50 protein-coding genes (1 of these 50 running past the window's edge) are annotated in these 57,671 nt (G+C 47.8%); 30 read left to right on the forward strand and 20 right to left on the reverse strand.

The genetic code is table 11. The features are described from left to right. Together DW096_RS17485 and DW096_RS17490 are read left to right on the forward strand one after the other, a co-directional pair. On the forward strand, nt 1–258 hold a 258-nt coding region (locus DW096_RS17485), incomplete at its 5' end, for a glycoside hydrolase family 97 C-terminal domain-containing protein (protein ID WP_199711491.1). Nucleotides 259–264: 6 nt separating this feature from the next. Further along, entirely contained in the window at nt 265–1,698 is a 1,434-nt protein-coding gene (locus DW096_RS17490) for a DUF4185 domain-containing protein (protein ID WP_005825193.1), read from the forward strand. A 70-nt stretch (nt 1,699–1,768) separates the two neighbouring features. Here the strand turns inward: DW096_RS17490 and DW096_RS17495 are convergent, their stop codons facing one another. Next, complete coding sequence (locus tag DW096_RS17495; RefSeq protein ID WP_118931257.1) at nt 1,769–2,647, reverse strand: DMT family transporter; 879 nt, start codon at nt 2,645–2,647, stop codon at nt 1,769–1,771. 548 nt (nt 2,648–3,195) lie between these two features. On the opposite strand from DW096_RS17495, the gene leuS reads away from it, so the two are divergent. The 3 genes from leuS to DW096_RS17510 are packed head-to-tail and all read left to right on the forward strand — an operon-like array spanning nt 3,196 to nt 7,557. Continuing rightward, complete coding sequence (gene leuS / locus DW096_RS17500) at nt 3,196–6,033, forward strand: leucine--tRNA ligase (protein WP_057256737.1); 2,838 nt, start codon at nt 3,196–3,198, stop codon at nt 6,031–6,033. Nucleotides 6,034–6,038: 5 nt separating this feature from the next. Beyond that, nucleotides 6,039–6,941 (forward strand): YitT family protein, encoded by a 903-nt coding sequence (locus DW096_RS17505; RefSeq protein ID WP_005825197.1) that lies wholly within the window; start codon nt 6,039–6,041, stop codon nt 6,939–6,941. Between the two features lie 37 nt (nt 6,942–6,978). Continuing rightward, nucleotides 6,979–7,557 (forward strand): non-canonical purine NTP diphosphatase, encoded by a 579-nt coding sequence (locus DW096_RS17510; RefSeq protein WP_005833965.1) that lies wholly within the window; start codon nt 6,979–6,981, stop codon nt 7,555–7,557. A 101-nt stretch (nt 7,558–7,658) separates the two neighbouring features. Here the strand turns inward: DW096_RS17510 and nadA are convergent, their stop codons facing one another. Further along, nucleotides 7,659–8,597, reverse strand: a complete 939-nt coding sequence (nadA, locus tag DW096_RS17515; RefSeq protein WP_005825202.1) for a quinolinate synthase NadA — start codon at nt 8,595–8,597, stop codon at nt 7,659–7,661. Nucleotides 8,598–9,061: 464 nt separating this feature from the next. On the opposite strand from nadA, the gene DW096_RS17520 reads away from it, so the two are divergent. From DW096_RS17520 to DW096_RS17530, 3 genes are all read left to right on the forward strand, one after another. Continuing rightward, nucleotides 9,062–9,589, forward strand: a complete 528-nt coding sequence (locus tag DW096_RS17520) for an RNA methyltransferase (protein ID WP_005833966.1) — start codon at nt 9,062–9,064, stop codon at nt 9,587–9,589. A 323-nt stretch (nt 9,590–9,912) separates the two neighbouring features. After that, complete coding sequence (locus tag DW096_RS17525) at nt 9,913–10,875, forward strand: YitT family protein (protein WP_005825206.1); 963 nt, start codon at nt 9,913–9,915, stop codon at nt 10,873–10,875. Nucleotides 10,876–11,004: 129 nt separating this feature from the next. Then, nucleotides 11,005–11,745 carry a DUF5131 family protein gene (locus tag DW096_RS17530; protein WP_009037514.1) on the forward strand — a complete coding sequence of 247 codons (741 nt, stop codon included), beginning with the start codon at nt 11,005–11,007 and terminating at the stop codon, nt 11,743–11,745. Here DW096_RS17530 and DW096_RS17535 read toward each other — a convergent pair. Next, entirely contained in the window at nt 11,740–12,372 is a 633-nt protein-coding gene (locus DW096_RS17535) for a DUF4294 domain-containing protein (protein ID WP_005833968.1), read from the reverse strand. The genes DW096_RS17530 and DW096_RS17535 overlap by 6 nt on opposite strands. A gap of 97 nt (nt 12,373–12,469) precedes the next feature. Here DW096_RS17535 and DW096_RS17540 point away from each other — a divergent pair, with 97 nt between their 5' ends. Further along, entirely contained in the window at nt 12,470–14,515 is a 2,046-nt protein-coding gene (locus tag DW096_RS17540) for a helix-hairpin-helix domain-containing protein (protein ID WP_009037515.1), read from the forward strand. A gap of 80 nt (nt 14,516–14,595) precedes the next feature. Here DW096_RS17540 and DW096_RS17545 read toward each other — a convergent pair whose 3' ends face one another. Both DW096_RS17545 and DW096_RS17550 read right to left on the reverse strand, forming a co-directional pair. Continuing rightward, nucleotides 14,596–14,799, reverse strand: coding sequence for a helix-turn-helix transcriptional regulator (locus DW096_RS17545; RefSeq protein WP_008662275.1), 204 nt, complete (start codon nt 14,797–14,799; stop codon nt 14,596–14,598). Continuing rightward, a complete protein-coding gene (locus DW096_RS17550) occupies nt 14,792–15,235 on the reverse strand; it encodes a hypothetical protein (protein WP_117588639.1) in 444 nt (147 codons plus the stop codon). The genes DW096_RS17545 and DW096_RS17550 overlap by 8 nt, the downstream gene beginning before the upstream one ends. A gap of 250 nt (nt 15,236–15,485) precedes the next feature. Between DW096_RS17550 and DW096_RS17555 the strand changes: the two genes are divergently transcribed. Beyond that, nucleotides 15,486–16,259: a radical SAM protein gene (locus tag DW096_RS17555; protein WP_117599931.1), complete on the forward strand. Its 774-nt coding sequence runs from the start codon at nt 15,486–15,488 to the stop codon at nt 16,257–16,259. 10 nt (nt 16,260–16,269) lie between these two features. Next, nucleotides 16,270–16,779, forward strand: a complete 510-nt coding sequence (locus DW096_RS17560) for a flavin reductase family protein (protein ID WP_009037517.1) — start codon at nt 16,270–16,272, stop codon at nt 16,777–16,779. A 5-nt stretch (nt 16,780–16,784) separates the two neighbouring features. On the opposite strand, the gene DW096_RS17565 is transcribed toward DW096_RS17560, so the two are convergent. Beyond that, nucleotides 16,785–17,624, reverse strand: coding sequence for a DNA/RNA non-specific endonuclease (locus DW096_RS17565; RefSeq protein WP_120028823.1), 840 nt, complete (start codon nt 17,622–17,624; stop codon nt 16,785–16,787). Between the two features lie 7 nt (nt 17,625–17,631). Beyond that, a complete protein-coding gene (locus DW096_RS17570) occupies nt 17,632–19,314 on the reverse strand; it encodes a SulP family inorganic anion transporter (protein WP_005825218.1) in 1,683 nt (560 codons plus the stop codon). Nucleotides 19,315–19,635: 321 nt separating this feature from the next. On the opposite strand from DW096_RS17570, the gene rbr reads away from it, so the two are divergent. Continuing rightward, on the forward strand, nt 19,636–20,214 hold the full coding sequence (gene rbr / locus DW096_RS17575) for a rubrerythrin (RefSeq protein WP_005825226.1): 579 nt from the start codon (nt 19,636–19,638) through the stop codon (nt 20,212–20,214). A 293-nt stretch (nt 20,215–20,507) separates the two neighbouring features. Here the strand turns inward: rbr and DW096_RS17580 are convergent, their stop codons facing one another. The 4 genes from DW096_RS17580 to DW096_RS17595 form a co-directional block, all read right to left on the reverse strand. Continuing rightward, complete coding sequence (locus DW096_RS17580; protein WP_120028822.1) at nt 20,508–22,691, reverse strand: DUF3857 domain-containing protein; 2,184 nt, start codon at nt 22,689–22,691, stop codon at nt 20,508–20,510. A 30-nt stretch (nt 22,692–22,721) separates the two neighbouring features. Next, a complete protein-coding gene (locus DW096_RS17585) occupies nt 22,722–24,470 on the reverse strand; it encodes a transglutaminase domain-containing protein (protein ID WP_120028821.1) in 1,749 nt (582 codons plus the stop codon). A gap of 18 nt (nt 24,471–24,488) precedes the next feature. Continuing rightward, nucleotides 24,489–26,060 (reverse strand): L-aspartate oxidase, encoded by a 1,572-nt coding sequence (gene nadB, locus DW096_RS17590; protein ID WP_120028820.1) that lies wholly within the window; start codon nt 26,058–26,060, stop codon nt 24,489–24,491. 76 nt (nt 26,061–26,136) lie between these two features. Continuing rightward, complete coding sequence (locus tag DW096_RS17595; protein ID WP_005825236.1) at nt 26,137–28,056, reverse strand: tetratricopeptide repeat protein; 1,920 nt, start codon at nt 28,054–28,056, stop codon at nt 26,137–26,139. A gap of 220 nt (nt 28,057–28,276) precedes the next feature. On the opposite strand from DW096_RS17595, the gene DW096_RS17600 reads away from it, so the two are divergent. Together DW096_RS17600 and DW096_RS17605 are read left to right on the forward strand one after the other, a co-directional pair. Further along, complete coding sequence (locus DW096_RS17600) at nt 28,277–28,651, forward strand: hypothetical protein (RefSeq protein ID WP_005833976.1); 375 nt, start codon at nt 28,277–28,279, stop codon at nt 28,649–28,651. A 33-nt stretch (nt 28,652–28,684) separates the two neighbouring features. Continuing rightward, a complete protein-coding gene (locus DW096_RS17605; protein WP_005833977.1) occupies nt 28,685–29,077 on the forward strand; it encodes a PH domain-containing protein in 393 nt (130 codons plus the stop codon). 33 nt (nt 29,078–29,110) lie between these two features. On the opposite strand, the gene DW096_RS17610 is transcribed toward DW096_RS17605, so the two are convergent. Continuing rightward, nucleotides 29,111–29,716, reverse strand: a complete 606-nt coding sequence (locus DW096_RS17610) for a hypothetical protein (RefSeq protein WP_118931259.1) — start codon at nt 29,714–29,716, stop codon at nt 29,111–29,113. A 202-nt stretch (nt 29,717–29,918) separates the two neighbouring features. Between DW096_RS17610 and DW096_RS17615 the strand changes: the two genes are divergently transcribed. Then, nucleotides 29,919–30,665, forward strand: coding sequence for a LytTR family DNA-binding domain-containing protein (locus DW096_RS17615; RefSeq protein ID WP_044468289.1), 747 nt, complete (start codon nt 29,919–29,921; stop codon nt 30,663–30,665). A 153-nt stretch (nt 30,666–30,818) separates the two neighbouring features. On the opposite strand, the gene DW096_RS17620 is transcribed toward DW096_RS17615, so the two are convergent. Both DW096_RS17620 and DW096_RS17625 read right to left on the reverse strand, forming a co-directional pair. Then, the gene (locus tag DW096_RS17620; protein ID WP_120028819.1) at nt 30,819–32,030 is read right to left on the reverse strand and encodes a hypothetical protein; all 1,212 of its coding nucleotides are present in this window, start codon (nt 32,028–32,030) and stop codon (nt 30,819–30,821) included. Next, nucleotides 32,027–33,343 carry a DUF4270 family protein gene (locus DW096_RS17625; RefSeq protein WP_118931181.1) on the reverse strand — a complete coding sequence of 439 codons (1,317 nt, stop codon included), beginning with the start codon at nt 33,341–33,343 and terminating at the stop codon, nt 32,027–32,029. Before DW096_RS17625 ends, DW096_RS17620 begins: the two co-directional genes overlap by 4 nt. A gap of 242 nt (nt 33,344–33,585) precedes the next feature. Here DW096_RS17625 and DW096_RS17630 point away from each other — a divergent pair, with 242 nt between their 5' ends. After that, nucleotides 33,586–34,665 carry a kelch repeat-containing protein gene (locus DW096_RS17630; RefSeq protein WP_005825248.1) on the forward strand — a complete coding sequence of 360 codons (1,080 nt, stop codon included), beginning with the start codon at nt 33,586–33,588 and terminating at the stop codon, nt 34,663–34,665. Between the two features lie 25 nt (nt 34,666–34,690). Beyond that, nucleotides 34,691–35,023 carry a DUF4907 domain-containing protein gene (locus DW096_RS17635; RefSeq protein ID WP_005825250.1) on the forward strand — a complete coding sequence of 111 codons (333 nt, stop codon included), beginning with the start codon at nt 34,691–34,693 and terminating at the stop codon, nt 35,021–35,023. Here DW096_RS17635 and DW096_RS17640 read toward each other — a convergent pair. Beyond that, on the reverse strand, nt 35,020–35,967 hold the full coding sequence (locus tag DW096_RS17640) for a hypothetical protein (RefSeq protein WP_035457628.1): 948 nt from the start codon (nt 35,965–35,967) through the stop codon (nt 35,020–35,022). The genes DW096_RS17635 and DW096_RS17640 overlap by 4 nt on opposite strands. A gap of 189 nt (nt 35,968–36,156) precedes the next feature. On the opposite strand from DW096_RS17640, the gene lpdA reads away from it, so the two are divergent. Together lpdA and DW096_RS17650 are read left to right on the forward strand one after the other, a co-directional pair. Continuing rightward, on the forward strand, nt 36,157–37,515 hold the full coding sequence (gene lpdA, locus DW096_RS17645) for a dihydrolipoyl dehydrogenase (protein WP_118931180.1): 1,359 nt from the start codon (nt 36,157–36,159) through the stop codon (nt 37,513–37,515). 34 nt (nt 37,516–37,549) lie between these two features. Then, nucleotides 37,550–37,972: a DUF2007 domain-containing protein gene (locus tag DW096_RS17650; protein ID WP_061412806.1), complete on the forward strand. Its 423-nt coding sequence runs from the start codon at nt 37,550–37,552 to the stop codon at nt 37,970–37,972. A gap of 8 nt (nt 37,973–37,980) precedes the next feature. Here DW096_RS17650 and DW096_RS17655 read toward each other — a convergent pair whose 3' ends face one another. Continuing rightward, nucleotides 37,981–39,252, reverse strand: a complete 1,272-nt coding sequence (locus DW096_RS17655; RefSeq protein ID WP_120028818.1) for a M1 family aminopeptidase — start codon at nt 39,250–39,252, stop codon at nt 37,981–37,983. 177 nt (nt 39,253–39,429) lie between these two features. Between DW096_RS17655 and dacB the strand changes: the two genes are divergently transcribed. Beyond that, a complete protein-coding gene (dacB, locus tag DW096_RS17660; protein ID WP_117719980.1) occupies nt 39,430–40,869 on the forward strand; it encodes a D-alanyl-D-alanine carboxypeptidase/D-alanyl-D-alanine-endopeptidase in 1,440 nt (479 codons plus the stop codon). Between the two features lie 97 nt (nt 40,870–40,966). On the opposite strand, the gene DW096_RS17665 is transcribed toward dacB, so the two are convergent. Continuing rightward, complete coding sequence (locus tag DW096_RS17665; protein ID WP_117866684.1) at nt 40,967–41,881, reverse strand: AraC family transcriptional regulator; 915 nt, start codon at nt 41,879–41,881, stop codon at nt 40,967–40,969. A 223-nt stretch (nt 41,882–42,104) separates the two neighbouring features. Between DW096_RS17665 and DW096_RS17670 the strand changes: the two genes are divergently transcribed. The 3 genes from DW096_RS17670 to DW096_RS17680 are packed head-to-tail and all read left to right on the forward strand — an operon-like array spanning nt 42,105 to nt 47,877. After that, entirely contained in the window at nt 42,105–43,211 is a 1,107-nt protein-coding gene (locus tag DW096_RS17670; RefSeq protein WP_117866683.1) for an efflux RND transporter periplasmic adaptor subunit, read from the forward strand. 37 nt (nt 43,212–43,248) lie between these two features. After that, on the forward strand, nt 43,249–46,428 hold the full coding sequence (locus DW096_RS17675; protein ID WP_057281500.1) for an efflux RND transporter permease subunit: 3,180 nt from the start codon (nt 43,249–43,251) through the stop codon (nt 46,426–46,428). A gap of 42 nt (nt 46,429–46,470) precedes the next feature. Then, nucleotides 46,471–47,877 (forward strand): efflux transporter outer membrane subunit, encoded by a 1,407-nt coding sequence (locus tag DW096_RS17680; RefSeq protein WP_118931178.1) that lies wholly within the window; start codon nt 46,471–46,473, stop codon nt 47,875–47,877. Between the two features lie 432 nt (nt 47,878–48,309). Here DW096_RS17680 and DW096_RS17685 read toward each other — a convergent pair whose 3' ends face one another. Beyond that, nucleotides 48,310–49,806, reverse strand: a complete 1,497-nt coding sequence (locus DW096_RS17685; protein ID WP_009037535.1) for an acetyl-CoA hydrolase/transferase family protein — start codon at nt 49,804–49,806, stop codon at nt 48,310–48,312. Between the two features lie 73 nt (nt 49,807–49,879). Beyond that, complete coding sequence (locus DW096_RS17690; RefSeq protein ID WP_005825277.1) at nt 49,880–50,260, reverse strand: hypothetical protein; 381 nt, start codon at nt 50,258–50,260, stop codon at nt 49,880–49,882. 393 nt (nt 50,261–50,653) lie between these two features. Between DW096_RS17690 and miaB the strand changes: the two genes are divergently transcribed. Beyond that, nucleotides 50,654–52,027, forward strand: a complete 1,374-nt coding sequence (miaB, locus tag DW096_RS17695; protein WP_008662310.1) for a tRNA (N6-isopentenyl adenosine(37)-C2)-methylthiotransferase MiaB — start codon at nt 50,654–50,656, stop codon at nt 52,025–52,027. Nucleotides 52,028–52,129: 102 nt separating this feature from the next. Here the strand turns inward: miaB and DW096_RS17700 are convergent, their stop codons facing one another. Then, nucleotides 52,130–52,633: a DUF3836 domain-containing protein gene (locus DW096_RS17700; RefSeq protein WP_061412788.1), complete on the reverse strand. Its 504-nt coding sequence runs from the start codon at nt 52,631–52,633 to the stop codon at nt 52,130–52,132. A gap of 372 nt (nt 52,634–53,005) precedes the next feature. Here DW096_RS17700 and DW096_RS17705 point away from each other — a divergent pair, with 372 nt between their 5' ends. The 6 genes from DW096_RS17705 to queA all read left to right on the forward strand — a co-directional run. Then, nucleotides 53,006–53,905 (forward strand): bifunctional 2-polyprenyl-6-hydroxyphenol methylase/3-demethylubiquinol 3-O-methyltransferase UbiG, encoded by a 900-nt coding sequence (locus DW096_RS17705; RefSeq protein WP_118931177.1) that lies wholly within the window; start codon nt 53,006–53,008, stop codon nt 53,903–53,905. Nucleotides 53,906–53,987: 82 nt separating this feature from the next. Then, the gene (locus DW096_RS17710; RefSeq protein ID WP_005825286.1) at nt 53,988–54,863 is read left to right on the forward strand and encodes an ABC transporter permease; all 876 of its coding nucleotides are present in this window, start codon (nt 53,988–53,990) and stop codon (nt 54,861–54,863) included. An 83-nt stretch (nt 54,864–54,946) separates the two neighbouring features. Next, nucleotides 54,947–55,186: a DUF3098 domain-containing protein gene (locus DW096_RS17715; protein WP_005833999.1), complete on the forward strand. Its 240-nt coding sequence runs from the start codon at nt 54,947–54,949 to the stop codon at nt 55,184–55,186. 156 nt (nt 55,187–55,342) lie between these two features. After that, on the forward strand, nt 55,343–56,134 hold the full coding sequence (locus DW096_RS17720; RefSeq protein WP_005825291.1) for an undecaprenyl-diphosphate phosphatase: 792 nt from the start codon (nt 55,343–55,345) through the stop codon (nt 56,132–56,134). A 116-nt stretch (nt 56,135–56,250) separates the two neighbouring features. Further along, nucleotides 56,251–56,958, forward strand: coding sequence for a tRNA pseudouridine(55) synthase TruB (gene truB, locus DW096_RS17725; RefSeq protein ID WP_057089642.1), 708 nt, complete (start codon nt 56,251–56,253; stop codon nt 56,956–56,958). Between the two features lie 123 nt (nt 56,959–57,081). Further along, nucleotides 57,082–57,671, forward strand: the 5' portion of a protein-coding gene (queA, locus tag DW096_RS17730) for a tRNA preQ1(34) S-adenosylmethionine ribosyltransferase-isomerase QueA (RefSeq protein ID WP_005825296.1). Its footprint extends 469 nt past the window's final position; 590 of the gene's 1,059 nt are visible here — the first part of the coding sequence; the start codon lies at nt 57,082–57,084; the stop codon falls past the right edge of the window.

The raw sequence follows: 57,671 nt of genomic DNA on the forward strand, positions 1-57,671 counted from the left end.
CATGTCACGGTGGCCCGCAGGAGCGGTTCGGACTGGTGGGTGGGCTCGCTAAACAACGGTACGGAAAGGAATCTGAAATTGAAATTGGACTTCCTTAGTGAGGGGGACTACCAGGCAACGATCTATACCGATGCGGAGGATGTGGAGCGGAATCCAAACAATCTGGACAGACAGGTGCGGAAAGTTACAAGGAAGGATATCATTGAACTGAATCTGGCAAGGGATGGAGGAGCGCTATTACATATTACAAAATTATAAAAAATCATGATACGAATACATGTATTATTACTTGCAAGCCTCCTTTCTATATGGGGGCTTACAAGTTGTGAAAATTCGGATACAGATAAAGTAAATAGTTATAATTTAGAAGTTAACCTTTCTCAAAATGAAATTACTGCGATTAATGGTATAATATCTATCAAAGTATCAATAAAAGAATTCGATCAACTAGCTTATTTAGTAATAAATAAAATTAACGATACTAATAATATTTCTGAGAAATATATAAAATCAAATTTATCACCAGAATATATATTTGAATATATTATAAAAAAGGATGATTCTTCTACATTTTATTTTGAATTTATTGCAGTAGATAATAATAATCAGTCATCAGAAATTTCCAAATTGATAGTCAATAAAGGTATCGTCAATTATTCTAGAGAATTAAAATTTTCAAATTTAAAATGTGTATCCCGTATTACTGGTGCTGAAATAAATGGCACAAACGGATTACCTATTGTAGAATTTGAAGTAAATAATCGTACTAATGAATTATACAATGTAGGTGGTACAGATTTAGGTATTGTTTGGGAATTACAACCCGGACATTATGGACTTTTTTTCGGCGATACATTCGGTAGTGACTTTTATCCAAATTTTGTAAATCCAGGACCCAATGGGAGTAACTGGAGAAGTAATGTTTTGCTTTTCTCTGACGATCAAGATCTTTCTGATGGGCTCACCATTAATGGTGCTACTATGGATGAAAGTGGTAAAAATGCTCGTGAAATATGTTATGGAGGTAAAGATGGAAGTGGTAATGGAGATTGGACTTCTATTCCCACAGCAGCCATTCGTGCCAATGGCATAGATTATGTTCATTACATGAATATTCGTAATTGGGCAGGATGGATAACTAACTTTTCAAGTCTTTACAAATCTTCAGACAATGGAATTACTTGGACACGTTGCCAAAATGTAAAATTTGGTTCAACAAGTAATTTTGGTCAAGTAAGCTATTTCAAAAAAGACGGATATATTTATATGGTGGGTACAATTACTGGACGTGACAATAAGCCTCATCTTGCTCGTTTTTTAGAAGAAAATATTGAAAATCAAACAGAATACGAATTTTGGAATGGAAGTGGATGGATTAAAGGAAATGAAACTGCAGCCACTCCATTATTCAATGATATATCTGGAGAACTTTCCATCGCTTATCATCCAGAATTTAAAAAATGGATATTGCTCTATTTCAATAGTACACGCTATGATATCTCATTCCGAACAGCAGATCATATTATAGGGGAATGGAGTAAACCACAAAAACTAGTCGATGGCTGGCAATATTCACAATTGTATGGTTCTTATATTCACCCCATATCACTCAAAGGAAATATACTTTATTTCATTATGTCTATGTGGCTACCATATAATACTTATTTAATGTCTGCTGAACTCAAATGTAATCCATAAAAAGAATTTTGCTAAATCACATTAATAATGGGGCTGTGTCTTTGCAGACACAACCCCATTTATCTTGTATTTATTTTTTTCCTGCCCAATAAACTCCCCCCAATATCAGCACCGCCCCCATCAAAGCAACTATAGTAAGCTGTTCGCCAAGCAGAAAAGCAGAACCTACCAGAGTGAAGAGAGGATTCAGATAAATATAGTTGGAAGCTCTTATCGTTCCCAGCTGTTTTAATACTACGTTCCAGACTACAAAACAAATCAAGGAAGCCAATACACCCAGGAAAAGTAAATTGAACAGAATAGCCGGCTCGAGAAGACGGGCAATGTCGAAATTCCAGGGATGAATCAGAAATGCAGGAAGAATAGTCAATACTCCATAAAAAAATATCTTACGGGTAATGAAAGTTATACCATAACAATTGGACATTTTTCTCATTATCAAGCTATAGAATGCCCAGGAAAAAGCTGCAAGCAAAGTAAGGAAATCACCTAAAGGAGAAATTTTCAATACAAAGCTACCGTTGTAAACCACCAATGCCACACCAACCAACGCCAGTAAAGAACCGCCTATCAATCCACGGGTGGCCTTCTCCTTTTTATAAATCCACAAAGAAAGAATGGTGGTGAGCAACGGAGCCGTACAGACAATAAACGACACATTCGTCGCCAATGTAATCTCCAAAGCTGTATTTTCTGTAAAAAAGTAGAATGAACCGCCTGTCATGCCTCCTAAAAACATCCAAAATTCATCTTTCCAATTGTCGGCAAACAGTTTTCGGGGAGAAATAAGCCAAATGCCCATATAAGCTATCAGGAAACGAAGCAAGAATATTTCCTGCGGAGAAAGACCGTGCCCAATCAATACTTTCGTTGAAATAAAGGTCAGCCCCCAAATACCTACCGTAAGGACGGCAACAAGATGATAAGTATAATTTTTCATTGCGTTCATACACTTCCGACAAGTCGCACAAATATACGTACTTTCTTTTTTCAATACAATGAAACCAACCATAAATAATGTTCAGGGAGGATTTACTAAAACTCGAAGGAAGATTTACTAAAACGGGAGGAAAGATTTAGTAAATCTTCCTTCGAGTTTTAGTAAATCTTTAAACCCCTTATTAGAAGCCTATTGAACGAACTCTCATTTATCGGCAGAATAATAAACAACAATCTGCCGAATACACAGACAAAAAACACAAAGGATGAAATCTTCCCAGACTTCATCCTTCGCTATATCCTAAAAATCTTTTAGTAAATATCCTATTGAATTAATTTAGCTATTATTTGTATTACAAACAAAAAATTAGTTTTAAAAGCACATCACAAATGTAAGTAATAAAAAGTGAATTATCAAGTCTTTGCCATTGTTTTTTATGTTACTTCGCTACAAATCTGAAAATAAACCCGTAACTTTGCACCGATATTAACCGAATACTAACCGGTTTTAACCATTGAATAAACAATGTTTTCAACAAAATATTAATAAGTACCACTATGGAATACAATTTCAGGGAAATTGAAAAGAAATGGCAGAAAAGGTGGGTGGAAAACAAAACCTACCAAGTGACGGAAGACGAAACGAAGAAAAAATTCTATGTACTGAACATGTTCCCCTACCCCTCCGGTGCGGGATTGCATGTAGGTCATCCGCTGGGATATATTGCTTCGGATATTTACGCCCGCTACAAACGACTGCAAGGTTTCAATGTACTGAATCCCATGGGATATGACGCTTACGGACTTCCAGCAGAGCAATATGCCATACAAACGGGACAGCACCCTGCAATTACGACCGTCAACAATATCAACCGATACCGCGAACAGTTGGATAAGATAGGTTTCTCTTTCGACTGGAACCGCGAAATCCGTACCTGCGAACCGGAATATTACCATTGGACCCAATGGGCATTCCAAAAGATGTTCAACAGCTACTACTGCAACGATGAAAAGCAGGCACGTCCCATCCAGGAACTGATTGAAGCATTCAGCCAAACCGGTACCGAAGGAATAAACGTGGCTTGCAGCGAAGAACTGAGTTTCACCGCCGCAGAGTGGAATGCCAAGAGCGAAAAGGAACAGCAGGAAATCCTGATGAACTACCGTATAGCCTATCTGGGCGAGACGATGGTAAACTGGTGCCCTCAGCTGGGAACCGTACTTGCCAACGATGAAGTGGTGGACGGCGTAAGCGAACGAGGCGGCTTCCCCGTCATTCAAAAGAAGATGCGTCAATGGTGCCTCCGTGTATCTGCCTATGCACAACGCTTGCTGGACGGACTCGATACCATCGACTGGACCGAATCCCTGAAAGAAACCCAAAAGAACTGGATAGGACGCAGCGAAGGCGCTGAAATAGAATTCAAGGTAAAAGACAGCGATTTGGAATTCACTATCTTCACCACCCGTGCAGATACCATGTTCGGCGTCACCTTCATGGTATTGGCTCCCGAAAGCGAACTGGTACAGCAACTTACCACCGACACACAGAAAGATGAAGTAAACGCTTATCTGGAACGCACCAAGAAACGTACCGAACGCGAACGTATTGCCGACCGTAGCGTTACCGGTGCATTCTCCGGAAGCTATGCCATCAATCCCTTTACCGGTGAGGCAGTTCCTATCTGGATAAGCGACTATGTACTTGCCGGATACGGTACGGGTGCCATCATGGCTGTGCCTGCGCACGACAGCCGTGACTATGCTTTTGCCAAGCACTTCGGTCTCGAAATTCGTCCGTTGGTAGAAGGCTGCGATGTAAGCGAAGAGAGCTTCGATGCCAAGGAAGGCATTGTATGCAACTCTCCACGCGAAGGCGTTACTCCCTATTGCGACCTCTCACTGAACGGACTTACCATCAAGGAAGCGATTGCCGCTACCAAGAAATATGTGAAAGAACATAACTTGGGACGTGTAAAGGTGAACTTCCGTCTGCGTGATGCCATTTTCTCACGTCAGCGCTATTGGGGCGAGCCGTTCCCGGTTTACTACAAGGACAACATGCCTTACATGATTGACGAGAGCGCCCTGCCCTTGGAACTGCCCGAAGTAGCCAAATTCCTGCCTACCGAAACCGGTGAACCTCCATTGGGACATGCCGCAAAATGGGCTTGGGATACCGTAAACAAATGCGTCGTAGAAAACGAAAAGATAGACAACATCACCGTCTTCCCGTTGGAACTCAACACGATGCCCGGATTTGCCGGTTCAAGCGCCTATTACCTGCGCTATATGGACCCGCACAACAACCAGGCACTTGTAGACAAGAAAACGGATGAGTACTGGCACAATGTAGACCTTTACGTAGGCGGTACCGAACATGCCACCGGTCACTTGATATACTCCCGTTTCTGGAATAAGTTCCTGTACGACCTCGGCATTTCCGTAGCCGAAGAACCGTTCCAAAAGCTGGTGAACCAGGGCATGATTCAAGGACGGAGCAACTTCGTCTATCGCATCAAAGATACCAATACATTCGTGTCCCTGAATCTGAAAGACCAGTACGACACTACCCCACTCCACGTGGATGTGAATATCGTATCCAATGATGTTCTGGACCTTGAAGCCTTCAAGGCATGGCGTCCAGAATACGAAACTGCCGAGTTTATTCTGGAAGACGGCAAGTACATCTGCGGATGGGCTGTGGAAAAGATGAGTAAATCCATGTTCAACGTTGTCAATCCCGATATGATTGTCGACAAATACGGTGCCGACACTCTCCGCATGTACGAAATGTTCCTCGGCCCGGTAGAACAATCAAAGCCGTGGGATACAAACGGAATAGACGGTGTGCACCGCTTCATCAAGAAGTTCTGGTCATTGTTCTACGACCGCAACGACAATTATCTGGTAACGGATGAACCTGCCACCAAGGAAGAACTGAAATCCCTCCACAAACTGATTAAGAAAGTGACGGGAGACATCGAGCAATTCTCTTACAACACAAGTATCAGTGCCTTTATGATTTGTGTAAACGAGTTGTTCGGAATGAAATGCAACAAGAAGGAAATCCTGAACCAGTTCATCATCGTACTGGCTCCCTTCGCTCCGCACGTATGCGAAGAGTTGTGGGAGACACTGGGCAATGCAGGCTCCGTATGCGATGCCAAGTGGCCGATATGCAACGAAGAATACCTGGTGGAAGATACGGTCAACTACACCATTTCCTTCAACGGAAAGGCACGGTTCAACATGGAGTTCCCGGCAGATGCGGCATCGGATGCCATCCAGACTGCTGTATTGGCCGACGAACGCTCTGAAAAATGGATGGAAGGCAAGTCCATCGTCAAAGTAATCGTAGTGCCGAAGAAGATTGTGAACATCGTTGTCAAATAACAGATATGCAAATTACAAAACCAACCAAAGCGGAAGTGACGAGAGAGCTGAAGGATTATATCTTCATCACTCTGGGACTCATCAGCTATGCACTGGGATGGGCGGCATTCCTCATTCCCTATCAGATTACGACCGGAGGTACTACCGGTATCGGTGCCATCATCTATTATGCCACCGGATTTCCCATCCAGTGGTCATACTTCATCATCAATGCCGTACTGATGACTTTTGCCATCAAGATACTCGGACCGAAATTCAGTATCAAGACTACGTTTGCCATCTTCGGACTCACTTTCTTCTTATGGTTTTTCCAGTTGCTGGTGAACGGTTCGGACGGCGTCCCTCCCCAACTGCTGGGCGAAGGACAAGACTTCATGGCTTGCCTGATAGGTGCGGCAATGTGCGGTGCCGGACTGGGTATCGTGTTCAACTGCAACGGCAGCACGGGAGGTACGGACATCATTGCAGCCATCATCCATAAATACAAGGATGTCACGCTGGGACGCATGATTATGGCTTGCGACTTCATTATCATCAGTTCCTGCTATGTGGTATTCCATGACTGGCGACGTGTGATATTTGGTTTTGTAACTTTGTTTGTTATCGGATTTGTACTGGATTACATAGTCAACAGTGCCCGGCAATCCGTCCAGTTCTTTATTTTCTCCAAAGAATATGAAAAGATTGCCGACCGCATCACCAAAGAAACCCATCGCGGTGTAACGGTACTCGACGGTATCGGCTGGTACAGTAAACACAACGTGAAGGTACTGGTCGTCCTTGCCTACAAACGCCAATCGGTAGAAATATTCCGGATGGTGAAAGATATAGACCCGAACGCTTTCATTTCCCAAAGTTCCGTCATCGGTGTATACGGAGAAGGTTTCGACCGGTTGAAAGTGAAATAGGGACTTGTATAAGCCACAAGTATAAGGAGAACATAATATGAGAAAGAAATTTGTATTTGCCACCAACAATTCACACAAACTGGAAGAAGTAACTGCCATTTTGGGAGAGAAGGTCGAACTTCTCAGCATGAAGGATATCAAATGCGATACTGACATTCCGGAAACTGCAGACACACTTGAAGGAAATGCTTTGCTGAAAGCAAGATATATCTTCGATAACTATCATCTGGACTGTTTTGCCGACGATACCGGTTTGGAAGTGGAGGCCCTTGGTGGGGCACCGGGTGTATATTCCGCCCGTTATGCCGGCGATGCACACAATTCGGAAGCAAACATGAAGAAGTTGCTGAAAGATATGGAGGGCATCGAGAACCGTAAGGCACAATTCCGTACCGTATTTGTACTTATCATCGACGGAAAGGAACATCTGTTTGAAGGCATCGTGAAAGGAGAAATCACGAAAAACAGAAAAGGCGCTTCAGGCTTCGGTTACGATCCCATATTCATTCCCGAAGGATATACGCAGACTTTTGCAGAAATGGGGAATGAACTGAAGAATAAAATCAGTCACCGGGCATTGGCCACTAACAAGTTGTGTAAGTTCTTAATGAGATAATGTTTTTAATGTGCTGATATGCTAATGTGCCAATGTGCTAATTGGCTGCGCTGTCACGCCGAAAGGTCATTAGCACATTGGCACATTAGCATATCAGCACATTATAACCCCAGTTGAGCCGATATTTCCAACATCCTCTTAATCGGTTTCACTGCTTTTTCTGCAATCTCAGCATCCACCTTTATTTCCGGTGATTCGTTTTTCAAACAATCATAAAGCTTTTCCAGTGTATTCAGCCGCATGTAACTGCATTCATTGCAGGCACAAGTGCTGTCGTTGGGAGGAGCCGGAATAAATGTTGTCTGCGGGCATTGTTTCTGCATCTCGTGCAGGATACCGCTTTCGGTAGCTACAATGTAGCTCTTTTCGGGATGTGCCACTGCATACTTCAGCAAAGCTGCCGTAGAGCCTACCACATCGGCCAGTTTCAAGACTGTACTCTTGCATTCGGGATGTGCCAGTACCACCGCATCGGGATGCTGCCGTTTTATTTCAACAATCTTTTCAACCGAGAATTCCTCGTGTACATGGCATGCGCCATCCCATAATAACATATTTCTTCCGGTAATGGAGTTGATATAATTACCCAAGTTCCGGTCCGGGCCAAAGATTATTTTCTCATCTTTGGGGAAGCTTTCCACAATCTGCTTTGCATTGGTAGAAGTTACCACCACATCGGTCACCGCCTTTACGGCAGCCGTTGTGTTCACATAGGATATCACCGTATATCCGGGATGCTCTTTGACAAACTGACTGAATTTGTCTGCCGGACAACTGTCTGCCAACGAACAGCCTGCCGCCATATCGGGCACCAGTACCTTCTTGTCGGGACAAAGCACCTTTGCCGTTTCTCCCATGAAGTGAACGCCGCACATCACGATAATGTCCGCTTCCGTCCGGGCTGCCCATTGTGCCAAAGCCAGACTGTCGCCCACGTAATCGGCTATATCCTGTATTTCACCTTTCTGGTAGTAATGGCCCAGAATGATTGCGTTCTTCTCCTTCTTCAGCTGCTTGATAGCTTCTATAAGATTATCCATAATTATATTTTTTAATTTCTCTTTCTTCTTTAAAAATCCTTTGATAGTGATGATAGGCTGTTAATAGTGTGGACAAATAAATACGATTTTTCTTGCCCATGAAGTTATTAGTATCAAGCTGAATTTTACTCTTATGCTTATAAACCGGGGTTTTTAAGTTTATCCGTTGATAATAAGACTTCTGCTAAACAGCATTAACATGTTGTTAATAATATGCAAAGTTAATAACTTTAGAGTTATAAACCGATGAAACCAGGCTGAAAAATATGTTGAATGAAGCCTGGAAAATTCTCCTTAACTTTTTTGGTTTGTTCGTTTCACTGCTGTAATATGCAGACCTTTGAATAATGCAAGGATTATTTTTAAAATTGTTTCCCTATTGTATTGACACCTTTTCAACGGTTATTAACCGGGATATAAACGGAAAAAAGTATCTTTGCAGGGAGATTTAAAAGTATATTGTCATGCGTAAACTGAAGATAACTGAACTGAATCGTATTAGTGTAGAGGAATTTAAGGAAGCCGAAAAACTGCCTTTGGTAGTGGTATTGGATAATATCCGCAGTCTCCATAATATAGGTTCCGTTTTCCGTACTTCGGATGCTTTCCGCATCGAGTGCATTTATCTTTGTGGCATTACAGCTACCCCACCCCATCCGGAGATGCACAAAACAGCTTTGGGAGCGGAATTTACCGTAGATTGGAAATATGTTGATAACTCTGTTGAAGCTGTTGATAACCTAAAATCCGAGGGATACATCGTTTATTCTGTAGAGCAGGCGGAAGGTAGTGTGATGCTGGACGAACTGGTGCTGGACAAGACTAAAAAGTATGCTGTGGTAATGGGAAATGAAGTGAAGGGTGTTCAACAAGAAGTGATTGACCATTCGCACGGTTGCATTGAAATTCCTCAATACGGCACAAAGCATTCGTTGAATGTATCGGTTACGGCGGGTATTGTTATTTGGGATTTATTCAAGAAACTGAGATAATAACAGGGCTGTTAATAAGCTGTCAATATATCGGGTTTGTTGGAGCTATAGATCGAACACGGTGCATCTATAGATCCAGCGTGTTGCATCTATAGATCCAATAAACTAGTTCTATATAGGTATGATGAGAGATTTTATGAACAGTGGTTTATTTTTATAATCAACCATTTTATTCATTGTAAATTAATGCTTTATCTCCTAATTTATCCTTTTTGTTAACCATGTATTCAACACATATCGGTTGTATGTGGAAAACTTGCTGTACAGTTGGTGTCTTTTCTTATTTTTTGTATATTTGCTGAATATATATAAATCATATCGATATGAAAAAGATAATATCTTCATGGATAGGCATTTTTGTAGGTTGTACTATTCTGGCAGCAGGTTTTGTTTACTTTATCAATCCTTATAATCTTGTTCCTGGCGGGGTGTATGGAGCCAGTATTGTGCTTCATAATCTGTTCCCTTCTATTCAGGTAGGTACTTTCGGTTATATGTTTGATATTCCTTTGCTTATCATTTCCGTGCTGGTACTGGGAGCAAAATTGGGAGCACGTACTATCGTGGCGGCACTATTCACTCCGCTTGCCATGAATGTGCTGTCTCTCCTCTCCTATCCTTCTGAAGAAGCGCTCCATCAGTTGGACCCTACACAGTTGCTGGGTGGCAGTCTGAATATGTCCGACCATTTGATGCTGACTTCTGTGATTGGTGCGGTGGTTATCGGTATAGGCTGTGGTATTGTAGTGCGTAGCCGGGCTACTACAGGAGGTACGGATATTGTGGCGATGATATTGCAGAAATATTGCCATATACGTTTTTCAAAGGCGATACTGCTGGTAGATGGTATTGTGGTGGGATTCGGCCTATTGGTTATCGGTTTCGGTATCGGAAATCCGGATGATGCTACACAACCTTCGTGGCATTTGTCTTTCTATTCACTGATAGCTATTTTTGTCACTTCAAGGGTATTGGCCTATGTGATAAATGGGGAGAAGAATGACAAGATACTGTTTGTCATCAGTGATATGCGCCTTACCGCTTTGCACGACTATATTCTTAAAGATTTGGACCGTACAGCCACTTGCATCAAAAGTAGTGGTCTTTATACCAATGTAGACAAGGAAATGCTGTTTCTTGTGGTGAGTTACAAGGAAGTGGTAGGTATCAAGCAGAAGATAAGGGAAGTAGACCCAAAGGCTTTTGTAGTGGTTACCGATGCTTATGATGCATTTGGTGAAGGTTGGAAAGAGCTTCCGATGGCAGGAGAGGTACAACCCGAATAGGTAGTAATAAACAATTGTTCATTCTATTATTAACTGAATATATAGCTTAATATCAATTGTTTAATAACTAATTATTTATGTTGCTAACATAGTTTTCAACATGGTGTTAACGATAAGTTTTTTGTTTGAATGAACGGTATTGTTGCGAAGTCGATGATGTGGAACTTATGGCATGGTTGCCATAAATTGAGTGCAGGTTGCAAGCATTGTTATGTTTATCGTGGTGATGCCCGACGAGAGGTGGACAGTTCGGTGGTGGTGCGGACAAAAAACTTTGACCTGCCTTTGCGTAAAAAGCGTAACGGAGAATTCAAGATACCACCTGGAACATTTGTCTACACCTGCTTTACTTCCGATTTCTTTGTGGAAGATGCTGACAAATGGCGGGCCGAAGCATGGGAGATGATTCGTTGTCGCAGTGACCTGCATTTTATGATGATTACCAAGCGTATAGACCGTTTTTCTGACTGTCTGCCCGATGATTGGGGAGACGGATATGATAATGTAACCATCTGCTGTACGGTTGAAAACCAGGCTTGCGCCGATTATCGCTTGCCCATTTATAAGAGGGCTCCTATAAAGCATAAGATAATAATCTGTGAACCGCTGCTGGAAAGGATAGATTTAAGTACTTATGCTGTTGGCGAATGGATTGAACAGATAGTTGCAGGGGGAGAATCCGGTTACGAAGCCCGCCCTTGTGATTTTGAATGGGTGATGGACCTTCGCAGAATTTGTGTGGAAAATAAAGTGGACTTCTGGTTCAAGCAGACCGGTTCTAAGTTCGTCAAAGACGGAAAGACATATAATGTGAAACGCCAATTTCAACATTCGCAGGCACGCAAGGCGGGAATAAACATCAGTTTATAATTGTCCGCTTTCTACCATCAATATCACCCGTTCGGTCAATGCATCGTCTCCCATAGGGTCGTATTGTTTTTTTAGACTGGCGCCGAAGAGTGCGGCAAAAGTCTGGTAGAAACCGGCTTTGAAAGGGCCCATAAAAGCTTTTACCAGTTCATATCCGGTGGAGTTGGTCTGTCGGTCTACCAGTTTTATTAACAGTTTGCCTTGGGCAAAGGTAAGTTTCTTCATGCGGGGAGTGTATTGCTCCTTCAAGCTTTTCTCTACTGCTTTCATGTGTTTCTGGCGGGCTTTCTCGGTGGGCAGGGTCATCATGTATTCGTAGGTTTCAATGATGGCACGGTTAATCTCCTTGGAGATGGGAAGTACCTTCTTTACGTCACGAATGAGTTTGTAGTACTTGTTCATGTCGCGCTTGTTCTTGAATTTAAGCGGCTTGAAGATGTAGACAGTGGGGAGCTTGACATAAGGGATGGTATCTCCTTCGTAAACGCACATGGGAGTAAGATAGACACTCTTTTGCGCAGCAGACTGTGGTTGCTGCTGTGCAAAACATTTCAGGCTTCCGAGAGAAAGAAACATGATGAGTATTACTATGTTAAGCCTTGCGTTCATGTTGCAAAAGTACACCATTCTGTGTAATGTTGTTGCATCATGTTGATTTTTCCTTGCTCAATTAACTTATTTAAGGTAACTTCGCTTCCCAAAACATGAAAGTGACCTACTATTAATGGAATTACTCAAGATAGGAGTTTTTGTAAGTATGCTGTCAATGACTCCTATGCTTGAAGCTCAAAATATATCCGGCCTTCAGAAAGAACAGCCTTTACTTCTTTTGGAAGAAAATTTGGAACAACTTTCCATCGGGAATGAGGAAGAATACGGTTGGGAAGATGAATTGGAGGAGTTGTCCCGACGTCTGCAAGAGCCTGTCAACCTCAATGCCGCCACTAAACGGCAATTGGAGCAGTTTCCTTTTCTTACGGATATACAGATAGAGAATCTTCTGGCTTATGTCTATATACACGGACAGATGCAGACCATTTATGAATTGCAACTGGTGGAGGAGATGGATAAACGTACCATCGACCTACTGCTGCCCTTTGTCTGTGTGCGGGCAGTGAAAGCGGGTAGGGGGTATCCTGCTTTAAAATCTATACTGAAATACGGGAAACACGAAACATTGGCACGTTTGGATGTACCGTTCTATATCCGTAAAGGATATGAGAAGAATTACCTGGGACCTTCCCTTTACCATTCTTTGCGCTATAATTTTCATTATGGAGATTATCTCCAAATAGGCGTGACGGGAGAGAAGGATGCCGGAGAACCCTTCTTTGCCCTGCACAACAGAAAAGGCTATGATTACTATTCTTTCTATTTTCTGATAAAGAATCTGGGGCGGCTGAAGGCTTTGGCATTGGGCAATTACCGTCTGAGCTTCGGGCAGGGACTGGTACTTAGTACGGATTTTCGTTTAGGAAAAACATTCTCTATGTCTACAACAGAATATCGTACCGGAGGCATCCGTAAGCATAGTTCTACCGATGAGTACAATTATTTCCGGGGAGTGGCGGCAACGGTGGGAGTATTGCCTTACTTGGATATTTCGGCTTTCTATTCGCATCGCTCCATGGACGGTGTGGTGGAGGATGGCGAGATAACTTCCATTTACAAGACGGGATTGCATCGCACGCAGAAGGAGGCAGATAAAATGAATGCCTTTGCCTTGCAGGTGATAGGTGGAAACATGACCTATGAAAAGAACTCTCTGAAGGTGGGAGTGACGGGGATTTACTATTTTTTCAACCATCCTTACAAGCCTCGGTTGAACAAGTATGCAAAGTACAATCTTCATGGAAGTGATTTCTATAATGTGGGCATGGATTATAGGTATCGTCTGGGCCGTTTTGTCTGGGTGGGGGAAGCGGCAACCGGCAGTAAAGGCTATGCGTTGCTGAACCGGCTGAAGTATAATCTTTCTTCCGATTATCATCTGCTACTTGTTCACCGGTATTATTCATATGATTATTGGACTTTGTTTGGGCGTTCCTTTGGCGAAAGCAGTATGCCGCAGAATGAGAACGGATGGTATCTGGCAGCAGAGGCCACACCTTTCGCCCGGTGGAAGTTTTTCACTTCACTGGATGTGTTTTCTTTTCCTTGGTGGAAATACCGTATAAGTAAGCCCTCAAAGGGAGTGGATGCCATGTTTCAGGTTACTTATACTCCTCGAAAGAGCCTTTCGATGTATTTTAATTATCGGTACAAACAGAAAGAAAGAGACGTGACGGGTACAAGCGGTGCAGTTATCGAACCTATCTATCACCATAAACTCCGTTATCGGCTGACCTATATGCCGGGAAGATATATCTTTCGTACTACAATAGATTATAACCACTTCCGTCAGCAGGATGGGGAAGGGTATCGCTTTGATAGACGGCAAGGTTATCAGTGTACTCAATTTTGCTCGTACACTTTCCCCTTCCCTCTGTCAGTTTCCGTGCAGGGAACCTGGTTTCATACGGACGATTACGATTCGCGTGTTTACGCCTCCGAGCGTGGATTGTTATATACTTTCTATACCCCTTCCTTCTATGGCAAAGGGTTTCGTTACTCCGCTCATCTGCGATATGATTTGAGTAAGAACTTCATGTTTCTTGCCAAATTCGGACAGACGGTTTATCAGGATAGGGAGACGATTGGTTCGGGCAATGATGAGATACCGGGAAATAGGAAAGCGGACTTGCAGATGCAACTGCGTATCAAGTTTTAGAAACTGTTTTAATTTTATTTTTCAGGTTGCCTCAGAAGAAAACTGAAATAAAATTAAAACAGTTTTTTAGAGTCTTCTCTTTATCTGTCACTTTCTTCCAACATGAAAATTTCATTTACAGTCTTTCCGAATATCTCTGATATTTTCAATGACAGCAAGGTGGAAGGGACATACTTTCCCGATTCTATGGCATTGATGGTTTGCCGGCTCACTCCTATGGCTTCAGCCAATTGCTGTTGGGTCATATGCTTGATGGCTCTTTCTACCCTTAATGTATTAGTCATTGTTGCTCCTCCTAAATTTATAAAGTTCAATGTTGTACTTTATGATGAACAGAAACAATATCATGAACAAGTCTATAAATACAAAATTAAGATATTGCATGTCATAAATCAGCATAGTGCATACTATCAGTAGGGAATACGCTGTTATGGTAGCCCAGATAAGAGAGTTTGAACGAATATTGGCGATGCATTCATCTTCGTCCTTTTCTTTTGAGAAAGCTATGAACAAGAGTGAAACCGTAAGCCCTATCATACTCAACTCGTCGAATAAAGAGTTCTTGATAATACCCCAGGGAATTACTGACAACGCGTTTACCTTCAACCAATCTTCATTGCTGCCGTCGAAAAGGCAGATGAAGGACGTGATGGCGAATGGGACAAATAAACACCAACCTATCTTTCTGAAAGTGGTTGGAAATAAATAGTTCTTTCTCATAATACTATGCATTTAGATGTTATCTGCAAATGTAATGTATACTTTACATATAAACAAGTAAAATAGATAAAATGTAATGTATGATTTACTTTTTTAACATGAGATGTATGCTTTATAAAGGGAATATTTTCTTTTATGGGTAAACTTTTGCAAGCCGAACATTGCCAGATACCATAGTTTTCACTTAACTTTGGAGCGGTAAGATTGTTTAAGCATTAATCAAACCGTAAATCGTCAAATCGTAAATAGTATGACTGTCATTTATCCATCTCCCATATTCGGTCCCGTTCATTCTCGCCGTCTGGGAGTATCTTTGGGAATAAATTTATTGCCGGCAGACGGCAAAGTATGCACTTTCGACTGTATTTACTGTGAATGTGGCTTCAATGCCGACCATCGTCCCAAACAGCCGTTGCCTACGCGCGAAGAAGTCCGTTCGGCCCTTGAAGCCCGTCTGCGGGACATGCAGCAAAACGGACCTACACCGGATGTACTGACTTTTGCCGGTAATGGAGAACCGACGGCACATCCCCGTTTCCCCGAAATCATAGAAGATACACTTGCCTTGCGCGACAAGTATTTTCCGAATGCAAAGGTGAGCGTACTGAGCAATTCTACCTTTATTCATCGTCCTGCCGTATTCGAGGCTTTGAACAAGATTGACAACAACATCCTTAAACTGGATACGGTAGATGAAGAGTATGTCCGTGTACTTGACCGTCCTACCGGACATTACTCCATCCGGGAGATTATAGAAGGAATGAAAGCATTCAAAGGGAACTGCATTATCCAGACCATGTTTCTCAAAGGAAGTTATAAAGGACAAGATATGGATAATACATCCGATAAATTTGTTCTTCCCTGGCTGGAAGCTGTCAAGGAGATTGCTCCCCGCCAAGTGATGATTTATACCATCGACCGCGAAACGCCCGACCATGATTTGCAGAAGGCCACCCGCGAGGAACTGGATCGCATTGCGGAACGGATACGGGAAACGGGTATACCGGTAAGTGTTTCTTATTAATAATATACTTATGAAATCAATAGCAATTAAAGATTTAAGCGAGAACTTCTTCGAAGTGATAGGCAAAGAGTGGATGCTGGTTACGGCAGGCAGTAAAGAACATTTCAACACCATGACTGCCAGTTGGGGAGGTATTGGCTGGCTTTGGAACAAGCCGGTGGTGTTTGTCTTTATTCGTTCCGAGCGCTATACGTATGAGTTTATGGAGGAGAACGAATATTTCACCCTTTCTTTTTTAGGAAAGGAAAACCGGAGCATTTACAACCTTTGTGGCAGTAAATCGGGTAGGGAAGTGGATAAGGTAAAGGAAACTGGTCTGAATCCTATCGTTACCGAGCGGGGAAACATTCTCTTTGAGCAGGACCGCCTGGGATTGGAGTGCCGCAAGCTTTTCATTACCGATATGAAAGAAGAACTCTTTCTCGACCATTCCGTCTACGAGCGTTGGTATGGCGGTGACCACGGTGGATTGCACCGGGTTTATGTAGCCGAGATTGTAGATGCCTGGGTAAAGGAATAGCTCCTTTACCACAGCTTCAAGTCATATTCGGCTTCCACCTTCTCTTCTATTTCATCCGGAAGGGCGGGGAAAAAGTCGATACCTGTAATACGTTCCACTTCGTCCACTGTATTGACGTAGCTGTCCAACGGATGATTGCCTGATGTATTCTTATAAATGAAGCCGATGGCTTTGGGGGGATTGCTGTCTGCACACAGAACGACCTTGAAGAATGCTTCGGGCACTGTAATTTTGTGCTTCTTACCAATGGTGCGGTGACGTTGGTCATAGAGAATAGGACCGCATACAATGTATATCTTGCCTTCTTCTTGTGCCCAACGGCGGCATGACTCTTCCAGTTCTTTCCAGTCGCCACGGTTTAGATTGTGGTTCTGCGGGCAAATGTTTGTCATGTAGAAGCTCTCTTGCATGGCTTTCCAGTGCCAGCGGTTGTCACCGGCCGGACACATATGTCCGCGGTCCATGCCGGCTCCTTTGTAGTCATCGGTGGTTACTGCCTCGTGCTCAGGCAGGTCGGGGTCGGGCAGGAACTTGTCTGTACGGCTTTCACGCTCCACCAGTTTTTCGGGAGTGAGTTCCCAGGCTACCCAGTTGGGTATCTTTAAATCTTTGTTGTAGGATACTGTGTAGCCTTTCCGCTGGAGAATCTGTTCGGAGACGTTCTTCAGCTTTGCCGGTATTTCAAGGCGTGTGCCTGCCGTGAGTTCTATCTTGGCAGGCATAGAACTCTTTTGCCTGGCATCCGAAAGTATCTTTGCAACGGGTTCATAGGCAAGGCAGACCGCACATATAAACAATATAAGATAATAGACGCCTTGCGATTGTTTCTTTTTTTTTCGTGCCATGCCGGGATTAGTGTTGGATAATCATTTTGGCCCTTTCCAGTGCCACATTTATGTTCGGACAGATATTTTCTTCGCCCAACAGCTCATAGAAGCCCGATTTTTCCAGTACCTTATGTACCTTTTCATTGACACCGGAGAGCACAATGGTTATTTTTTCCTTTTGGGACATCTCACAAAGGCTTGTCAAGTTGTGGATACCGGTAGAATCGATGAACGGAACTTTACGCATGCGGATGATGCGCACTTTGGGGCGGTCGCCCAGCCGCGCCATGATTTCTTCGAATTTGGTGGCGATGCCGAAGAAGTAAGGACCGTTTATTTCATATACTTCCACATCCTCGGGGATTATCAGATGCTCGTCATTGCTTGCAATGTCCGATTCTGCATTCGGGTCTATTTCATCTTTGATGACGGATATTTCGGTAGTCTCCATGACGCGGCGCATAAACAGCACGCAGGCAATCACCAGACCTACTTCAATGGCAATAGTCAGGTCGAAGATGACGGTCAGGAAGAAAGTAATCAGCAGTACCGTGACATCCGATTTAGGATTCTTCAATAATGCCTTGAACGTACGCCAACCACTCATGTTATAGGATACTATGACCAGTACACCCGCCAGGCAAGCCATTGGGATATACTGTGCCAGCGGCATGAGGAACAGTAGGATAAGCAGCAATACCACTGCATGCACCATGCCTGCTACGGGAGTTTTTCCTCCGTTGTTGATATTTGCCATGGTACGCGCGATGGCTCCGGTGGCAGGGATACCGCCAAACAGCGGGGTAGCCATGTTGGCAACACCTTGTGCTATCAGTTCCGTGTTGGAATCGTGTTTGTCGCCTATCACACCATCGGCCACGGTGGCAGACAGCAAAGATTCGATGGCACCCAGTACAGCGATTGTAATGGCTACGGGGAACAAGTTCTTTATCGCTTCCCAATCCAGGGCAGGCATCACGGCATCCGGCAGTTCGGCACGGATGCTGAAACGGTCGCCGATGGTATCGATACAATCAATGCCTCCATATACTTTCATCAGCCAGACTGCCACTGTCACCACGATGATGGCAATAAGTGACCCCGGAATCTTCTTCGAGAACCGCGGTGTAATGGCAATGATGAAGATGCTGACAATACTTACAATCGTGTTCCACCAGTTTACGGTATCGAAATGTCGGAAATAAATCATCCATTTTCCTACAAAGTCTCCCGGAACTTTCTCTCCTCCGAACGTCAACCCGAAAATATCGGCAATCTGCGTAGTGAAGATGGTGACGGCAATACCGCTTGTAAAACCTACGATGATGGGATAGGGGATAAACTTAATGACAGCTCCCAGTTTGAAAACTCCCAGCAGGATGAGCAGTACGCCTGCCATCAGTGTGGCGACAATAAGCCCCGATTCACCGTATTGCTGGATGATGCCATAGATAATGACGATGAACGCACCGGTCGGTCCTCCAATCTGTACCTTGCTCCCACCCATCAGGGAGATGATGAAACCGGCTATGATAGCCGTAATGATACCTTTCTCCGGTGATACGCCGGAGGCGATACCGAATGCAATGGCAAGCGGGAGGGCAACGATACCTACAATGATACCTGCCATCAGGTCTGCCATGAACAGTTCTTTAGAGTAATTTTTTAAAGCCGTGTATAGCTTTGGTCTGAATCCGAACGCTTTCATTATAATCTACTTTTTTATACGTTTTTTTATACAGAATGTAATGTATATATTGCAAATTGCCTGCAAAAGTAGATAAAATAATGGATATTAGTGAACACAACTGTGATGTATTTTGTTTTCCTTATCAGATATGTGCTATTAATTATGTCTGAAATACCTCTTCGGGTTATCGGTGAAGATAGATTCTTTCTATAAGACGATAAATAAATCCGATGGGGCAGAGGTGTGATTATTCCAAACTAAATTCGTAATTTTGTGTTGTTTATAAACAGTACGAACGACATTTATACGTAATTATATTAACTAATAAAAAAAGAGACTATGGCTAAAAGTGTTAAAGGAACTCAGACTGAGAAGAATCTGCTGACTTCATTCGCTGGTGAATCACAAGCAAGAATGCGTTACACTTATTTTGCAAGTGTAGCCAAGAAAGAAGGTTACGAACAAATCGCCGCTATTTTCACAGAAACGGCTGACCAGGAAAAGGAACACGCTAAACGTATGTTCAAGTGGCTGGAAGGCGGTATGGTGGAAATCACCGCTTCTTATCCTGCAGGTGTTATCGGCACTACCCTGGAAAATCTTCAGGAAGCTGCTGCCGGCGAACACGAAGAATGGTCATTGGATTATCCTAAGTTTGCTGATATTGCAGACGAAGAAGGTTTCCCCGAAATCGCTCTTATGTACCGTAACATCGCCATTGCCGAAAAGGGACACGAAGAACGTTATCGCGCTTTTATCCAGAATATAGAGACTGCCAGCGTATTTGCCAAGGAAGGCGAAGTGGTATGGCAGTGCCGCAACTGTGGTTTCATCTACACCGGTAAGGAAGCTCCTCAGGTATGCCCGGCTTGCTTGCATCCGCAGGCTTACTTCGAAGTAAAGAAGTCAAACTATTGATGATAATTTCCTCATAGAGAGAACAAAGTCCCGCAGAGCGAAAGCAAGCTCTGCGGGGCTTTTTGTTTGCTGTGACAGTCATATAGCTTGTAATTGCTGCACATTTGCTGCAGCGTCACTGCAAACAAATTGCAGTGCGACTGCAAAACTGTTGCAGTGCTGTTGCAAATCAATTGCAGTGCTGCTGCAAACCGGTATGCAGTGACGCTGCAAAAAGTATGCAGTCGTTTTGCAGTGGCTGTACAGTACGACAGCAAGCTGTGTATGGCGATGCTGCAGCGGGCAGAGAAGGATTAATAGCCGGTTGTTGGAGATGTAGGGGGATTAATGGTTGCTTGGAACACTATTGAAAGTGCTTCATAACTGTTGGCAGCATCGGTTATTTCAAGCAGTTTCTCCCAGTTGGCTACCGGTTCCGTCTTGTGGTTGATGCGTTTTTCGGCTTTTATTCTTAATGTTCCGTCTTCAGTGGTGGCTTGGACAATGAAAGCGCCGCAGTCGTTTTCTACTTTTACGTTCAGTCTTTCCAGGCCTTCGGGAGAAATTCGATAACTTTCCGGCAGATTGACTGTGATGTCCCATTGGTAACAACGGGGCATCTCCCAATAAATGTCCTCCTTGCGCAGGCGTTGTTCGCCTTTCAGCTCTGGCTGTGACCCTATCAACCGACCTACGGAGAGAACAAAGTTTGTACCCGCTTTCTTTACGTATCCGTCCAGTACATAGTCCACTTGATAGGCAAGTGCCGCACTGTCTGCCCGGTTTCCGATGCTGAAAAGCTGGTAGCCGAGGAGTGTTTCCAGTCCTTCTTCCGAGCCATGATAACCGATGATTTCATTACGGTAACGCTCTTTCTCCTGCTCCCGTTCACGGCGGTAACTTTCGCGCAGGTCGGCATGGAATTTTTCTTTGGTTTCGTCGTAGATGGTGGCTGTAATACCCAGTTGGCGACGAACGGAGTTGTAAAGGTCCTCATCCATAATGAGGTAGGGTTGGAAGTGTTCTTTCAGAGCACCGCTCATCTCTTCCCGGCGGCTGATGTGGAGAGTGGTGCCGCTTATAGAAGCGTTTATGGTAGCCATATCCCGGTTGTCTTGGGGGGTGGTGGAGGGAAGGGTAAGGCATGTGTTGTCTTCCAGTATGGCTTCTTCGCCTTGCAGGCTGGCAGGCACTTCACCGGGAACAGCATAGCAGGCCGGTGGAGTATAGCATTTTCCGTTGGATTCCAGATAGATAAACCAAGTGGTATTGCTGTAGTTGATGAGCTGGTCCAGAGGCTCCCGGGTATCTTTGGTCGTGATTCCTGTCCGGTGGGGAATACCTGCTTTTTCCAGAAGTTCGTGCATCAGCAGGATGAAACTGGCGGGAGTATAGTCTGCACCGTTTTCCATATACCGGTAATAGCAGTATTGGTAGAGGTAGTCCATCAGTTTCTTATCGCTCCATCCTTCGGCTTGACGGGCTTTGAGGGCTTTGGATATTTCGCCTTTCCGTCCGCTGCGCAGACCGGACCAGTTGGTGCCGGGAGCCTTCATGGAGGCACGTGTGTCATCTGTCATCAGTTTTGGATTGGGGTTGGCATATAGTCCCGGCTTGCGGGCGCTGGGTGGCATCCAGGCATAGGGTGTCTTGCTGTTGTAGATGTACATCAGAATCATGGGCGTTTGCCGGGCACTGTTGTACCAGAAGTCGGGAATGACACGTCCGGAGTCTCCGGTATGCAAGTCGAGGATATGGTTTCCTTCGGTATCGGTGCTATGGTCGAAGTCCCTTGCTCCGTTCAGGCAACGGTAGAAAGTGCTCAGCTTCGGGTCTATCTCGCAATGGACGGAATAGGCAAGCAGAGGATAGCTGTCCATAAAGTAAAAACCGAAAGGTTCGGGATTCTGGTTGTTCAGTATGGTGTATCGTACGAAGAACAAGTCGATGATGTCTCCGATTTCCAGTCCGGGTACGGCCAGCTTGTTCCATTTCTCTTGGATGTTGCGGCTACGTGGGTGGCCGCCTTCATCGGTTTCCATGTACTCCTGCGGGTCTGTTTCCTGAATTGTTCCGTCCGGTTTGATGATGCGCACACCCAGTATACGCTGTTGTTCATTACGGGTGTAGCGTTCTTTTTCCTGGGAAAGGAAGCTGAACTGTGACATCTCTTCCAGTGCACTTTGGCTGTTGATGTATACCATTTGGCGGTAGATGCTGCGGCAGGTTATCTGTTGTTTGGTCAATCCCATTCCCCACCAGTCCAACTTGGTTTTCCGGGTTACCTCCAGACGGCTGTGTACGGCAAGGATAACGGCGGGTTCGTTTCTGTATTTCTCGGGTACAGTCATATTTTTAAAGTCGGGCAGGTTCAGCGACCATACTTCATTGCGCACTTCGCTTACGAGCGCAGCATATTTGTCTTCTTCCTTTTGGGCATTCAGTCCCGAAGTGGCAAGTAACATCAGCAGCAGTAGGAAAAAACGTGTTGTTTTCATGGTGATGGCGTTTTATATTCAATTATTTGTTTAAAGGGTGTTTTGCCGGATTACTATCTGTTCGTTGCAGGCTTTTTTCCATTGTCGCAGGGCATCATTCCAAGCAGGGATAAGAGCAAGTGGAATACGTTTTCTGCGTATCTCCATCACTTTTCGGAAGTGGATATATCCTGCTCCAGCGCGGTAGGAGCAACTGAGGATGCCCTGATTCGTTTCAATGTGAAAGTCTGCAGGCAAATAAGACACGGCATATCCTTGTGGAATATCAATCGTTACCTCGCGTATAATACGGCATCTCCACGGCAGTAGGTAATCCTGCTTGCGGCGGGTGGTGTCAATGGGCTGGTGGAAGAAATCTTCGTGCGGGTCTGCTTCGAGGCAGTACTCTCCATCGGCCGATTGTACGGCAGCGGTATTGTTTATCTGATTGTTTAGCAGGTCTGTCTGCTTCTCCTTGGGGGTGTCATGGTAGAGACTGAGCAGGTATTCCTTGTATTCACCCGTACTTACGCGGATGGCGGTGCCTTTCAGGGTAGGGGGATTGCTGTCCGTCATCAAGCGATAGTGATAATTGAGACTGTCCGTAGAGGTAGAGGCATCCTGCTGGGGAAGAGTCAGTATCAGGCAGCTGTCTCCGTTTTCTACCAGTGCTTTTCGGCCTTGTATACCTTGGGGGATGTCTTCGGGCGGTAGGTATCGGTAGGTGGCATCCAGGCAATATCTTTTCCCTTGATGGAAAAGAAGGCAGAAGGCATGGTTGATGGCAGCCAGTGTCGGCACTTCGTCGGGAGAACTGGCGATGTCGTCCGTACCGATATAGGCCATTCGGGCATCGAATCCTTGGGCTTTCAGCAATGTGCGCAGCAGGAGTGCCATTCCCTTGCAGTCGCCGTAACGCTTGCGCAGCACTTCGGCAGGCCGGTCGGGCCGATGTCCTGCCAATCCGTTTTCAAAGGCGATGTAGCGTATGTTCTGCTGTACGTAGGCATAGGTGCGGCGTATCTTCTCCAGTTCATCGGTGCATCCGGCAGTAATTTCATCCGTCAGCATTTCGGCTTGGGGGAGAGTGCAGTCCACCTCGGCCAGTCCGTTCAGCCAGCGGTACATGGCCTGTACATCGGCAAAGGGACCGGTCACCAGCAGATGGGGATAGAGGCAGTTGTCTGCGGGAGCAGCTTCTTCCTTTCGGGTGGCAGGCACTCCTTTTAAGGTGTAGACAAAAAGGGAATCCCCTTCCTTATTCACGCTCTTTTCACACCGGATGCCGGGACCGAAGTTCTTCTCCACCAACCGGAAACGGGACAGTGCGGCAGGAATGGTGACGGTGATACGTTTCTTGCGGATGAAGTATTCCTCCGGAAAGTAGATGCGTGTAAAGTAGCGCAGGTCATGGAAGGTACGGCTGAACTGTACGGCCGCCTTTTTCCCCTGCCGGCTTAGGGAGAGGTTGAAGTAGCAGATGCGGGTATCGTCGAAGAATACATTTTCCGGTGTGGCATGGCGGTGGATGGCTTTGGGGGCAAGTACTCCCTTGGCTTTGGCTTCGTCCAGGGAGATGAATTCGCCATAGAACATATGAGGTTGTACGGTAGCTCCCATCCGCAAGGCTTCATATTCGGTCTTTCGGGTGTTTTGTACGATGGGGTTGTCTCCTGGTCCTTCTTTGAAAACATAGCTGTCTTCACAGCAGTTGATGATGATATTGTCGTCCATCGTCTGACTGTAGAGACAGCTTGAGAAAATATACAAAAAAATGAAAGAGAAATATTGTTTCCTCATGATGGAGAGGATTTATGTTTATTTCTTGGCGTGCGGATAGTCTATCGTGTAGTGCAGTCCGCGGCTTTCCTTGCGTTCCATGGCTTGCTTTGTTATCAGGTATCCTACGTTTATCATGTTGCGTAGTTCGCACAGCTCTCGGGTAGCCTTGCTCCGCTTGAAGAGTGCTTCTGTCTCCTCGTAAAGTATGTCCAGTCGGTTCCAGGCACGTGTCAACCGGGTATTGCTGCGGACAATGCCTACGTATGCCTCCATAATTTGGTTCACTTCCTTCATGCTTTGTGTGATGAGGACACGTTCTTCGGTGGAAATGGTACCTTCGTCGTTCCATTCGGGAATGTCTTCGTTGAAGTCATAACGTTCCAGTACGTTCAGCGCGTGTTTGGCTGCCGCGTCGGCATAAACCACGGCTTCAATCAGTGAGTTGCTTGCCAGACGGTTGCCACCATGCAGTCCGGTGCACGAACATTCGCCGATGGCGTACAGGCGGCGGATGCTGCTCTGTCCGTCCAAATCCACCTTGATGCCACCGCAGAGATAATGGGCGGCGGGGGCTACCGGTATGTATTCCTTTGTAATGTCTATACCGATGCTGAGGCATTTCTTGTATATGTTAGGGAAGTGCTTCTTGGTTTCTTCGGGGTCTTTGTGGGTGACGTCCAGATACACATGGTCCTCACCGCGCTGTTTCATTTCGTTGTCGATGGCACGCGCCACGATGTCACGCGGGGCCAGCGAGAGTCGCGGGTCGTACTTCTGCATGAATTCTTTTCCGTCTTTGGTACGCAGCACGCCGCCATAACCGCGCATGGCTTCGGTGATGAGGAACGAGGGGCGGTCTCCCGGATGGAAAAGAGCTGTGGGATGGAATTGGATGAATTCCATGTCTTTCACTGCTCCCTTGGCACGGTAGACCATGGCAATGCCGTCTCCCGTGGCCACCAGCGGGTTGGTGGTATGGCGGTAAACGGCTTCGCAACCGCCCGTTGCCATGATGGTGACTTTGGAAAGGAAGGTATCCACCTCGCCCGTCGCTTCGTTCAGCACATAGGCACCGTAGCACTTGATGCCGGGGGTGTGGCGGGTAACGATGATTCCCTGGTGATGCTGGGTAATGATTTCCACAGCGTAATGGTCGGTCAGTACGGTGATGTTGGGGTGTTGCTTCACAGCTTCAATGAGGCTGGTCTGTATCTCTGCACCCGTATTGTCCTTATGGTGGAGGATGCGGAATTCGGAGTGGCCGCCTTCTTTGTGCAGGTCAAACTCTCCGTCCTCCTTTTTGTCGAAGTTCACTCCCCATTTGATAAGCTCCTTGATTTGTTCGGGGGCATTGCGCACCACCTTCTCTACGGCTTCACGGTCGCTTATCCAGTCACCCGCAATCATGGTATCTTCGATATGCTTTTCAAAATTGTCTACGGCCAGATTGGTGACAGAGGCGATACCTCCTTGTGCAAAATAAGTGTTTGCCTCTTCCAAACCTGCCTTACAAATGAGGGCTACTGTTCCTTTATGCGCTACTTTCAGCGCAAAACTCATACCGGCAAGTCCGGAGCCGATAACGAGAAAATCGAACTTTCTTACCATAGGTTTTGTGTATTAAACGCCGCAAAGATAGTGTAAACCAAACGTAGAGCAAAATAAGCGGGCTTATTTTTATTTGTTATGTAAGGTATTGTTTCAATACTTCATCCAGGGATTTTTCTTTGGGCAATTCCATGTTCTTGCGCATGCGCGAACGGACTACGTTTACACTATTCCGGTTGATTCCCATGATAAGGGCTATTTCGTCGGTACTTTGGTTCATGCAGATGAGCATGGCCAGCAATTCTTCGTTGCGGGTCAGTTGAGGATAACTTTCACGGAGCTTGGGCAGATAAGAAGGATGTATGGTGGCAAACGACCGGCGGAATGTGTTCTCATCTTCCCTGCTGAGCAGGCTTTGCACGGTGAGCTGGCGAATGGAGTTGAGGTTATTGGTAGCCATGGCCCGTTCTATTTCTTCCGTCAGTTGTTCGTTGCGGCGGTTCAGGTCTTGCTGCCGGGTAATGAGGGTCTGTATTTCCCGTTTGTTGTTTTCTATAAGCTGGTGGTTGGCCTTCCTTCGGATGATGAAATAGGCTGTAGTGGTGATAAGTAGCAACAGTAATGTAATGGAGATGCAGATGTTGTAGAACAACTGCTGTTGCTGCCATTGCACTTGTGCCGAGAGCAGTTTGTTTTCTTTCTCTTTTTGGTTGGCATCAAACCGGATGTTGGCTGCTGCCACAGCACGTTTCTTTTCGTTATTGTCCAGAGAATCGGCAAACTGTCGGTTACGGATGTAGCAACGAGCAAAATCGTCGTTCATGCCTTTGGCCAGATAGTAATCCATTAATATCTCGTTGGCATCGCGGCCTTCCATGAACTTCATGTTGATGAGGTCTTGTGCAGCCCGGTCTATCAGGTGTATGCCGTTTTGCTCCTTCCCGGTTTGCAGTAAGGCCCGGCCTAGGTGGAGGTTGAGTTGGTATTTGGCCCATTGGGGCATCCGCACGGTATCGGGACAGATGCTAAGGGCAAGTTGCAGTGCTTTTTCCAAAGAGTCGGGATAGTCCAGATAACTGTTTACCGTTTCTACTTTGTTTACGAATACGCCCTTAAAGCTGTTTTGTATCATTGACAACTTTTCTCCCAGCCTGAGGTAGTGGAATACAGAGTCCTTTTGATTCATGTTACGAAAGATCTGGGCACGGTAGCGGTACAAGTCTCCCAGTCCGAAGCTGTCTTTCAGCATGGAGTAGTATTGGGCTTTTTTGTTCATTTCCAGGGCCTGGTCGTACATACCCAGTTCGGCGTAGAGATTAGCTTGTTCTCCGTAGGCAATCACTACATTTCCAGGTGCTATGCTGTCGTTGTAAGTGGCTATGGCTTCTTGGTTAGTGGCTATAGCTTTCTCGTATTCGCCACTGAGGTGGTAATAGATGCCCAACCGTGACATTATTCGCAGCATGTTCGGGAAGTTTCCACCTTTCCGGTAGACATCTATTGCTTTTTCCAAAATTTGGATAGCTTTGGGTAGATTGTTTCCGGAGTACATGTAGACACCGCTTATGATTTCTGCCTGCCGGATAAAGTCATTGGCACTGGTACAGACCGGTAACTGGAGGTAGTCTTCTGCCAGTCGGACAGCTTCCGGGTTATTGCCATACAGTTGGTTCAGTCCGGCCTTGAAGCTCAGCAGTTCGTGCGGGCAATGTTCGCGGATGAGGGGATGGTTCCCAATGCTGTCCATATAGTCGATGCCGTCTTTGTATTGTTTGGTGTTTATGTAATTGTTCCCGCAGGCATTAAATATCTTGCGGGCATAGTAAATCAGGGTATCTGTAGTTCCGTTTTTTTCTGCCGATTCCAGGATTTCGGGCAAGGTCTGTTTGGCAAGATCCAACGTTTGTCGCGCTTTGTTTTCGAGTAGTAAGGCATTGATTTGTTGAAGGACATTGTTCCAATGCCTCATTTCGTCTTGTTCCGAAGAGGTGGAGCGGTTGGTGCAGGCTACAGCTACGAGAATCAGAAGTAAAAATGAAAGTTTTTTGGCATTCATATTTTGTGGACTGTTTGTTTTGTAAGGCAAAGATATAATTTCTTAATTTAAAATTTACAACAATGGACTTGTTTTTTGTTTCTTGTTAATTATTTGATAATAAATATAATATGAAATTGTATATCAGATTGTATATCGTATTCTTATGGTTAGGTTGTGCATATTTTGCAAATTTGTATCAAAACGATTGTAAATATGTATAATGGTGAAATAAGATACAATGAAAACAAAGAAAACAGTGACACCTTTTAATATGCAGGAGATTGCCAGAGCTTTGCGCGAAATGATTTCGGAAGATTCTCCCAATGCTTCGGAGGCTTTGTTGTCCGGAACTCGTGAGGCTGTATTCCGTGAAATCTTTATTTTTCATTATCCTTCTTTTTTAGAGAAACTTTATCAGTCTATTCCGGAGGTGGATAAGGATGAAGAACTGATATGTATGCTGGTAGCTCTTGGACAGTCTGTAAAGGAGATTGCAGAACTGATTTATTTTTCGCCGGAACGGGTAGAATTGTTATGTGCTTCGGTCTGCCGCAAGCTGAATGTGACGGAAGTTCGAGAAATGGAGATACTAATGAAGAAGTTGTTATCATAAAAATACGTACCTTAGCGGCAAAAATCAGATAAAATGAATCGAATCTTTCATGCGCGCATTGCTATGGGGCAGTATCTGTTTCTCATCCTGATAGGTATTCTCGCCGTCTATATGCTTTGGTACAAGTCTCCGTTCCTGGCTGCTATTTTCATGCTTTGGCTGGTGGTTATTATCGAGAAGCTGATTCATACCACCTATACCGTAACGCCCGACGGGAAGTTGGTGCTGTCCTTCGGCCGTTTCTCCCGGAGTAAGGAAATTCTGATGAAAGACATCACTTCTGTGGAGCGTGCTTCTTCCATGCAGGTAGGGCGGTTTGCAGTGATGCGCTATGTGCTCGTGAAATATGGCGAGGGCAAGTGTGCAGTGCTTCTTCCCGTCAAGGAGGAGGAGTTTATCCGGTTACTGGAGGAACGGAGAGGGTGAGCAATAGGGTGTGCCCACGTATGCGATTCCGTTTTAATCTGCCGTTATCGGTTCCATGGTAATGTCTCCTGTGTAGCTTTCCGGAGTTGTTTGTATGAACTTTCCCTTTATCTGTTTTTCCGTTTTTGTATATTCACCTGCGAATGTCAGCGTATAGGTAGCTACAAGCTTGTTGTAGTGTAGTGTTCCTTTTATGATGAGCCGACAGTGAGGTTGTATGCTGATGGTGGAAGTACTGCTGTTTGGACCTTTGGCTTTTGTTGTTTCGCTGCCATATTTTATTGTTGTCCCGCTTAACGATAGTTCATCTCCAAACATGTAAGGGGCATTGACGAATATGTCTTCTTCCCCCATCCATGCAAATGCTCCGGGGTCGTTGCTTTGGAAGGTGGTTTCCTGCCATGTGTCTTCAAAGGGGGAGTTTGTGGTGGTAATACTGCTGTTCAAATTGTTTTCCATGATGAAGGGCAGGAGCTCTACATCATACGTACTGAATCCATCCCCTTCTTCAAAAGAGTATTGAATATCTTTGAACAGATATTTTTCAGCATCTTTAATTTCGTCTTTATCATAACAGCCGGTCGTGCAAACAATCAGCATGGCGGACAATACGAGGTGGAATAGTTTCTGTTGTTTCATAGCCTTTACTTTTTGTGGGGATGTACATGCAAAGATAAGTTTATTTTTTGAAACTGTTCATAATAAGCACTTTATTTTCCTGATAATATAGTCTTTCCGTAGAGGCAGATTGTTTTTGAATCATAAATAAAGCTTAATTTTAGCTCTTCTGTTTGCAGTTTTTTGGATGTGGCAGCGTCCATTATGTAAAAAAGAAACGGATATGAACTTGAATTGTGCCATTTTGCATGCGGACCCGGAGATTGCCGGAAGATTGGAAGAGTATATCGGCAAAGTTCCTTTTCTCTCTTTGCACGGAAAGTACGGCAATCCTCTTGAAGCGCTGAAGGATTATTATGAGACAAAAGTGGAAGTTTATTTTGTCGGCATCTATCCGGTGGAAGAAGGTGAAATCAACGGAATGGATTTTTGCAGGCTCTTGTCCTCGTCTACTCGTGTCATTTTCATTACAGACACCGACCGCTATGCTGCCGAATGTTTCCGTCTGGATGCGTTGGACTATCTGATGGACGGGCTCAATTTCTCCACGTTTTTCCAGTCTGTCAGCAAAGCGGCACGCTGGTTCTCTTTGCAGGATGCAGGTACGTCCGCCCCCAAGCAAAGGCAAGGTCCGGAAGAGGTTCCGAAGGTGATTTACATGCGGTGTGACAACCGCATCATGCGGCTCGACCTGGAACGGATAAACTATATAGAAGGTATGGGCGATTATGTGAAGATTTTCTGTAAAGATGCCCCTAAGCCTATCTTGAGCTTGTGTAGCATGAAGTATATGGAAGAAAAACTTCCGGCCGATGAATTTATCCGCGTGCACCGTTCTTTTATTGTCCGCATGGACTGCATCAGCGCCATCGGGCGCAGCACACTGCTCATCGAGCAGAAGGATGTCCCCATTGGCGATGCTTACCGCGAAAGGGTGAAAGGGTATGTGTCCAGGCTGGCAGTGTTGTAATACCCTGTTTTCAGATACTATATACTTTGTTTGTTGGATCTATAGTTCCAGCGTGCTGCATCTATATATGCAACGCGTTGCATATATAGATCCAACAAATGATAATCATTCGGTGTAAAATCCGTGTAATCTGTGGTGAACCGGAACCTTGTATTACTTTAGTTTTGCTCTCGAAATCCTTTCCCCGAACGTCAAGTTCAGATTCAGACTGAACCGGCTTTCCTGCATCAGATTGCTGCGTGAGTTCAGTTGTTTCCGCCACGTGGCGCCCAGCGAGAGATAGGAGTACCGGATGGGGAAGCTCGCCCCTACGCTGGCTTCCAGATACTGCATCTTCCCGCCTTTCAGATTGATATAGGAGTTGCCGAAACCTATTCCGCCCATCAGCTCGGTGGAACGTGCCAGACGTGGCTTGGTAATGTAGCTGCCTCCCAGGTTCACTTTGTGCTGGTTCTCGTATTTCATGGAAGTGTAGGAGGAGGAGTTGCGGCTCCAGTCCAGGTAGTTGTAGTCGGCGGTCAGCACCCAGCGTTCGGTGGTTATGCTGAGGCCGGTGCCGAGGTGCATGGGCAGATATTGTGTACGGCTGTGGTATCCTTTATCGAGGTTCTCGCTGGTAGATGAGTTGCTGTAAGTCAGTGTATTGTCGTGGCTGATGGGAAGGGAGGGAGCAAATACCAGCCCTGCCGCCCACTTCCGTTGTCCGGTCGCACCCCATTCGTAATGTATGCCGAAGTCCGCATAAAAGGTCCGTTTAGAAGATTCGTACTTTACGACGGCGCTTTCCTGCGTTTCGCTTTGCGTCACTGTGCCCGCTATCATCCCCAGGTTGATGCCGACCGACAGTTGCCTGCTCAGTGCAAAGGCATTGGTGACGTAGCACCGGTATAGTCCGCCCGTACCCTCAAAGAGCGAGTAGGTGTAGTTGCCGGGCATTCCCTCTATCTCTTCTTCGGTCTGGATGACATAGCCCACACTGCTGTATGGTGCTGCACCTACAAGGGCATACCAGCGCGGCAGGACACGGAAGCTCATGCTGATGCGGTTGGGGTTGCCGGTGAAGTTGGAGCTGTGTTCGCTCAGAAAGGAGTAGCGGGCATATGAGGCAGATGCACCCACATCGAACGTGAAGCAGGCGGTGTCCATGCGGGTGATGGCTGCGGGGTTCAGCGTGTTCAGAAATCCGGTACGGTTCAGGGCGATGCCCGTGTTGCCCATGCCGGCATAACGTCCGCCGTCACCGGCACTCAGTTCGCCCACTCCGTACATGGAGGTGGGCAGGTTGGTGGTGTTCTGGGCCACGGCAGTGAGGCTTGCCGTACACAGACTGCACAGCAGAAGGGGAATCCGGTAATGGCGTTTCATTGCTCGTTGTATATTTTGAATCTTACGTCTAATCTGCATTGTCTCTCTTGTTCGGGGTCGTTGGTGAAGATGACCTGGTTGAAGGTGGTGGTGCTTTCTTCGTCTGTCAGACTCATCAGCAGTTTCTGCCGCTTGATGCCCGAAGTGCCGTAGTTGTTGCGGATGAATTCGGTGAGGTCGAAGGAGTAGTAGGTCTCTTTCCCGTACATCTCGTCGATGGTCAGGTCGCCGGTCTGTACGGTTACGCCGTCACTGCCGTATACGTAGTCCTCCAGCACATTGTTCTCGTCCGTGATATAAAGGCGGATGTCATTGGGAAGCTGGCTCACTTCGTTGTAGCTCCGGGCCAGAGGATAGAGGTAGAGTGTGGCGCTCTCTATGGAGACTATCTGTCCGGCACTTCCGAGGCTGTTGAGGTAGGGGAATTCCAGTTGGTTGTAGTAACCCGTCAATCCCTGCATATAGGCCAGGCAACCCATGTCGCTGGAGTGGACGAGGTTCTCTATTCCGCTTTTCAGGGAAGCAAGGTGGGTGCCGGTGGGGTCGTGCCGGATACCGGTATAGGCATAGTCGGTGTTTACGTTGAAAGTCAGCACTTGTCCGGTCCGCTGGTTGGAGACTTCCTGATAGTGGAGGTTGATGCTCATGGCAGAATCATTCACCATGAATCCGGTGATACACTGCCCGTCGTTTTCGGGAACAAAGACCAGTCCGGGGAATTTCTTCTTGAACTTGTCTTGGGTATCGAAGTAGTCGTCCTGGGCCACGAGGTCATTCAGCAGTTGTTGTCCCCATGAGTCGGGCAGGCGGACGCTTACTTCCTTCTTCCGCCCCGGGCAGGGGGTGAAGGTAAAGCTGAAGAGTGGGGCATCTTCCGTCGGGAGTACGGTGCTGTTGTAAAGGTCCTCGTCGTTGTCCAGCACGATAGGGTTTTTCAGCCGGTAGATGGAGATGCGCTGTTGCGTCAGGGTATCTCCCCAGAAATGGCCCGAAGGTATCATTCGCAGTACGAGGGAGTCGAGGGTATAGGTATAGTCTGTGTTGGGGGTGAAGTCGGACGTGGAGTATTCGGCATAGTAGGTGGCGGATACTTCTCCCCAGGCGCTGCTCCGGTAATGTCCTAGCTGGCAGATGCTGTCGCCCCGGGTCTCTATGGAGTCTAGCAGGATGGTGCTGATGTCTACCGAGCAGGTGTCTGCGTATACATTATAGAAGGAGCTTTCCACGAGGCTCTTTCCAAGCTGCGAGTTCTCGTCCTGGCAGGCGCAGAAGATAGCGAGGACTGCGAATAAGCTGTACAATGACTTCTTCATTTCTGTTCTTTTAGTTGGCGGCAAAGGAAAGGCAAAACTTTTATATCTTCCTACAAAAATCGGCGTTCGGACGGTTTTTATCGGTAAAGGCGTTTAACGGGAATTTCGGACTGTTCGTCGGTTATTTTTGTCGGTGTGGTTGCGGTGGTTTACTTTTGCGAACAGACAAAAAGGACCTCCCGCAGCTTCTTGTTTTGGAAAGTGGGAAGTATAAAGCTTAATCATTAAAAAAACAATAAACAATGAACAGACTATTGGTAGGAATAATGTTGCTGGCCATCGTGTGCATTGCCGGCAGTTGTACGGACGAGGATGAATACACTCAGGGGCAGTGGATGAAGAAAGCCAGCTATAACGGTGTGTACCGCGCTTATGCCTCCGGCTTCACCATCGGCAATTATGGATATTTGTGTGGCGGCTTCTACGGAGCGAACAAGGATTACCTGAACGACCTTTGGGAGTATGACATGAGCCGGAACAGCTGGACGCAGTGTGCCGACATGCCCGTTGCCGGGCGCAAGGCTGCCGTGGGCTTTGCCGTGAATGGCAAGGGATACATTACGACCGGTTCCGTGAAGGACGGCTCCTCGTCCTACTGTGTAGCAGATACCTGGGAGTATGACCCTGCCACGGATACCTGGACACGGAAAGACGACTTCAAAGGCGGAGTACGCGACGGTGCCCTGGCTTTCAGTATAGGCGGATATGGCTATGTCGGTACGGGCTGCAACAGCGACGCTACCGGCAGCGAGAGTGCCTACAAGATGGACTTCTACCGTTTCAACCCCAATGGCGCCGAAGGTTCGCAATGGGAAGCGGTGAGCGGGTATGGAGGCGAGAAGCGCTACTTCGGTACGGCATTCGTCATCGATGAGGTGGCCTACATCTGTTGCGGGCGAAACAACAGTACCGATCTGGTGGATTTCTGGAAGTTCGACGGAAGCAACTGGACCCAGTTGCGTGACATTGCCGATACGGACTCCGACAATGACTATGACGATGACTACGCCATCACACGGTCCGAAGCCGTATCCTTCGTCATCGGTGGAAGGGGATTTGTGGCTACGGGAATACGTAACAGCACTTCCCTGAGCAGCGACTACTGGCTGTACGACCCTGACAAAGACTTATGGTACGGCGATTCCGACGACGACTTTACTCCCATTACAGATGTACATAATTATCCTTCCGGTGCTTCTTCGCGCAGGGCTGCCGTTGGTTTCTCTACCGGCGAACGTGGTTTCGTGCTGACGGGAACAAGTGGTACCAGCTACTTTGATGATGTGTACGAACTTCTACCCGATGAGGAAGAGGAAGTCTGATTCGCCCCATAACTGAACGGAACTTATGAAGCTGATGTTTATTATGATAAAGATAGGTGTACCGGCTGTGATGGCGGTATGCCTTTCTTGCTGTTCGGGTCATACTGCCGGCGGTGGCAATGAGTTGAAATGCCGGGTGATGGAGGTGGAAGGCGGTTACGGCTACGTGGTGCTGCATGGAGCCGATACCCTGATATATCAACCTTTTATACCTGCTTTGAGCGGTCGCCTGCCATTTGCAACAAAGGTGGAAGCGCTGGCGGCCGGTCGGTTGGTATGCCGCAAGCTTGCCGATGGGCAAGCTCCGGCATTGAGCAGGGAGGAGGTGGAGTCTTGTCTGACAGACACCGGACTCTAATCTTCTAAAGAATCCTTTACTTCGTGATGTATTTCCGAGCAGTCATAAGGGTATCTCTGCATGAATTTACCCTTGAGTACCTTCTTTGTATCGCTACCGGGACGTGAAAGAGTGGCGGTGAATGTCACTTGAAGCCGTTTGTAGTAGATGGTTGAAGTGTATATGTTCCATTTCATACCTACTATGTCTACTTCAAAATGTTTATATCTCAGTTCGTCTTCTTTGTAATACTTGCCTTGGTTGATGAAGAATAACAGTTGTTGTCCCATGATTATTTTTCCGTCTTCTATGTGGTTGGGCAGATAGATGCTACGTTTCTCCGGGTCTATGCTTTTGAAGGTTTCATCAGAGTGCCCATCGGGTATGAATGCGTATTCTGTCCATTTATTGATGAATGGATAGTAGTCATGCTTGTCGGTTGTGTTTCCCAGATTTTCATTTTTATAGGTACTCTTATCAGGTCCTGTTCCGGCTTCTTTCACTCCGTCACCTTCTTCCACGCTGTATTCGATGGACTCTATCTGATAGAAGTTAGTGCACGGTTCTTGGTGTATGATGATTTGTTCCTTGTAGAGTCCCGTTTTCATCTCAAGGTTGATGATGAGGCTACGGGATTCACCTAAGTCAAAGTTGTCTTTAAAGTGCAGGATGAGATGGCTGTCGGTGTCCCGTTCCAAGTCCCACCATTTATAATGCAGGCTTCCCGTACCTTCCAGTTGTGGGAGCTTGTTGCCATCCATCATGAGGTCTCCCCATGGGGTGGTGATGGAGGTTATGCGCCAGTCGCCGCGTGTTAGGTCTATCTGCAGGGTAGAGGCTTCGCCCTTCACGGTAGTTTCCTGAAAGGGCGAGAGGCGGATTTCATCGCTATCATTGCAAGCCGTCAAGCCGCAAAGAAAAAGAGCGAACAGAAGGATGGGTTGGAATAAGTCAGTCGTTTTCATGTTGGTTATTATTTGATTTATGTCCATTGGACGTGGCATTCTTTGTAAATGCTGCCCGACAAAGATAATTATTTCCTCTTTACGCTGTATTCTCCGAAAGAAAGAAGTGTTCTTTTTTGTCGGATAATACGGGTTTTATTAACTTGCGCACAAATTATCGCTAATCATTAACCACTAACCATTAATTCCATGAAATACCAAGTTGCCATTATCGGTGGAGGTCCTGCGGGATATACTGCTGCCGAAGCTGCCGGAAAAGTAGGATTGAGTGTCGTACTATTTGAGAAGCAGAGTCTCGGTGGAGTGTGCCTGAATGAAGGGTGTATCCCTACCAAGACCTTGTTGTATTCGGCCAAGACCTATGACGGAGCCCGCCATGCTTCGAAGTATGCGGTCAGTGTGCCCGAAGTATCGTTTGATTTGCCCAAGATTATTGCCCGCAAGCAGAAGGTAGTACGCAAGCTGGTATTGGGAATCAAAGGAAAGCTGACTGCCCATGGTGTGACGATTGTCAGCGGAGAGGCCACAGTGACGGACAAGAATCATGTGGAGTGCGGCGGAGAAACCTACGAATGCGATAACCTGCTGCTCTGCACCGGTTCCGAAACCTTTGTCCCTGCCATTCCCGGCATAGACAAGGTGCCTTACTGGACCCATCGTGATGCACTGGATAACAAGGAACTGCCCGCTTCGCTTGCCATCATCGGCGGCGGTGTCATCGGTATGGAGTTCGCTTCTTTCTTCAACAGCCTGGGAGTGCAGGTAACCGTCGTCGAGATGCTGGACGAGATACTGGGAGGCGGTATGGACCGAGAGCTGGCGGGTATGCTCCGTGCAGAGTACGCCAAGCGGGGAATCAAGTTCATGCTGAGTGCAAAAGTAGTGTCTGTCATGCCGGATACTGCCGAAGCTTCTTCCCTTATCCAGGTGAATTATGAAACAGCCGACGGTCCCGGTTCCGTCGTTGCCGAACGGCTTCTGATGAGTGTCGGGCGCCGTCCGGTAATGAAAGGCTTCGGATTGGAGAATCTGGGCTTGGAAAGAACGGAGCGCGGAAATGTCTTTGTCAACGGACAGATGCAGACTTCAGTTCCCGGAGTATATGCTTGCGGCGACTTGACGGGATATTCCTTGCTGGCGCATACAGCCGTCCGCGAGGCGGAAGTAGCCATACATTCCATCATTGGCCGGAAGGACACTATGAGTTATCGTGCCATCCCCGGCGTGGTGTATACCAATCCCGAAATAGCCGGTGTGGGCGAGACAGAAGAATCCCTGCAGAAGAGAGGCATTGCCTATCGTACCGTGAAGCTGCCGATGGCCTATAGTGGCCGTTTCGTCACCGAGAACGAAGGTGTGAACGGTGTCTGCAAGTTACTGTTGGGTGGCGACGATACCGTATTGGGGGCACATGTTTTGGGTAATCCCGCTTCGGAAATCATTACGTTGGCAGGCATGGCCATCGAGCTGAAACTTACTGCCGATGAATGGAAGAAGATTGTCTTTCCGCACCCCACGGTGGGAGAGATATTCAAGGAGGCATTGTAGACCCCATGACTATTGTTTCATATAAACATAAAAGATGAAAACCGTAAAGCTAATCACCTGTGACGATGCCTTCCAGGCACACGTCATTCAGGGTGCCTTGGAGAATGAGGGCATTGCGTCTGTTTTGCATAATGAAAACATGTCTTCCGTGATGCGCGGATATGTCCGTGATGTCACGGGAGTGGATATATTTGTCTATGAGGACGAATATGACAATGCCCTCCGTCTGCTTGAACGGAACCAGATGATTCCGGAACAGTTGAGGTACTGCCCCCATTGCGGTTCGGATGAGATTAAGTTTGTGCTGAAGAAGAGCCATCGGGTGCGTGCTGTGGTGGCTGCTGTTATTGCGGCATTGTCGGCCGCACCTCCGGGCACTGAGCATTGGGAGTATGTATGCAGGAAGTGCGGCACTCATTTTGAGAAGCCGGTGGCGAAAGGAACAGTTGAAGAATAATCAGGTGTTTATTCTTTTAACCGCTTTTCAATCCAGTCCCGGTTTTTACGTCCCAATCGGCTTTCCGCAAAATCCAGGAAAGCCGATGTGTCTGTTATATGGGCTTGGATGACACCTGCCAGAAAGTTGAAGAAAGGTTCTTCACCCACCCGGACAAGCAGGTCGGCGAGTAGTACTGACCCTTTCCTATAGAGGGCAAGATGCGCTTCGCGGTCGTTGCGGTCAATACCCCAGATAGGACGGATATGGCGTGTTTCCTTACGGTAGGCGTCGATGTAAGCGGCATAGGCTTTTTCGCCGCGGGCGTGGCGTATGTATTGCAAAGCACTGAATTCGGCAAAAGATTCGTTCAGCCAGTCGTGCCAAGATTCCACCGGAGCCTTGTTCCACCAGAAGTGGCCGATTTCGTGGGCGGTGTTCTTGAGTACATATTCATTGAATGTTCGGGAACTGAGCATAATGAAATTTTTACGGCTGTACCCTCCTGAGGTGCCGGAAGCTGAAAGCAGGAATTTCATGTAAATATCCTCATCTCCCGCAATTTTATAAAGGCGTCGGAAGAATTTCAAGGCATTGTAGCAACATTGAAGTGCCGAGTCTGCACCGGCATCCGGGAAGTCTGTATAGATAAGTTCAATGGTAGTTCCGTTATCATTGATGCGGCGGCTTTTCAGCATGGGTGAAGCCAGGATAACATTGTCGAAATTCTCCCAAGGTTGCTCCATTTCCCACATCCCTTCTTCTGTATGGGAAATAATACCTGAGCCGCTCACCGTATAACCGTCAGTGATGCCGATTCGTAAGTGCGAATAATCTGCCCGGTTACCGTTGCAGACAGGATACCATCCCGTATAGTAACCAAGTTCAATCCAATGGTCATTGAATGATTTTGCAGGGCCCTGCACTTCCTGCATGTAGAGTGTGTAACGGGTATTTATGCGGCAGCGGTCATCGGCTCCTGCCGGCCGGTAGAGGGTCAAGGTCCGTCCGTCGGGAATGAATTGGGCAGGTGCTGGGGCAAGCGTATCGAAACGGTAGGTTATCTCCCGGCTGCTGTGGCGTAGTGTGTCGATACGGGCATGGCGCCATAGTACCAACGAGATTGAGTCACTGTCATGGAAATCGACTTCAAACGAACCGCCAACTTCGACTTGTCGGTTCGGTACATCAATCTGTACGGTTAAGTCATAACTGACAATGCGCGGAGATTCTTGTGCCCGAAGCATGGGGGAGAAAAGGAGGCATATTGTAAAGCTGGCAATTGTAAGTTGTAGTTTCATGGTACATCAATTTTAGAGTGATAGTAACTGGGAGATTTTGCCTATGCAATCTATGCAAAAGTAGTATTTTTAAAGGAATATTAAGATGGATGGCTGGATATAATTTATGAAAAGACTACCTCGTTGTTGTTCATTTGTAAGATTGTCGTACTTTTGCCTTTAAAGATAAATATATTTATGAAAAGGATATTGTTGCTGTTAATTTTATCCGTCTGCCTGCTCCCATTATGGCCCCAAGAGACGGTAACTCCGGTGAAGCCGCTCTCTGCGCGGATTGATGCGTTGATAGAACACAAACTTCCCGCAGGCTCTAATGTGGCCATTTCGGTCTATGACCTGACTGCCGGAAAGCCCTTGTACGGCTATCAGGCGGACAAGCTTTCCCGTCCCGCTTCCACCATGAAGCTGCTGACCACCATTACCGCCCTTTCCCGTCCCGAAGCCGACGAGCCGTTCCGTACGGAAGTGTGGTATCAGGGAACCATTGAGCGCGATACCTTGCAGGGGGATATGTATGTGATAGGCGGTTACGACCCGGAGTTTGATGAAGAGGCATTGGATTCCCTGGTGGCTACCGTGGCCCGTTTCCCCTTCTCTGTCATCAAAGGCAAGGTGTATGGAGATGTCTCCATGAAAGACTCCTTGTACTGGGGCAGCGGCTGGTTGTGGGATGATACTCCCTATTCCTTCCAGCCCTACCTCTCACCGCTGATGCTGAATAAAGGAGTGGTGAAGGTTACCGCCACACCCGGCGAACGGGGCGACAGCGCACGCCTTGAATGCACTCCCGCCTCTTCCTATTATACACTGACGAACAAGACCCAAAGCCGTACCCCTTCTGCCGGACGTTTCCGTGTGTCGCGCGACTGGCTGGTGAACGGGAACAACATCACCGTGACGGGCAACGTCGATGCCCGCCGTGCAGGTACGGTCAATATATTTTCTTCGCAGGACTTCTTCATGCATACCTTTATGGAACGGTTGCAGGCACGGGGCATCCGGTGCATTCCGGCGGTAGATGCGGAAGTCTCTTACCTCTTCGGCGAGTTCAGGCAAGACAGCCTCTCCGTACGGATGGCTTCCTACGAAACTTCCGTGCAGGATGTGGTGAAACAGATAATGAAGGAGAGCGATAATCTCAATGCCGAAGCCATGCTCTGCCGGTTGGGTGTGCAGAGCAGCGGAAAGAAGCGTGTCTCTGCCGAGGACGGGCTTTCTGCCATCCGCATGCTGATAAAAGAGATGGGATATAACCCCGATAGGTATAATCTGGCAGATGGTTGCGGTCTTTCCAATTACAACTACATTTCACCGGAACTCTTGGTTTCTTTCCTGCGATATGCCTACTCGCGTACGGATGTTTTCCAGAAACTTTATAAGGCTTTGCCCATTGGCGGCGTGGACGGTACACTGGAGTTCCGCATGAAGAAAGGCACCCTTTCCCACAGAAATGTACATGCCAAGACGGGTTCCTTTACCGCCATCAACTGCCTGGCCGGCTACCTTAAAGCCCGCAACGGACACGAGATAGCCTTTGCCATCATGAACCAGAATGCACTGTCGGGCAGGGAAGCACGCGCTTTCCAGGATGCGGTGTGTGATGAAGTGATACGTTGAGGTTTAGCCATCGTAAAGTTGACCTTTAGCGTCGTAAAGTTAAGGTTTAGCTTCCTGATGCAGACCTTTACGGAGTGAGCCCCAAGAGTAGGGGAAATCATTCCTCCTTCGTATTGCGGTAGCGTGCCGGAGACATACCCAGATAAGACTTCACATACTTCCCGAAGAAAGACTGGTTGGGGAAATTAAATTCTTCTGCAATCTCCTTGATGGACTTGTCCGAATGCTTCAGTCGGTACTTGATGTGCTCGATGGCACTTTCGTTAATCAAGTCAAGCGGTGTACGTCCGCACGCTTGTTTGATAACCTTCGAAAAGTGTTTGGGGCTGTAGCAGAGTGCATCGGCGTAATATCCCACGGAGCGGTGTATGCCGTTGTCTTTGGACAACATCTCTATGAACTTACGCAGGATATAGTCGGACTGTTTGATGCTTTCTTTTGTATTGACTGTCATTTCGGAAGGATTCATTTCCTTGTTGAGACGACCCAGCATTTCACAGAAAATGGCCGAGAACAGGTATTGTATCACTTCCTTGTGGTAGTGATGAGGCTCGTCGTTTATCTTTGCCATAAGTAGGTCCCGGTAGAATCCGAAGATTTTGTGGCTCTCATCTTGCCCGACAGACTTTATAGGATTGTTGTGGATATGCATAACGGTGTTCCATGTGTCTTTCTCCATCTTGACTACACGTTGCAGGAACTGTGTGGAGAATGCCGCAAGCCTTATCTTATGCTTCGGGCTTACCATTGCATGGCTGATAGTGGTGTTGGGAAGTCCGAGCAGCAGGTCGCCCGCTTCCAGTTGGTAAGTTTTGTAGTTGACGTCCAGTTGGATGCATCCTTCCAGACAGACGGCAATGAGGAAGCATCCCAACCTTATTGTGTCATCACTGTTGTAAGGACCTCCCTCCAGGCTGTTGATTATGACGAAGTCATTGTCTACATAGTCAAGTACATGTTCGTTGTTCTTGAAGTCTGCAATTCCTACGGTTTTTATGTTCTCTTTTTCCATATTCTTCTTTTTTGCGCTTTGCAAAGTTGGCGAATAATGGGAAATATGGAATGTTCCATTATGCGGCTTTCTTGTTCTATATGTCATTTATATACAATTAATTAGACTTAAAAGAGATGAATGGCGAAAAAGGGACATACTTGGAGCATAATTGGTCACTATGGCGTTGTTCCTTTCTCCTACTTTTGCCATCGGTTTTAACAAAAAGACAATGAGAAAAAGTATGATTACATTAAACAGAAAATGGATACGGCTGATAGGGATTGTCGGTTGTACAATGTGTTTGGCATCTTGCAAGCAGGCAACGGATGCTTCCGGAATGAAACCTTCTTACGCTACCATGAAAGTGGAGGCGACGGACAAAGAGCTTTCCACTTCGTACTCGGCAACGATACGCGGACGGCAGGACATCGACATCTATCCGCAAGTGTCGGGCACCATCGAGAAGCTGTGTGTGACCGAGGGGCAGAAGGTGCGCCGCGGACAGTTGCTTTTCATTATCGACCAAGTGCCCTACAAGGCTGCCCTCAAAACGGCCGTGGCCAATGTGGAGGCTGCACGTGCTACACTGGCTACTGCTGCACTGACTTACAACAGCAACAAGGAACTGTATGCGCAGAAAGTGGTTTCGGAATTCAGTCTGAAGACTGCCGAGAACGCCTACCTTACCGCCAAGGCACAGCTCTCGCAGGCCGAAGCCCAGGAGATAAGCGCGCGCAACAACCTTTCTTATACGGAAGTGAAAAGTCCCAGCGACGGAGTGGTGGGAGCACTGCCCTACCGTGTGGGCGCATTGGTAAGCGCCAGTCTGCCGCAGCCGTTGACAACGGTCAGTGACAACAGCGACATGTACGTTTACTTTTCCATGACCGAAAACCAGTTGCTTGCCCTGACCCGCCAATACGGAAGCATGGACGAGGCATTGAAGAACATGCCTCAAGCGGAACTGAGATTGAACGACAATTCCGTCTATGACAAGAAAGGAACCATCGAGTCCATCAGTGGCGTCATCGACCGTCAGACGGGTACGGTAGTGGCACGTGTGGTATTTCCCAATGAATCGCGCCTGCTCCACAGTGGGGCGTCGGGCACGGTGGTGGTGCCTACCACTTATAAGAACTGTATTGTGATTCCGCAAGAGGCCACCGTGCAGTTGCAGGACAAGACGGTGGTATATAAGGTAGTGGATGGCAAAGCCGTTTCCGCCTTGATTACCGTGGCCGGAATAAATGACGGACGCGAATACGTAGTGCTGGACGGACTGGAAGTCGGCGACGAGATTGTATCCACCGGTGCCGGACTGCTGCGCGAAGGGACGCAAGTGAAATGATGAACTGCTATTTATCAACTATCAATGACCCATTAAGATGAAAGGAAATATATTTATAAAGCGGCCGGTGATGGCTATCTCCATCTCCGTACTGATTCTGGTGATAGGGCTTATCTCGCTCTTTACGCTGCCGGTGGAACAGTATCCTGATATTGCACCTCCCACGGTGTACGTCAGCGCCAACTACACCGGTGCCGATGCCGAAGCCGTACTGAACAGTGTCATCATGCCGTTGGAAGAGAGTATCAACGGTGTGGAGAACATGATGTACATCAGCTCTACCGCCACCAATGCCGGTTCTGCCACCATACAGGTCTACTTCAAGCAGGGCACGGACCCCGACATGGCTGCGGTGAACGTACAGAACCGCGTATCCAAAGCGCAGGGACTGCTGCCTGCCGAAGTAACGAAAATCGGTGTGACTACCCAGAAGCGACAGACCAGCTTCCTGCAAATCGGTGCTTTGGTAAGCACCGACGGACGCTACGACCAGACCTTCCTTGCCAATTACCTCGACATCAACGTGATTCCGCAAATCAAGCGTATCGAGGGTGTGGGTGATGTAATGGAGCTGGGCGATACTTACAGTATGCGTATCTGGCTGAAACCGGAACGGATGGCGCAGTATGGACTGGTTCCCTCGGATGTGACTGCCGTATTGGGCGAGCAGAACATCGAAGCGCCCACCGGTTCGCTGGGCGAAAATTCAAAGAACGTATTCCAGTTTACGATGAAATATCGCGGACGCCTGAAGAGTGTGGAGGAATTCCAGAACACGGTGGTCCGTTCGCAGAGCGACGGTTCCGTGCTCCGTCTGAAGGACGTGGCGGATGTGGCGTTGGGCACGCTGACTTACAGTTTCCGCAGTGAGATGGACAGCAAGCCGGCTGTACTTTTCATGATGTTCCAGACGGCAGGCTCCAACGCAACCGCCGTCAACAAGCAGATTACCGCACAGATAGACGAGATGAGGAAGAGCTTGCCCGAAGGGACGGAGTTTGTGACGATGATGAGCTCCAACGACTTCCTCTTCGCTTCCATACACAATGTGGTGGAGACGCTGGTCATTGCCATTATCCTGGTGATTCTGGTAGTGTACTTCTTCTTGCAGGACCTCAAGAGTACGCTTATACCGTCCATCTCCATCATCGTGTCGCTGGTCGGTACGTTTGCCTGCCTGGTGGCTGCGGGGTTCAGTCTCAACATCCTGACGCTGTTTGCGCTGGTGCTTGCCATCGGTACGGTGGTGGACGATGCCATCGTGGTGGTGGAGGCTGTGCAGTCTAAGTTCGACGCCGGATATAAGTCTCCCTACCTTGCCACGAAGGATGCGATGGGCGATGTGACGATGGCTATCATCTCTTGTACCTGCGTGTTCATGGCGGTGTTTATCCCCGTGACGTTTATGGGCGGTACTTCGGGTGTGTTCTATACGCAGTTCGGCATTACGATGGCAACGGCAGTGGGCATCTCCATGATTTCGGCATTGACGCTTTGCCCCGCCTTGTGCGCCATCATGATGCGCCCGTCGGACGGTACGAAGAGTGCGAAGAGCATCAACGGACGGGTACGTGCGGCATACAATGCTTCGTTCAACGCCGTGCTGGGCAAGTATAAGAAAGGTGTCATGTTCTTCATCCGCCACCGTTGGATGGTATGGACTTCATTGGTAGCCGCCATCGTGCTGCTGGTCTACCTGATGAGTACCACCAAGACGGGGCTTGTGCCGCAGGAGGACCAGGGTGTCATCATGGTGAACGTCAGCACCTCGCCGGGCAGCACACTGGAAGAAACCACGAAGGTGATGGACAAGCTGGAGGACATTTTGAAACATACCCCTGAGATAGAGCACTATTCTAAGGTGGCAGGCTACGGGCTGATGTCCGGCCAGGGAACTTCCTACGGTACCATCATCATCCGTCTGAAGGACTGGAGTGAGCGAAAGGGAAGCGAACACACGTCCGATGCTGTGGTGGCACGCCTCAATGCCCAGTTCTACGGTGTGAAGGAGGCACAGATATTCAGCTTCCAGCCGGGTATGATTCCGGGCTACGGTATGGGTAACTCCCTTGAGCTGAACCTGCAGGACAGGACGGGCGGTGACAGAACGGTGTTCTACGAGTCGGTGATGCAGTTCTTGGGTGCCTTGAACCAGCGGCCCGAAGTGGCGATGGCGTATACCTCTTATGCCATGAACTTCCCGCAGGTATCGGTAGATGTGGATGCGGCCAAGTGCAAGCGTGCAGGCATCTCGCCGAGTGCGGTGCTCGATGCGTTGGGCAGTTATTGCGGTGGAGCTTATATCTCCAACTACAACCAGTTCGGTAAGGTGTACCGCGTCATGATGCAGGCATCGCCCGAATATCGTCTGGACGAGCAGGCGTTGAGCAATATGTTTGTACGCAACGGTGCGGAGATGGCTCCGGTCAGTCAGTTTGTGACATTGAACCGGGTGCTTGGTCCGGAGACGGCCAACCGCTTCAATCTGTATAGTGCCATCTCTGCCAACGTGAATCCGGCAGAAGGATATTCCTCCGGCGAAGTGCAGAAAGTGATTGAGGAAGTGGCGGAACAGACATTGCCGTTGGGCTACGGTTACGAGTACGGTGGCATGGCACGCGAGGAAGCCAGCACCGGTGGTGCGCAGACGGTCTTTATCTATGCCGTGTGTATCTTCCTCATCTATCTCATTCTGGCATGTCTCTACGAGAGCTTCCTGGTGCCGTTTGCGGTCATCTTCTCCGTACCGTTCGGGCTGATGGGTTCGTTCCTCTTTGCCAAAGTACTGGGATTGGAAAACAACATCTATCTGCAGACGGGTGTGATTATGTTGATTGGTCTGCTTGCCAAGACAGCCATTCTGATTACGGAGTATGCCATCGAGCGCCGCCGCAAGGGAATGGGCATTGTGGAATCGGCTTACTCGGCTGCCCAGGTCCGCCTGCGTCCTATCCTGATGACGGTACTGACGATGATATTCGGTATGCTTCCATTGATGTTCTCCAGCGGTGCGGGCGCCAACGGCAACTCTTCGCTGGGTACGGGTGTAGTAGGCGGTATGCTTGTAGGAACATTGGCATTGCTTTTCGTCGTTCCGGTGTTCTACATCATTTTCGAGTATCTGCAGGAGAAAATCCGTCCGCCGATGGAGGAGGAAGCCGATGTGCAGGTATTGCTCGAAAAGCAGAAAAGTGAGGCCGAACGGGCGAAGAATTGAGTTTATGCAGAGGAAACGGAATATAAAAACAGATTGGAAAAAATGAAGAAACATATCATCCTATTGTCCGCCGCCGGTTTGCTGTTCAGCAGTTGCGGCGTGTACACCAAATACAAACCCGCTACCGAGGTTCCCGACGGCCTCTACGGGGAAGAAACGGCCGCTTTTACGGAGAGCACCGACGGTTCTCCGGTGGCTACCGAAGACAGCCTGAACCGTGGCTTGGGCGGAATGGACTGGCGCGAGCTTTTCACTGACCCCCACTTGCAGGCGCTTATCGGGCAGGGGTTACAGAACAATACCGACTACCAGTCGGCACAACTCCGCGTGGAGGAAGCCGAAGCCACCTTGCTGTCCGCAAAGCTTGCTTTCCTGCCCTCCTTTGCTCTTGCACCGCAGGGCACGGTGAGCAGCTTTGACAGCCACAAGGCTACGCAGACCTATTCGCTGCCCGTCACTGCCAGTTGGGAACTGGATATTTTCGGCCGTATGCGCAATGCCAAGAAACAGTCGAAGGCGCTCTATGCGCAGAGCCGGGACTATCGCCAAGCGGTGCGCACCCAGCTCATTGCCGGGATAGCCAATACCTACTATACCCTGTTGATGCTGGACGAACAACTTGCCATCTCCAGGCAGACGGAAGAGACTTGGAAGGAAACCGTTGCTTCTACCCGTGCGCTGATGAATGCGGGCATGGCTGATGAGTCGGCAGTTTCGCAGATGGAGGCTGCCTACTATCAGGTGCAGGCTTCCGTGCTCGATTTGGAAGAGCAGATAAACCAAGTGGAGAACAGCCTTGCTTTGTTGCTGGCAGAGACACCCCGCCGTTATGAACGCGGTGTGCTGGCCGAGCAGCAGTTCCCCGCAGACTTTTCCATAGGGATTCCTGTCCGGATGCTTTCCTGCCGTCCCGATGTCCGTTCGGCCGAGCGGACACTGGAAGCGGCGTTCTACGGAACCAATGCGGCGCGTTCCGCTTTCTATCCTTCCATCACGTTGGGCGGAAGTGCGGGCTGGACCAACTCCGCCGGTTCGATGATTGTGAATCCCGGCAAGTTCGTGGCTTCGGCGGTAGGTTCGCTGACGCAGCCGCTCTTTGCCCGCGGGCAGGTCATTGCGCAGTACCGCATAGCCCGTGCCCAACAGGAGGAGGCTTCCCTTGCCTTCCAGCAGACATTGCTGAATGCAGGCAGCGAGGTAAACGACGCCTTGACTGCCTGGCAGACAAGCCGTTCCAAAAGCGAACTGCTGGACAAGCAGGTAGCTTCCTTGCAGACAGCTGCCCGCAGCACTTCCCTGCTGATGGAGCATGGCAACACCACCTATCTGGAGGTGCTTACCGCCCGGCAGACATTGCTCAACGCACAACTGGCACAGACGGCAAATCGATTTTCTGAAATACAAAGCCTGATTAACCTCTACAAGGCGTTAGGGGGAGGTCAGGAATAGAGTGTCATCATACTACTCTCTCTGCATCTTCATTTTAAATGTGAAGGAAGGGCTGTCTGGGAAGTGATTCCGGGGCAGCCCGCTTTCAATGAATAGGAGGGATTAAATGGAGGCAAGTATTTCTCTAGACAAATTATTGCAGTTTTTCACTCAATGCGAACGATAAGTGTTGGCTCGGTGAGAGATCGATTGAAGAAACTGAAAAGGAAACTGAAGCAAAAGATAGTGAGTTTACCGGTAAGAAGGAGGTTTTGCCAGGAATTGATGCAGGGATGTAGTAGGTACTGAAATAGCTTGTTGTTGGAACTATAGATGCAGCGTGTTCCATCTATATATGCAACGCGTTGCATATATAGATCCAGCAAACCGGAAATATACATGCAACGCGGTATATCTTTCGGGCGGTTTTTCTCCGCCTTTTTAGGGAGCAGTTTATTTATACTGTGCCCAGTCTACATTCTTCATGTCTCCACTTTTGGCCAGCTCAGCGTGCATAGCCAGTGCGGCGCGCAGGGCATGGGGAGTCTGTGACTTGCCGTCGGTCAGTTTCAGGTAATCCCACAGAATGTTCTTGTAGTCCGGATGAACACAGTTTTCGATGATGGCTTGTGCACGTTCTTTCGGACTCTTGCCGCGGAGGTCGGCCACACCTTGTTCGGTGATGATGATGTTGACGTCATGCTCCGTGTGGTCCATGTGCGAAACCATCGGCACGATAGCCGAGATTTTACCTTCCTTGGCAACGGACGGACAGGTGAAGATGGAGATATAGGCATTGCGGGTGAAGTCACCGCTTCCACCGATACCGTTCATCATCTTCGTACCGCCGATGTGCGTGGAGTTCACGTTGCCGTAGATGTCGGCTTCGATGGCGGTGTTGATGGAGATAACACCGAGTCGGCGCACCACTTCCGGGCTGTTGGAGATTTCCGACGGACGGAGCACCAGCTTGTCGCGGAAGAAGTCCATATCCTGGTAGATGCCTTCCAGGCAGTCGTTCGTTACGGTCAGTGAGCAGGCGCTTCCGAATTTCACGCGGCCTTCGCGGATAAGTCCGATAACGGAGTTCTGGATAACTTCTGTGTACATTTCAAACGGCGGGATGGTCTTGTCACGTCCCAAAGCACCCAGTACGGCATTGGCAATGTTGCCCACACCAGATTGCAGCGGCAGGAAGGTAGGCGGAATGATTCCGCGTTTCATGTCGGCGGCAAGGAAGTCGGCCACGTTCTGTCCGATTTTGTCGGTCAGCGGGTCGGCGGCGGCAAACGAACGTGCCTCGTCCGGCCAGTTAGTCTCCACTACGCCGACAATCTTTTTCGGGTCTACCTGGATGTAGGGCAGGCCGATACGGTCACTCGGTTTGTAGATGGGGATTTCGCGGCGGCAAGGAGGGTCGAGGGGTTCGTAGACGTCGTGCAGACCCATGGCACTCTTGCTGTGGGCGGCATTCAGTTCCACGATAATCTGGTCGGCCAGGCGGCAGACAGTCGGAGCGATACCGCCGGCAGCCGTCAGGTAGATTTTACCGTCGGGAGTAACTTCACATGCCTCGATGATAGCAACATTCACTTTTCCCATGAAACCATAGCGTACTTCCTGCGCCATCTGTGAGAGATGGATGTCGTTGTAGGCTATTTCGCCATTGTTCACGGCTTTGCGGAAATCGGCGTTGGTGGTGTAAGGAGCACGGTAGCGGATAGCTTTGGCGCGTGAAAGGATACCGTCGCAGGAATCTCCGGTAGAAGCACCGGTGAAGATACCTATCTGGAACGGGTTTCCTTTTGCATGTTCTGCTTCCGCGATTTTTGCTAATTCAGCCGTAACGGCTTTGGCTGTTCCTGCGGGAGTAAATCCGCTCAAGCCGATGTTGTAGCCATGTTTAATCAGGCTCGCAGCTTCTGCTGCCGAAATGTAATTGAGTGCCATAATATAAATAGTTATTTTTTCGTGTAAAGATTCTGAAGGGGCTCGTAATTGGTTCTGCAATTATCGACTGTCTTTAATATTTCCGTTGAAGTATTTCTGACCAGATGATGGCTTTCCTCGCTTCTTCTGCCGAGTGGATGCCGTATTCGGACGTTACTTCATCGGATTCCTGCGGACGGGATGCCGGGGAGGGAGGGGAAGCCTTTATGGAAGTGTGCTTGGATTTGGCAGACGGTTTGGATACCGGCTTGGGCTTTTCTGCCGGCTTGGGGCCTTCGGGAATAAAGCCTCCGTAAGTATCTCCGCCCCAGTATTCGGGCAGTGGGTTGTCAACGTCGGGCATAGGTATGTCGGGACTCTTGTCAGCATTTTTATTTGCTTCTTTCTTAAACTGCTTGACGAGTCCGATTACTATGACAGCCGCAACTAACAGAAACTTGAAGACATCTTCCATATTCTTTTTGATTTTCCACCCAAAGATAGTGCAATTATCTCTTATCTTTGCTTTTGGGCAAAGTTAATTATTTAATCTGATTACAGCCAAGGAATTGGTAATAAAAAAGGGCAGCTTCACAGCTCCCCTTAATTTTTTTAACCTAAACCTTAACTATGAAAAAATCTAATGTTTCTTTCATTCCACAAATTTGTGAATTAATTTGCTCTATGCCAAATTAACACTCGGAAAATGTTTGTTCTCTTAACATAAATTAGCTGATAAGGCGCAGATTGACAACTTGTAATGGCATTTTTCTTTCATTTCATCCGTTTATTGGGAGGGAAGAAGTATCTTTGCGCTCCGGATGACAGATACCAACTATGATATAAACTGATTTTAAACGAACTGATTATGGAAAAAGTAACGGGAGCAGACTTTAAATCTGCAACTGCTGATGACAACAAGAAGTTGTTTATCGAGACTTACGGCTGCCAGATGAATGTGGCCGACAGTGAAGTGATTGCATCCGTCATGCAGATGGCGGGATATTCGGTGGCCGACACCCTGGAGGAAGCCGATGCAGTGTTTATGAACACCTGCTCCATCCGCGACAATGCGGAGCAGAAGATTCTGAACCGTCTGGAGTTCTTCCACTCGCTCAAGAAGAAGAAACGCGGCCTGATAGTGGGTGTGCTGGGCTGTATGGCAGAGCGTGTGAAGGACGACTTAATCACCAACCATCATGTGGACCTGGTGGTGGGGCCGGATGCCTACCTTACTCTGCCCGAACTGATTGCCTCGGTAGAGGCCGGTGAGAAAGCAATGAACGTGGAGCTCTCCACCACAGAGACCTATCGGGATGTCATCCCCTCGCGTATCTGCGGAAACCACATCTCCGGCTTCGTCTCCATCATGCGTGGGTGCAATAATTTCTGTACTTACTGCATCGTTCCCTACACCCGTGGCCGTGAGCGTAGCCGTGATGTGGAAAGCATCCTCAATGAAGTGGCCGACCTCGTGGCAAAGGGTTATAAGGAAGTCACCCTGCTGGGACAGAACGTCAATTCTTATCGCTTCGAGAAGCCGGACGGAGAGACGATTACTTTTCCAATGCTGCTGCGCACCGTGGCAGAGGCAGCGCCGGGCGTACGTATCCGTTTCACTACCTCGCACCCTAAAGACATGAGCGACGAAACTCTCCAGGTCATTGCCGACATGCCCAACGTATGTAAGCACATCCACCTGCCGGTACAGAGTGGGAGCAGCCGCATCCTGAAGCTGATGAACCGCAAGTACGACCGCGAGTGGTATATGGACCGCGTGGCAGCCATCCGCCGCATCATCCCCGATTGTGGCTTATCTACGGATATATTCTCCGGTTTCCATAGTGAGACGGAGGAGGACCACCAGCTTTCCCTCTCGCTGATGGAGGAGTGCGGATACGATTCCGCCTTTATGTTCAAGTACAGCGAACGCCCCGGTACGCATGCTTCCAAGTACCTGCCGGACGATGTGCCCGAGGAGGTGAAGATTCGCCGTCTGAATGAAATCATCGCCTTACAAAACCGTCTCTCTGCCGAGGCGAATGCCCGTTGCGTGGGCAAGACGTACGAGGTGCTGGTGGAAGGTGTTTCCAAACGTAGTCGTGACCAGTTGTTCGGCCGTACGGAACAAAACCGTGTGGTGGTGTTTGACCGTGGCACGCACCGTGTGGGCGATTTTGTGATGGTGAAGGTTACCGAATCCAGTTCGGCTACGCTGAAAGGAGAAGAGGTAGCCGGCTGACGGGATAGAAAAGTCTCGATGACATCAGTATGATGACACCGGTATATAGAATAAAAGCACGAGCCGTGAGGCTCGTGCTTTTCATATTATAAACTTTAAATTTTATTCTGCCATGGCCAGAATATTCGCTACGTAGTCGGTCTTGTTGTAGCTTACCAGGGTCAATTCGGACTTTGGCGCGTCCTGATTGTAGAGTTTGTAAGCTACCGGCATGTTTTCATCGTTCAATTCATACACACTTTTCTTCATGTCTTTGTCATAAGCCTTGTGAGACTCGTTCCAACGTGCGTAGGACATGGTGATTTCATCATTGCCATATTGGTATGTCATCTTAAAGTAAGGTGTCCATTCGTCTTTTGCACCGTCCCACTTGGAGGCTTCCTTGCAGGTCAAGCGTTTCTGGTCGTCATAAGAGTATTCATAACGGATGTGCCGGTAAAGTTGTGCACCGTCTTGCTTAAAGATGGTCTTGGCAACTACTAATTCGTTTTTCACTTCTTCATTGGTGATGAAGTTGTTTTCCTGAGCTTTCACTTCTGTATTCATAACGCTTACGATAGTCATTGCTACGAATGCGACTGCCTTGAATAAATTTGTAGTTTTCATAATCTTTATTTTTAATTGTTGTTACTTACTCTGTTTCTTTTAGACGTTGTTCTCGATTAAAAAGTTGCATTCCAACTAATCTTTTTCTCAAACGCCTTCGCCTAATTATAGTCAATTCCCATGCCAAAGATTTAAGTTGTTGATAATCAATGAATAGATGCTTTCGAAAACTGTTCATTATCGGACAGTTGTCCGCTTAATATCGAACAGTTGGTCATTCGTTCCGCCGGCTGGCCGGAGCAAGCGTTTGTTTTCTTAAATCTCCTTAATGGAAACCCTATAAATCACTTTTTATTTGTTATTTTGCACCAAATTTAGGTATGGTGTGGTCTGTTTCATTCGGGCTGCACTTCCTTATTGGCAGAACGTTCGATGAATAAACTCACTATAAAAGCTTGTCCGTTATGTGGTGGAACGCATTTGGAGCGCGCCCTGACATGTGTAGACCATTATGCCTCGGGCGAAATGTTCCACTTGTGCCGCTGCCGGGATTGCGGTTTCCTTTTCACACAAGACTTTCCCGTGGAGGCTGAAATCGGTCGTTACTACGAAACTCCTGATTACATTTCACATACCGATACCCGCAAGGGGGCGATGAACTCCGTGTACCATTGGGTGCGCAACTATATGCTGGGACGCAAGGCACGCCTTGTGTTCCGTGAAGCACACCGCAAGGAGGGCCGCCTGCTGGATTTGGGTACGGGGACCGGTTACTTTGCCGATGCCATGCAGCGTCGCGGCTGGCAGGTGGAAGCTGTGGAAAAGAGTGCGCAGGCGCGTGCCTTTGCCAAAAAACACTTCAATCTGGATGTGAAACCCCATACGGCATTGAAAGATTTTGCACCGGGCAGTTTCGACGTCATCACCCTATGGCATGTCATGGAACATCTGGAACCCCTCAACGAAACGTGGGAAACCCTGCACTCCCTGCTGACTGAAAAGGGGGTGCTGATTGTAGCTGTGCCCAACTGCTCCTCTTTCGACGCAAAGAAATACGGGGCTTACTGGGCTGCCTACGATGTGCCCCGCCATTTGTGGCACTTCACACCGGGCACCATCCAGCAATTCGGTTCCAAGCATGGTTTCATCATGGCAGAGCGGCATCCCATGCCGTTCGATGCCTTCTACGTCTCCATGCTGACAGAAAAGCACATGAGGCACTCGTGTACTTTCCTGCGGGGAATGGTGACCGGTACACTGGCCTGGTTCAGCGCGTTGGTGAAGAAGGAACGCAGCAGTTCCATGATTTACGTGTTCAGGAAGAAAGGGTGAGAAAAGGGATTAGGGATTAATGATTAATAGCGACTGATTTACATAACTTGTAGCTTGTAACTCGTAACTTATAATTGGTATAATGAAAGCAAAGAATAACTCGGTATCCTATTTTGACATGCAGTTCATTACGTCCAGCATCAGTACGACGCTGGTGTTACTGCTGTTGGGGCTGGTTGTATTCTTTGTGCTCGCGGCTCATAATCTTTCCGTGTACGTCAAGGAGAACATCAGTTTCTCCGTGCTTGTCAGTGACGACATGAAGGAGAGCGACATCCTGAAGCTTCAGAAGAGGCTGGACAAGGAGGCTTTTGTGAAGCAGACGGAATACATTTCCAAGAAGCAGGCACTCCGCGAGCAGACTGAGGCGATGGGTACGGACCCGCAAGAGTTCCTCGGCTACAATCCTTTCACTGCCTCCATCGAAATCAAGCTGCATTCCGACTATGCCAATTCGGACAGCATCGCCAAAATAGAGAAACTGATTAAAAAGAATACCAATATCCAGGAAGTGCTCTACCAGAAAGACTTGATAGATGCCGTGAACGATAATATAAGGAATATCAGCTTGATGCTGCTGGGGCTGGCTGTGATACTGACGTTTATCTCCTTTGCGCTGATAAACAACACCATCCGTCTGGCTATATATTCCAAGCGTTTCCTTATCCACACCATGAAGCTGGTGGGAGCAAGCTGGGCATTCATCCGTCGTCCGTTTCTGCGGCGCAATTTCTGGATAGGTGTGCTGGCCGCTTTCATAGCCGACAGCATTCTGTGGGGAGCCGCCTATTGGCTGGTGTCCTACGAACCGGAGTTGGTCAAGGTGATTACGCCCGAGGTGATGGTGCTGGTGTCGGGTGCCGTGCTGGTGTTCGGTGTACTTATTACGTGGCTGTGCGCTTTGCTTTCCATCAACAAATATCTGAGGATGAAGGCAAGCACACTGTATTATATTTAACGCCTTGAAGTGCATAGAGAGAAAGCACTGTTATCGCAGCCTCCAAATAGTAAATTGTAAATAGTAAAATAGTAAATGTATAGATGAGTAAAGAGAAATTCGCTTTTGATAAGACCAATTTTATCCTGCTTGGCATCGGAATGGCGGTGGTTATCATTGGTTTTCTTCTGATGACCGGCCCCGTGTCTACCCCGACGACCTTTGAGCCGGACATTTTTAGTGTGAGACGCATCAAGGTGGCTCCGGTAGTTTGCCTGCTGGGGTTTGTGTTCATGATATATGCCGTGCTGCGCAAGCCTAAAAGCTGTCGTGCAGAGGAGTAAACTTTCAGACGCGGATTACACAGATGACGCAGATTGGAATATTAGAAATCCGTGTCATCTGCGTTATCTGCGTCTGAAAAATAATCAGAAAGAAAGTAGTAACAGAGCTTCCGGACAGCCCCTCCGGCAACTCAAGAACTTAAAAACTTAAACAAATTGGAATGGTTTGAAGCGCTTATCCTTGGGCTTATTCAAGGACTGACCGAATATCTGCCGGTGAGCAGTAGCGGACACCTCGCCATCGGTTCGGCATTGTTCGGTATTGAGGGAGAGGAGAATCTTGCTTTTACGATAGTGGTACATGTGGCTACGGTGTTCAGTACGCTGGTGATACTCTGGAAAGAGATTGACTGGATTTTCAAGGGACTGTTCAAGTGGCAGATGAACGAGGAGACACGTTACGTCATCAATATACTGGTATCCATGATACCTATCGGCATTGTGGGGGTATTTTTCAAGGACGAAGTAGAGGCCATTTTCGGTTCGGGACTGGTCGTTGTGGGCTGCTGCCTGCTGCTGACAGCTCTGCTGCTGTCTTTCTCCTATTATTATAAGCCGAAGCAGAAGGAGAACATCAGCATGAAGGATGCCTTTATCATCGGTCTTGCACAAGCATGCGCGGTGCTTCCGGGGCTTTCCCGTTCGGGCAGTACCATTGCAACCGGTCTGTTGCTGGGCGACAACAAGGCGAAGCTGGCACAGTTCTCTTTCCTGATGGTGATGCCTCCCATCCTGGGCGAGGCACTGCTGGATGGAATGAAGATGATGAAAGGTGAGGCGGTTGCAGGGGATATTCCGACACTTTCGCTGGTGGTAGGTTTCCTGGCTGCTTTTGTTTCGGGCTGCCTGGCCTGCAAGTGGATGATAAATATTGTGAAGAAGGGCAAGCTGATTTATTTTGCCATCTATTGCGCGATAGCCGGTGTCATAACGCTCATATTAAGCTAAAGTCCCCTCCTTGTGTGGGGGGAAAGACTGATTACTCCGGAAATCAATAAGAGAAAAATATTAAGTTGTACCATTTTATCCCCCTCCCTACCGGGGAGGGGTTAGGGGAGAGGCCAATGAATTTTAAAGAAGGAGAAGTCCTCTATTTCAATAAACCGCTGGGATGGACATCGTTCAAGGTTGTGGGACATGCGCGTTACCACATCTGCCGGCGGATAAAGGAGAAGAAGTTGAAAGTAGGCCATGCCGGTACCCTCGACCCGCTTGCTACGGGGGTGATGATAGTCTGTACGGGCAAGGCCACGAAACGGATTGAGGAATTCCAGTATCACACGAAGGAGTACGTCGCCACCATCCGGTTGGGCGCCACCACTCCCTCTTACGACCTGGAACATGAGATAGATGCCACCTATCCCACGGAGCACATCACCCGCGGACTGGTGGATGAGACGCTGAAGAAGTTCATCGGCGAGATACAGCAAGTGCCTCCCGCCTTCTCGGCATGTATGGTGAACGGGAAACGTGCCTACGACCTTGCCCGCAAGGGAGAGGAGGTAGAGCTGAAACCCAAGTTGCTCGTCATCGACGAGATAGAGCTGCTGGACGACGGGCTGGGTATTGCCGAACCGTGGATAAAGGTACGCGTAGTATGCAGCAAAGGAACTTATATCCGCGCCCTGGCACGTGACATCGGCGAAGCCCTGCAGAGCGGCGCCCACCTCACCGCCCTGGAGCGTACCCGTGTAGGCGACGTCCGGCTGGCAGACTGCCTCAATCCCCTCGATTTCAAAGAGTGGATAGAGGCGCAGGAGATAGATATTTAGTTATAAGTTATGAGTTATAAGTTATTTGCTATGAAGTGTAGCATACTGCCGGATAACTCATACCCTCTTATGACTAAAACAGACTGATATAAATAATAAATAACTTATAACTCATAACTAATTATGAAACTGTCGCAATTCAAATTCAAGCTTCCCGAAGAGAAGATAGCTTTGCACCCCACGAAGTACAGAGACGAGTCACGTCTGTTGGTGTTGCACCGTAAGACGGGTGAGATTGAGCACAAGATGTTCAAGGATGTTCTGGACTATTTTGATGACAAAGATGTGTTTATCTTCAACGACACCAAGGTTTTCCCTGCCCGCTTGTACGGTAACAAGGAAAAGACCGGTGCGCGTATTGAAGTGTTCTTGTTGCGTGAGTTGAACGAAGAACTCCGGTTGTGGGATGTACTGGTGGATCCTGCCCGTAAAATACGTATCGGCAATAAGCTCTACTTCGGTGACGACGACTCTATGGTGGCTGAGGTTATCGACAACACCACTTCGCGTGGGCGTACGCTTCGTTTCCTTTACGACGGTCCGCACGATGAGTTCAAGAAGGCGCTCTATGCGCTGGGCGAAACGCCGCTGCCCCACAGCATCATCAACCGTCCCGTAGAGCCGGACGATGCCGAACGTTTCCAGTCTATTTTTGCACGCAACGAAGGAGCTGTTACAGCGCCTACCGCCAGCCTGCACTTCAGCCGCGAGCT

It is taken from the genome of Bacteroides sp. AM07-18 (assembly GCF_003602695.1).
GTDB lineage: Bacteria > Bacteroidota > Bacteroidia > Bacteroidales > Bacteroidaceae > Bacteroides > Bacteroides uniformis.

What these genes read in the sequence shown, in the direction of transcription:
- DW096_RS17490 (WP_005825193.1), top strand. Translation starts at nt 265, where the DNA reads ATGATACGAATACATGTATTATTACTTGCAAGCCTCCTTTCTATATGG.
- DW096_RS17495 (WP_118931257.1), bottom strand. Translation starts at nt 2,647, where the DNA reads ATGAACGCAATGAAAAATTATACTTATCATCTTGTTGCCGTCCTTACG.
- leuS (WP_057256737.1), top strand. Translation starts at nt 3,196, where the DNA reads ATGGAATACAATTTCAGGGAAATTGAAAAGAAATGGCAGAAAAGGTGG.
- DW096_RS17505 (WP_005825197.1), top strand. Translation starts at nt 6,039, where the DNA reads ATGCAAATTACAAAACCAACCAAAGCGGAAGTGACGAGAGAGCTGAAG.
- DW096_RS17510 (WP_005833965.1), top strand. Translation starts at nt 6,979, where the DNA reads ATGAGAAAGAAATTTGTATTTGCCACCAACAATTCACACAAACTGGAA.
- nadA (WP_005825202.1), bottom strand. Translation starts at nt 8,597, where the DNA reads ATGGATAATCTTATAGAAGCTATCAAGCAGCTGAAGAAGGAGAAGAAC.
- DW096_RS17520 (WP_005833966.1), top strand. Translation starts at nt 9,062, where the DNA reads ATGCGTAAACTGAAGATAACTGAACTGAATCGTATTAGTGTAGAGGAA.
- DW096_RS17525 (WP_005825206.1), top strand. Translation starts at nt 9,913, where the DNA reads ATGAAAAAGATAATATCTTCATGGATAGGCATTTTTGTAGGTTGTACT.
- DW096_RS17530 (WP_009037514.1), top strand. Translation starts at nt 11,005, where the DNA reads ATGAACGGTATTGTTGCGAAGTCGATGATGTGGAACTTATGGCATGGT.
- DW096_RS17535 (WP_005833968.1), bottom strand. Translation starts at nt 12,372, where the DNA reads ATGGTGTACTTTTGCAACATGAACGCAAGGCTTAACATAGTAATACTC.
- DW096_RS17540 (WP_009037515.1), top strand. Translation starts at nt 12,470, where the DNA reads ATGGAATTACTCAAGATAGGAGTTTTTGTAAGTATGCTGTCAATGACT.
- DW096_RS17545 (WP_008662275.1), bottom strand. Translation starts at nt 14,799, where the DNA reads ATGACTAATACATTAAGGGTAGAAAGAGCCATCAAGCATATGACCCAA.
- DW096_RS17550 (WP_117588639.1), bottom strand. Translation starts at nt 15,235, where the DNA reads ATGAGAAAGAACTATTTATTTCCAACCACTTTCAGAAAGATAGGTTGG.
- DW096_RS17555 (WP_117599931.1), top strand. Translation starts at nt 15,486, where the DNA reads ATGACTGTCATTTATCCATCTCCCATATTCGGTCCCGTTCATTCTCGC.
- DW096_RS17560 (WP_009037517.1), top strand. Translation starts at nt 16,270, where the DNA reads ATGAAATCAATAGCAATTAAAGATTTAAGCGAGAACTTCTTCGAAGTG.
- DW096_RS17565 (WP_120028823.1), bottom strand. Translation starts at nt 17,624, where the DNA reads ATGGCACGAAAAAAAAAGAAACAATCGCAAGGCGTCTATTATCTTATA.
- DW096_RS17570 (WP_005825218.1), bottom strand. Translation starts at nt 19,314, where the DNA reads ATGAAAGCGTTCGGATTCAGACCAAAGCTATACACGGCTTTAAAAAAT.
- rbr (WP_005825226.1), top strand. Translation starts at nt 19,636, where the DNA reads ATGGCTAAAAGTGTTAAAGGAACTCAGACTGAGAAGAATCTGCTGACT.
- DW096_RS17580 (WP_120028822.1), bottom strand. Translation starts at nt 22,691, where the DNA reads ATGAAAACAACACGTTTTTTCCTACTGCTGCTGATGTTACTTGCCACT.
- DW096_RS17585 (WP_120028821.1), bottom strand. Translation starts at nt 24,470, where the DNA reads ATGAGGAAACAATATTTCTCTTTCATTTTTTTGTATATTTTCTCAAGC.
- nadB (WP_120028820.1), bottom strand. Translation starts at nt 26,060, where the DNA reads ATGGTAAGAAAGTTCGATTTTCTCGTTATCGGCTCCGGACTTGCCGGT.
- DW096_RS17595 (WP_005825236.1), bottom strand. Translation starts at nt 28,056, where the DNA reads ATGAATGCCAAAAAACTTTCATTTTTACTTCTGATTCTCGTAGCTGTA.
- DW096_RS17600 (WP_005833976.1), top strand. Translation starts at nt 28,277, where the DNA reads ATGAAAACAAAGAAAACAGTGACACCTTTTAATATGCAGGAGATTGCC.
- DW096_RS17605 (WP_005833977.1), top strand. Translation starts at nt 28,685, where the DNA reads ATGAATCGAATCTTTCATGCGCGCATTGCTATGGGGCAGTATCTGTTT.
- DW096_RS17610 (WP_118931259.1), bottom strand. Translation starts at nt 29,716, where the DNA reads ATGAAACAACAGAAACTATTCCACCTCGTATTGTCCGCCATGCTGATT.
- DW096_RS17615 (WP_044468289.1), top strand. Translation starts at nt 29,919, where the DNA reads ATGAACTTGAATTGTGCCATTTTGCATGCGGACCCGGAGATTGCCGGA.
- DW096_RS17620 (WP_120028819.1), bottom strand. Translation starts at nt 32,030, where the DNA reads ATGAAACGCCATTACCGGATTCCCCTTCTGCTGTGCAGTCTGTGTACG.
- DW096_RS17625 (WP_118931181.1), bottom strand. Translation starts at nt 33,343, where the DNA reads ATGAAGAAGTCATTGTACAGCTTATTCGCAGTCCTCGCTATCTTCTGC.
- DW096_RS17630 (WP_005825248.1), top strand. Translation starts at nt 33,586, where the DNA reads ATGAACAGACTATTGGTAGGAATAATGTTGCTGGCCATCGTGTGCATT.
- DW096_RS17635 (WP_005825250.1), top strand. Translation starts at nt 34,691, where the DNA reads ATGAAGCTGATGTTTATTATGATAAAGATAGGTGTACCGGCTGTGATG.
- DW096_RS17640 (WP_035457628.1), bottom strand. Translation starts at nt 35,967, where the DNA reads ATGAAAACGACTGACTTATTCCAACCCATCCTTCTGTTCGCTCTTTTT.
- lpdA (WP_118931180.1), top strand. Translation starts at nt 36,157, where the DNA reads ATGAAATACCAAGTTGCCATTATCGGTGGAGGTCCTGCGGGATATACT.
- DW096_RS17650 (WP_061412806.1), top strand. Translation starts at nt 37,550, where the DNA reads ATGAAAACCGTAAAGCTAATCACCTGTGACGATGCCTTCCAGGCACAC.
- DW096_RS17655 (WP_120028818.1), bottom strand. Translation starts at nt 39,252, where the DNA reads ATGAAACTACAACTTACAATTGCCAGCTTTACAATATGCCTCCTTTTC.
- dacB (WP_117719980.1), top strand. Translation starts at nt 39,430, where the DNA reads ATGAAAAGGATATTGTTGCTGTTAATTTTATCCGTCTGCCTGCTCCCA.
- DW096_RS17665 (WP_117866684.1), bottom strand. Translation starts at nt 41,881, where the DNA reads ATGGAAAAAGAGAACATAAAAACCGTAGGAATTGCAGACTTCAAGAAC.
- DW096_RS17670 (WP_117866683.1), top strand. Translation starts at nt 42,105, where the DNA reads ATGATTACATTAAACAGAAAATGGATACGGCTGATAGGGATTGTCGGT.
- DW096_RS17675 (WP_057281500.1), top strand. Translation starts at nt 43,249, where the DNA reads ATGAAAGGAAATATATTTATAAAGCGGCCGGTGATGGCTATCTCCATC.
- DW096_RS17680 (WP_118931178.1), top strand. Translation starts at nt 46,471, where the DNA reads ATGAAGAAACATATCATCCTATTGTCCGCCGCCGGTTTGCTGTTCAGC.
- DW096_RS17685 (WP_009037535.1), bottom strand. Translation starts at nt 49,806, where the DNA reads ATGGCACTCAATTACATTTCGGCAGCAGAAGCTGCGAGCCTGATTAAA.
- DW096_RS17690 (WP_005825277.1), bottom strand. Translation starts at nt 50,260, where the DNA reads ATGGAAGATGTCTTCAAGTTTCTGTTAGTTGCGGCTGTCATAGTAATC.
- miaB (WP_008662310.1), top strand. Translation starts at nt 50,654, where the DNA reads ATGGAAAAAGTAACGGGAGCAGACTTTAAATCTGCAACTGCTGATGAC.
- DW096_RS17700 (WP_061412788.1), bottom strand. Translation starts at nt 52,633, where the DNA reads ATGAAAACTACAAATTTATTCAAGGCAGTCGCATTCGTAGCAATGACT.
- DW096_RS17705 (WP_118931177.1), top strand. Translation starts at nt 53,006, where the DNA reads ATGAATAAACTCACTATAAAAGCTTGTCCGTTATGTGGTGGAACGCAT.
- DW096_RS17710 (WP_005825286.1), top strand. Translation starts at nt 53,988, where the DNA reads ATGAAAGCAAAGAATAACTCGGTATCCTATTTTGACATGCAGTTCATT.
- DW096_RS17715 (WP_005833999.1), top strand. Translation starts at nt 54,947, where the DNA reads ATGAGTAAAGAGAAATTCGCTTTTGATAAGACCAATTTTATCCTGCTT.
- truB (WP_057089642.1), top strand. Translation starts at nt 56,251, where the DNA reads ATGAATTTTAAAGAAGGAGAAGTCCTCTATTTCAATAAACCGCTGGGA.